The organism is Embleya sp. NPDC056575, assembly GCF_042793325.1.
Taxonomy (GTDB): Bacteria; Actinomycetota; Actinomycetes; order Streptomycetales; family Streptomycetaceae; genus Embleya.
The window spans coordinates 1-56,370 of the sequence record NZ_JBHTVA010000026.1; the positions used below are offsets into that span (position 1 = coordinate 1).

General features: G+C 72.3%; 51 protein-coding genes. 28 read left to right on the top strand and 23 right to left on the bottom strand.

The features are described from left to right. Positions 1–47: 47 nt before the first annotated feature. Positions 48–1,181, bottom strand: coding sequence for an N-acetylglucosamine-6-phosphate deacetylase (gene nagA / locus ACFRCG_RS21345; protein WP_380033649.1), 1,134 nt, complete (start codon positions 1,179–1,181; stop codon positions 48–50). Between the two features lie 179 nt (positions 1,182–1,360). Further along, entirely contained in the window at positions 1,361–2,539 is a 1,179-nt protein-coding gene (locus ACFRCG_RS21350; RefSeq protein WP_380033651.1) for an 8-amino-7-oxononanoate synthase, read from the bottom strand. A gap of 78 nt (positions 2,540–2,617) precedes the next feature. Between ACFRCG_RS21350 and ACFRCG_RS21355 the strand changes: the two genes are divergently transcribed. Beyond that, entirely contained in the window at positions 2,618–4,087 is a 1,470-nt protein-coding gene (locus ACFRCG_RS21355; protein ID WP_380033820.1) for a histidine kinase N-terminal domain-containing protein, read from the top strand. Between the two features lie 172 nt (positions 4,088–4,259). On the opposite strand, the gene ACFRCG_RS21360 is transcribed toward ACFRCG_RS21355, so the two are convergent. Together ACFRCG_RS21360 and ACFRCG_RS21365 are read right to left on the bottom strand one after the other, a co-directional pair. Continuing rightward, entirely contained in the window at positions 4,260–4,514 is a 255-nt protein-coding gene (locus tag ACFRCG_RS21360) for a WhiB family transcriptional regulator (protein WP_020557388.1), read from the bottom strand. A gap of 315 nt (positions 4,515–4,829) precedes the next feature. Further along, entirely contained in the window at positions 4,830–5,759 is a 930-nt protein-coding gene (locus tag ACFRCG_RS21365; protein WP_380033653.1) for a diacylglycerol/lipid kinase family protein, read from the bottom strand. 73 nt (positions 5,760–5,832) lie between these two features. On the opposite strand from ACFRCG_RS21365, the gene ACFRCG_RS21370 reads away from it, so the two are divergent. After that, positions 5,833–6,267, top strand: a complete 435-nt coding sequence (locus ACFRCG_RS21370; RefSeq protein ID WP_380033654.1) for a hypothetical protein — start codon at positions 5,833–5,835, stop codon at positions 6,265–6,267. A 108-nt stretch (positions 6,268–6,375) separates the two neighbouring features. Here ACFRCG_RS21370 and ACFRCG_RS21375 read toward each other — a convergent pair whose 3' ends face one another. The 3 genes from ACFRCG_RS21375 to ACFRCG_RS21385 all read right to left on the bottom strand — a co-directional run bounded on the left by ACFRCG_RS21375 (position 6,376) and on the right by ACFRCG_RS21385 (position 8,621). Next, positions 6,376–7,260 carry an RNA polymerase sigma factor SigF gene (locus ACFRCG_RS21375; protein ID WP_380033822.1) on the bottom strand — a complete coding sequence of 295 codons (885 nt, stop codon included), beginning with the start codon at positions 7,258–7,260 and terminating at the stop codon, positions 6,376–6,378. Positions 7,261–7,352: 92 nt separating this feature from the next. Beyond that, the gene (locus ACFRCG_RS21380; protein WP_379994809.1) at positions 7,353–7,796 is read right to left on the bottom strand and encodes an anti-sigma regulatory factor; all 444 of its coding nucleotides are present in this window, start codon (positions 7,794–7,796) and stop codon (positions 7,353–7,355) included. A gap of 258 nt (positions 7,797–8,054) precedes the next feature. Next, positions 8,055–8,621, bottom strand: coding sequence for a CGNR zinc finger domain-containing protein (locus tag ACFRCG_RS21385; protein ID WP_380033656.1), 567 nt, complete (start codon positions 8,619–8,621; stop codon positions 8,055–8,057). A gap of 379 nt (positions 8,622–9,000) precedes the next feature. Between ACFRCG_RS21385 and ACFRCG_RS21390 the strand changes: the two genes are divergently transcribed. The 3 genes from ACFRCG_RS21390 (at position 9,001) to ACFRCG_RS21400 (ending at position 12,915) form a co-directional block, all read left to right on the top strand. Further along, a complete protein-coding gene (locus ACFRCG_RS21390) occupies positions 9,001–10,164 on the top strand; it encodes an NADP-dependent malic enzyme (RefSeq protein ID WP_380033823.1) in 1,164 nt (387 codons plus the stop codon). Between the two features lie 145 nt (positions 10,165–10,309). Next, entirely contained in the window at positions 10,310–11,272 is a 963-nt protein-coding gene (locus tag ACFRCG_RS21395) for a zinc-binding dehydrogenase (protein WP_380033658.1), read from the top strand. 44 nt (positions 11,273–11,316) lie between these two features. Further along, entirely contained in the window at positions 11,317–12,915 is a 1,599-nt protein-coding gene (locus tag ACFRCG_RS21400; protein ID WP_380033660.1) for an ABC transporter substrate-binding protein, read from the top strand. Positions 12,916–13,276: 361 nt separating this feature from the next. Here ACFRCG_RS21400 and ACFRCG_RS21405 read toward each other — a convergent pair whose 3' ends face one another. Further along, positions 13,277–14,119, bottom strand: a complete 843-nt coding sequence (locus tag ACFRCG_RS21405; RefSeq protein ID WP_380033662.1) for a PadR family transcriptional regulator — start codon at positions 14,117–14,119, stop codon at positions 13,277–13,279. Then, the gene (locus tag ACFRCG_RS21410) at positions 14,116–14,982 is read right to left on the bottom strand and encodes a DUF4097 domain-containing protein (RefSeq protein WP_380033664.1); all 867 of its coding nucleotides are present in this window, start codon (positions 14,980–14,982) and stop codon (positions 14,116–14,118) included. The genes ACFRCG_RS21405 and ACFRCG_RS21410 overlap by 4 nt, the downstream gene beginning before the upstream one ends. Positions 14,983–15,201: 219 nt before the next feature. Between ACFRCG_RS21410 and ACFRCG_RS21415 the strand changes: the two genes are divergently transcribed. Next, positions 15,202–16,089: a DUF4184 family protein gene (locus tag ACFRCG_RS21415; protein ID WP_380033665.1), complete on the top strand. Its 888-nt coding sequence runs from the start codon at positions 15,202–15,204 to the stop codon at positions 16,087–16,089. Between the two features lie 9 nt (positions 16,090–16,098). Here ACFRCG_RS21415 and ACFRCG_RS21420 read toward each other — a convergent pair whose 3' ends face one another. The 4 genes from ACFRCG_RS21420 to ACFRCG_RS21435 all read right to left on the bottom strand — a co-directional run bounded on the left by ACFRCG_RS21420 (position 16,099) and on the right by ACFRCG_RS21435 (position 22,219). Next, entirely contained in the window at positions 16,099–16,281 is a 183-nt protein-coding gene (locus tag ACFRCG_RS21420; protein WP_078979233.1) for a DUF6104 family protein, read from the bottom strand. A gap of 111 nt (positions 16,282–16,392) precedes the next feature. Continuing rightward, the gene (locus ACFRCG_RS21425; RefSeq protein ID WP_380033667.1) at positions 16,393–20,211 is read right to left on the bottom strand and encodes a multifunctional oxoglutarate decarboxylase/oxoglutarate dehydrogenase thiamine pyrophosphate-binding subunit/dihydrolipoyllysine-residue succinyltransferase subunit; all 3,819 of its coding nucleotides are present in this window, start codon (positions 20,209–20,211) and stop codon (positions 16,393–16,395) included. Between the two features lie 239 nt (positions 20,212–20,450). Beyond that, a complete protein-coding gene (locus ACFRCG_RS21430; protein ID WP_379994825.1) occupies positions 20,451–21,488 on the bottom strand; it encodes an ATP-binding protein in 1,038 nt (345 codons plus the stop codon). A gap of 20 nt (positions 21,489–21,508) precedes the next feature. Beyond that, positions 21,509–22,219, bottom strand: a complete 711-nt coding sequence (locus ACFRCG_RS21435) for a response regulator transcription factor (protein ID WP_078975482.1) — start codon at positions 22,217–22,219, stop codon at positions 21,509–21,511. A 306-nt stretch (positions 22,220–22,525) separates the two neighbouring features. On the opposite strand from ACFRCG_RS21435, the gene ACFRCG_RS21440 reads away from it, so the two are divergent. From ACFRCG_RS21440 to ACFRCG_RS21480, 9 genes are all read left to right on the top strand, one after another. Beyond that, positions 22,526–23,425, top strand: coding sequence for a phosphatase PAP2 family protein (locus ACFRCG_RS21440; protein ID WP_380033669.1), 900 nt, complete (start codon positions 22,526–22,528; stop codon positions 23,423–23,425). Between the two features lie 111 nt (positions 23,426–23,536). Further along, positions 23,537–25,075 (top strand): MFS transporter, encoded by a 1,539-nt coding sequence (locus ACFRCG_RS21445; RefSeq protein ID WP_380033670.1) that lies wholly within the window; start codon positions 23,537–23,539, stop codon positions 25,073–25,075. Between the two features lie 63 nt (positions 25,076–25,138). Next, on the top strand, positions 25,139–25,957 hold the full coding sequence (locus ACFRCG_RS21450; RefSeq protein WP_380033825.1) for an enoyl-CoA hydratase/isomerase family protein: 819 nt from the start codon (positions 25,139–25,141) through the stop codon (positions 25,955–25,957). Between the two features lie 130 nt (positions 25,958–26,087). Continuing rightward, positions 26,088–27,287, top strand: coding sequence for a PucR family transcriptional regulator (locus tag ACFRCG_RS21455; RefSeq protein ID WP_380033672.1), 1,200 nt, complete (start codon positions 26,088–26,090; stop codon positions 27,285–27,287). A 161-nt stretch (positions 27,288–27,448) separates the two neighbouring features. After that, positions 27,449–28,258, top strand: a complete 810-nt coding sequence (locus tag ACFRCG_RS21460; protein WP_380033674.1) for an ABC transporter ATP-binding protein — start codon at positions 27,449–27,451, stop codon at positions 28,256–28,258. Further along, complete coding sequence (locus ACFRCG_RS21465; protein ID WP_380033676.1) at positions 28,255–29,121, top strand: ABC transporter ATP-binding protein; 867 nt, start codon at positions 28,255–28,257, stop codon at positions 29,119–29,121. The genes ACFRCG_RS21460 and ACFRCG_RS21465 overlap by 4 nt, the downstream gene beginning before the upstream one ends. Further along, a complete protein-coding gene (locus ACFRCG_RS21470; protein ID WP_380033678.1) occupies positions 29,118–30,008 on the top strand; it encodes a branched-chain amino acid ABC transporter permease in 891 nt (296 codons plus the stop codon). The genes ACFRCG_RS21465 and ACFRCG_RS21470 overlap by 4 nt, the downstream gene beginning before the upstream one ends. 37 nt (positions 30,009–30,045) lie before the next feature. Continuing rightward, positions 30,046–31,218 carry a branched-chain amino acid ABC transporter permease gene (locus tag ACFRCG_RS21475; protein WP_380033827.1) on the top strand — a complete coding sequence of 391 codons (1,173 nt, stop codon included), beginning with the start codon at positions 30,046–30,048 and terminating at the stop codon, positions 31,216–31,218. Between the two features lie 4 nt (positions 31,219–31,222). Beyond that, a complete protein-coding gene (locus ACFRCG_RS21480; protein ID WP_380033680.1) occupies positions 31,223–32,485 on the top strand; it encodes an ABC transporter substrate-binding protein in 1,263 nt (420 codons plus the stop codon). A 28-nt stretch (positions 32,486–32,513) separates the two neighbouring features. Here ACFRCG_RS21480 and ACFRCG_RS21485 read toward each other — a convergent pair whose 3' ends face one another. Beyond that, positions 32,514–33,086, bottom strand: coding sequence for a hypothetical protein (locus ACFRCG_RS21485; RefSeq protein ID WP_380033682.1), 573 nt, complete (start codon positions 33,084–33,086; stop codon positions 32,514–32,516). A 116-nt stretch (positions 33,087–33,202) separates the two neighbouring features. Between ACFRCG_RS21485 and ACFRCG_RS21490 the strand changes: the two genes are divergently transcribed. The 3 genes from ACFRCG_RS21490 (at position 33,203) to ACFRCG_RS21500 (ending at position 36,099) form a co-directional block, all read left to right on the top strand. Then, the gene (locus ACFRCG_RS21490; protein WP_380033684.1) at positions 33,203–33,661 is read left to right on the top strand and encodes a MarR family winged helix-turn-helix transcriptional regulator; all 459 of its coding nucleotides are present in this window, start codon (positions 33,203–33,205) and stop codon (positions 33,659–33,661) included. A gap of 78 nt (positions 33,662–33,739) precedes the next feature. Further along, positions 33,740–35,032 carry an acyl-CoA dehydrogenase family protein gene (locus ACFRCG_RS21495; protein ID WP_380033686.1) on the top strand — a complete coding sequence of 431 codons (1,293 nt, stop codon included), beginning with the start codon at positions 33,740–33,742 and terminating at the stop codon, positions 35,030–35,032. Then, positions 35,029–36,099: a phosphotransferase family protein gene (locus ACFRCG_RS21500; RefSeq protein ID WP_380033688.1), complete on the top strand. Its 1,071-nt coding sequence runs from the start codon at positions 35,029–35,031 to the stop codon at positions 36,097–36,099. Before ACFRCG_RS21495 ends, ACFRCG_RS21500 begins: the two co-directional genes overlap by 4 nt. A 226-nt stretch (positions 36,100–36,325) precedes the next feature. On the opposite strand, the gene ACFRCG_RS21505 is transcribed toward ACFRCG_RS21500, so the two are convergent. The 4 genes from ACFRCG_RS21505 to ACFRCG_RS21520 all read right to left on the bottom strand — a co-directional run bounded on the left by ACFRCG_RS21505 (position 36,326) and on the right by ACFRCG_RS21520 (position 40,616). Next, a complete protein-coding gene (locus ACFRCG_RS21505; RefSeq protein WP_380033690.1) occupies positions 36,326–37,585 on the bottom strand; it encodes an ABC transporter substrate-binding protein in 1,260 nt (419 codons plus the stop codon). Further along, the gene (locus ACFRCG_RS21510; RefSeq protein ID WP_380033692.1) at positions 37,582–38,964 is read right to left on the bottom strand and encodes a hypothetical protein; all 1,383 of its coding nucleotides are present in this window, start codon (positions 38,962–38,964) and stop codon (positions 37,582–37,584) included. Before ACFRCG_RS21510 ends, ACFRCG_RS21505 begins: the two co-directional genes overlap by 4 nt. Before the next feature lie 156 nt (positions 38,965–39,120). After that, on the bottom strand, positions 39,121–39,876 hold the full coding sequence (locus ACFRCG_RS21515; RefSeq protein WP_380033694.1) for an SDR family NAD(P)-dependent oxidoreductase: 756 nt from the start codon (positions 39,874–39,876) through the stop codon (positions 39,121–39,123). Further along, complete coding sequence (locus ACFRCG_RS21520) at positions 39,873–40,616, bottom strand: SDR family NAD(P)-dependent oxidoreductase (protein ID WP_380033695.1); 744 nt, start codon at positions 40,614–40,616, stop codon at positions 39,873–39,875. Before ACFRCG_RS21520 ends, ACFRCG_RS21515 begins: the two co-directional genes overlap by 4 nt. A 164-nt stretch (positions 40,617–40,780) precedes the next feature. On the opposite strand from ACFRCG_RS21520, the gene ACFRCG_RS21525 reads away from it, so the two are divergent. The 6 genes from ACFRCG_RS21525 (at position 40,781) to ACFRCG_RS21550 (ending at position 47,641) form a co-directional block, all read left to right on the top strand. After that, the gene (locus tag ACFRCG_RS21525) at positions 40,781–41,056 is read left to right on the top strand and encodes an FmdB family zinc ribbon protein (protein ID WP_380033697.1); all 276 of its coding nucleotides are present in this window, start codon (positions 40,781–40,783) and stop codon (positions 41,054–41,056) included. A gap of 45 nt (positions 41,057–41,101) precedes the next feature. Continuing rightward, positions 41,102–42,364, top strand: coding sequence for a formamidase (gene fmdA, locus ACFRCG_RS21530; protein ID WP_380033698.1), 1,263 nt, complete (start codon positions 41,102–41,104; stop codon positions 42,362–42,364). Between the two features lie 124 nt (positions 42,365–42,488). Beyond that, positions 42,489–44,255, top strand: coding sequence for a hypothetical protein (locus ACFRCG_RS21535; RefSeq protein WP_380033700.1), 1,767 nt, complete (start codon positions 42,489–42,491; stop codon positions 44,253–44,255). Between the two features lie 55 nt (positions 44,256–44,310). Next, complete coding sequence (locus ACFRCG_RS21540) at positions 44,311–46,065, top strand: hypothetical protein (protein WP_380033702.1); 1,755 nt, start codon at positions 44,311–44,313, stop codon at positions 46,063–46,065. Between the two features lie 87 nt (positions 46,066–46,152). Then, positions 46,153–46,734 (top strand): putative glycolipid-binding domain-containing protein, encoded by a 582-nt coding sequence (locus ACFRCG_RS21545; RefSeq protein WP_380033703.1) that lies wholly within the window; start codon positions 46,153–46,155, stop codon positions 46,732–46,734. Between the two features lie 76 nt (positions 46,735–46,810). Next, entirely contained in the window at positions 46,811–47,641 is an 831-nt protein-coding gene (locus tag ACFRCG_RS21550; protein ID WP_380033705.1) for a sirohydrochlorin chelatase, read from the top strand. A 111-nt stretch (positions 47,642–47,752) separates the two neighbouring features. Here the strand turns inward: ACFRCG_RS21550 and ACFRCG_RS21555 are convergent, their stop codons facing one another. Further along, complete coding sequence (locus ACFRCG_RS21555) at positions 47,753–48,616, bottom strand: amidohydrolase family protein (protein WP_380033707.1); 864 nt, start codon at positions 48,614–48,616, stop codon at positions 47,753–47,755. Next, a complete protein-coding gene (locus ACFRCG_RS21560; protein WP_380033709.1) occupies positions 48,613–49,473 on the bottom strand; it encodes a fumarylacetoacetate hydrolase family protein in 861 nt (286 codons plus the stop codon). Before ACFRCG_RS21560 ends, ACFRCG_RS21555 begins: the two co-directional genes overlap by 4 nt. Before the next feature lie 225 nt (positions 49,474–49,698). Between ACFRCG_RS21560 and ACFRCG_RS21565 the strand changes: the two genes are divergently transcribed. Next, the gene (locus ACFRCG_RS21565; RefSeq protein WP_380033711.1) at positions 49,699–50,010 is read left to right on the top strand and encodes an L-rhamnose mutarotase; all 312 of its coding nucleotides are present in this window, start codon (positions 49,699–49,701) and stop codon (positions 50,008–50,010) included. 70 nt (positions 50,011–50,080) lie between these two features. After that, positions 50,081–51,328, top strand: a complete 1,248-nt coding sequence (locus ACFRCG_RS21570) for a CapA family protein (RefSeq protein WP_380033713.1) — start codon at positions 50,081–50,083, stop codon at positions 51,326–51,328. A gap of 17 nt (positions 51,329–51,345) precedes the next feature. Here the strand turns inward: ACFRCG_RS21570 and ACFRCG_RS21575 are convergent, their stop codons facing one another. Then, positions 51,346–51,984 (bottom strand): transcriptional regulator, encoded by a 639-nt coding sequence (locus ACFRCG_RS21575; protein WP_380033715.1) that lies wholly within the window; start codon positions 51,982–51,984, stop codon positions 51,346–51,348. A 301-nt stretch (positions 51,985–52,285) separates the two neighbouring features. On the opposite strand from ACFRCG_RS21575, the gene ACFRCG_RS21580 reads away from it, so the two are divergent. Together ACFRCG_RS21580 and ACFRCG_RS21585 are read left to right on the top strand one after the other, a co-directional pair. Further along, positions 52,286–52,930, top strand: a complete 645-nt coding sequence (locus ACFRCG_RS21580) for a Crp/Fnr family transcriptional regulator (protein WP_380033716.1) — start codon at positions 52,286–52,288, stop codon at positions 52,928–52,930. A gap of 116 nt (positions 52,931–53,046) precedes the next feature. After that, positions 53,047–53,745: a hypothetical protein gene (locus ACFRCG_RS21585; protein ID WP_380033718.1), complete on the top strand. Its 699-nt coding sequence runs from the start codon at positions 53,047–53,049 to the stop codon at positions 53,743–53,745. 253 nt (positions 53,746–53,998) lie between these two features. Here ACFRCG_RS21585 and ACFRCG_RS21590 read toward each other — a convergent pair whose 3' ends face one another. Beyond that, entirely contained in the window at positions 53,999–54,661 is a 663-nt protein-coding gene (locus ACFRCG_RS21590) for a fasciclin domain-containing protein (RefSeq protein ID WP_380033720.1), read from the bottom strand. Positions 54,662–54,774: 113 nt separating this feature from the next. After that, positions 54,775–56,367, bottom strand: coding sequence for a molybdopterin-dependent oxidoreductase (locus tag ACFRCG_RS21595; RefSeq protein WP_380033722.1), 1,593 nt, complete (start codon positions 56,365–56,367; stop codon positions 54,775–54,777). Positions 56,368–56,370 lie beyond the last annotated feature (3 nt).

Below are 56,370 nucleotides of genomic sequence, written 5' to 3' on the forward strand. Positions count from 1 at the left end.
CCCGCGACCCGGGTCGGGGGCTTTCGCACGTCGTGGGGTGGGGGTGGTCAGGCGGTGGTGGCCTCGTAGGCGACCACTCCGCCGATCCAGGTCTTGAGGATCGTCCACTCGTCGCTCCACCAGACCAGGTCGGCCGTGGCGCCGGGGGCGATGCGGCCGAGGTCGGTGCGGCCCAGGGCGTCGGCCGGGACCCTGGTCGCGGAGGTGAGCACCCGCGCCGGCGGGTTGCCCAGGCCGATCAGGTTGCGCACGGCCAGGTCCAGGGTCAGCGCCGAGCCGGCGATGGTGCCGTCGGGGTTGCGCGGCACGTCGCCCTCGACCAGGGTCACGTCCACGTCGCCGAGCCGGTAGCGGCCGGGCGGCATGCCCGCGGCCGCCATCGCGTCGGTGACCAGCGCGGTGCGCTCGCCCGCCACACGCAGCACCAGCGAGCAGACCGGGCCCACCACGTGGTGCAGGTCGGCGATCAGGCCGGGGGTCAGGCGCGGGTCGCTCAGCGCCGCGCCGACCACGCCCGGCTCGCGGTGGCCCAGGCCGCGCTGGGCGTTGAACAGGTGGGTGACCATGGTCGCGCCCGCGTCCGCGGCGGCGGACATCTCGGCGGCGGTCGCGTCCGTGTGTCCGGCCGAGACTCGGATCCCCGCGGCGACGATGCGTCGAATGGCCTCGAGCGCACCGGGAAGTTCGGGGGCCAGGGTGACCAGCGTCAGCGCCTCGCGGACGGCGTCGTCCAGGAGCAGCCGGTCGATCAGTTCGGGAGTGGGCTCGCGCAGGTACTCCGGCGGGTGGGTGCCGACCCGGGCGGGGGACAGGAACGGCCCCTCCAGGTGCACGCCCAGGTCGCGCGCGATGGGCTCCGTGGCGAGCTTGGCGCGCAACTCCGCGGCCCGCACGAGGGCCGCGGTGAGGATGTCCAGGTCGCCGGTGATGAAGGTCGGGCAAAAGGCGGTGACGCCGGTCGAGGGGAGCCGGGCGGCGACCTCACGCCAGGCGGTCGCGTCCGCGGCCACGAAGTCGTGCCCGAACGCGCCGTTGAGCTGCACGTCGATCAGGCCGGGCGTGAGTACGCCGTGCGGCAGTCGGAGTGTGTCGGGGCGGCCGGGTCCCCGGGTGACGCCGGTGATCCGGCCCTGCTCGACCCCCACCTCGGCCGGGCCCACGAGCTTCCCGTCCACAAGCACGCGAGGTGCCCCTATGCCGGCCACGCGTGCCCTTCCTTCCCTGCGGGACCGCTACGCGGCCGAACGTTCGGCGGCCTCCCGGTGCGGGCCGGGAGGCCGCCGCCCATTTTGGTTCAGACCAATCCCAGTTGTCTAGACCAATGTCGAGGGACATGACACGTATACCGGTGGTTATCGGGTCACGAAGTGGCGTATCGCAGTGCCGTCAGGGCCCGCTCCAGATCGGCCGGGGTCAGGTCCGCGCGGGCCGCGAGGCGCAGTCGGGAGATGCCGTCGGGCACCGACGGCGGACGGAAGCAGCCGACCCGGACCCCGGCATCCGCGCAGCGCGCGGCGGTGTCGAACGCGAGCCGCGCCTCGCCGACGAGCACCGACGTCACCGCGCCCTCGGGCTCGGTCGCGCGCAGCCCCGCCTCCCGGGCGCCGGCCGCGAGCGCGCGCGCGTTCGCCCGTACCCGCTCGGCCAGATCCGGCTCCGCGCGCAGGATCCGCAGCGCCTCCAGGGCCGCCGCGACGCTCGCCGGGGCCAGCCCGGTGTCGAAGATGAACGACCTGGCCGCGTCGACCAGGTGCTCGACCACCCGGCGCGGACCCAGCACCGCGCCGCCCTGCGCGCCGAGCGCCTTGGACAACGTCGCGGTCAGCACCACGTCGTCGGCCCCCGCGAGCCCGGCCGCGTGCACCGCGCCCCGACCGCCCGCGCCGACCACACCGAGCCCGTGCGCCTCGTCCACGAGCAGGACGGCGCCATATCGCCGTGTGACGGCCGCCAGCGCCGCGAGGGGGGCGATGTTCCCGTCGACCGAGAAAACCGCGTCCACGACCACCAGGGCCCGTTCCTCGGCCCGTTCCGCCAGCACCCGGGCCACCGCCTCGACGTCGCAGTGCGGGGTGATCGCCACCCGGGCCCGGGACAGCCGGCACGCGTCCACGATCGAGGCGTGGTTGATCGTGTCCGAGACGACCAGTCCGCCCTTGCCGATCAGGCCGCAGATCACCCCGAGGTTGGCCAGGTAGCCGGAGGAGAACACCAGCGCCGCCTCGGCCCCCATGTGCGCGGCCAGCTCCGCCTCCAAGGCGGCGTGCAGCGTCGTGGACCCGGTCACCAGGCGCGACCCGGTCGACCCGCCGCCCCAGGTGCGCAGGGCGCGCACACCCGCCTCGATCACCCGTTCGTCGCGGGTAAGCCCCAGGTAGTCGTTTCCGGCCAGATCCAGCCCGTCGACCGTCGCCTCGCGCGGACGCAGCCGGCGCCGCAGCCCCGCCTCCTCCCGTTCCTTCTCCCGCAGGTCCAGCCAGTCGAGCGGATGACCGCCGCCGGGGAGGGGCCGGCCGGGCGTGGGCGATTCGGTGGACATCCATACCTCACGGGTGCGGCGGAGTGGGGCGGCCAGGATCGCAGGCCGGGTGGAAAGTACGCTGCGCGTGTGCCCTCCATGAACGATCTCGTCCGCCGCCACGGCGCGCTGTCCGCCGCCGACCTGGAGTGGCTGCACCTGCTGGTGTCCGAGTGGCAACTGCTCGCGGACCTGTCGTTCGCCGACCTGGTGCTGTGGGTGCCCACCGACGACGGGCAGTACGTGGCGGTGGCGCAGATGCGGCCCAACACCGGCGCCACCTCGCACCAGGACGACCTGGTCGGCGACTTCGTCCCGCGCGGCCGGCGGCCGATGCTGGACGCCGCCCTCGACGAGGGGCGGATCGTGCGCGAGGGCGACCCGGAGTGGCGCGACGACGTGCCCGTGCGGGTCGAGGCCATCCCCGTCTCCCGCGAGGGCCGGGTGATCGGGGTGATCGCGCGCAACACGAACCTGCTCACCGCGCGCACCCCAAGCCGGCTGGAACTGACCTATCTGCAAAGCGCCGCGGACCTGGCCCAGATGATCGCCGCAGGGACGTTTCCGCACGCGGGCGAACTGCTCGACATGGACGCCTCGCCGCGCGTGGGCGACGGCCTGATCCGGCTCGACGCCGACGGCATCGTGCAGTACGCCAGTCCCAACGCGCTCTCCGCCTACCACCGACTCGGCCTGTCCACCGACCTGGTGGGCTGCCACCTCGGCCGGATCACCGCCGAACTGGCCCCGCACGAGGGACCGGTCGACGAGGCGATCTCCGCGGTCGCCAGCGGCTGGGCGCCGCGCGAGACCGAGGTCGAGACGCCGGCCGCGGTGGTGCAGCTGCGGGCGATCCCGCTCAAGCCGCGCGGTCAGCGGATCGGCGCGATCATGCTGCTGCGCGACGTGACCGAATTGCGCCGTCGCGAACGCGAGCTGATCACCAAGGACGCGACCATCCGGGAGATCCACCACCGGGTGAAGAACAACCTCCAGACGGTGGCCGCGCTGCTGCGCCTCCAGGCCCGCCGGATGGACGCGCCGCAGGCCCGCGCCGCGCTCGAGGAGGCGGTGCGCCGGGTCGGCTCGATCGCGATCGTGCACGAGACGTTGTCCCAGACGCTGGACGAGCGGGTGGACTTCGACGAGATCGCCGACCGGGTGTTGTCGATGGTCACCGAGGTCGCCGCGTCCTCGCTGCGGGTGCGCACCGCCCGGCACGGCAACTTCGGCGAGCTGATCGCGGAGACCGCCACGCCGCTGGCGATGGTGTTGACCGAGCTGCTGCAAAACGCCCTGGAGCACGCGTTCGAGGACCCGGCGTACGCGGATCGGGCCAACACCCTGGAGGTGCACGCGGAACGGTGGGCGGAGCGACTGCTGATCACCGTCACCGACGACGGGATCGGCCTGCCCGAAGGCTTCGACCCGCAGACGTCCGGCAATCTCGGCCTGCAGATCGTGCGCACCCTCGTGGGCAGCGAACTCGCGGGCCGTTTCGACATGGTGCCGAATCCGGCCGGCGGCACGATCGTCAGGCTGGACGTACACCTGCGGCAGCGCCGCTGAGCCCCGCCGCCGAATTCCGGATCGGTTCGGATCCCGCGTCCGCGACGAACACCCACACGGGAAAAAGCAGTTGCCCCGCCTCGGTCCGATCGGACCCCGGCGGGGCAACTGCGGTAAAGCTTTTTTGTTTTCCGGTGATCCAAGTCTCCGGAGAGTTCAGCCCGTCGTGTGATCAGGCGGAGGCGCGGGCGCGGTTGCGGGCGGCGCGGCGCTTGAGAGCGCGACGCTCGTCCTCGCTCAGACCGCCCCACACACCCGCGTCCTGACCGGACTCGAGAGCCCAGCCCAGGCACTGCTCCATCACGGGGCAACGGCGGCAGACCGCCTTCGCCTCCTCGATCTGAAGCAGAGCGGGACCGGTGTTGCCGATCGGGAAGAACAGCTCCGGGTCTTCGTCACGGCAGGCAGCAACGTGGCGCCAGTCCATGCGGTCCAACTCCTCGTGGGTCAGCAAGGGCTTCCGGCCCCGCTGTGGCTTGTGAATGTGAACGCTTTCACGAACCCCCCGACAAGCATGGGGCCGACGGAGTCGGTCCCCAGGTTTGGCAGTGGATTCGGGCGGTGAAGATGACCTTTCGGCCACGTCCCTGCCGCCTCGTAGAGCCTTACAAACCTCGGCCGCCGATACAACCCCCTTGGGCCAGGATTTTTTAAATCATCGGTGTCGACTAGGTCACACCACTACATCGAAGGGATGAACGGGGTATTCGCGTTCGAGTGAAAGGCCAAAAGGCCCTTCCACTCACACAATCACACGCAGTGCACGGGGAACCCCCCTGAAGGTCACACTCCGATGTTCTCCCAGATGGTCCCCGTCGACCTGAAGGGAAACAGGTTCTTCAGCCCGAAGAGTGAACGCATCGCAGTCGTGCAGGGACACGACGTGACGCCCGTGTGGAGCATTACCCGTGGAGGCCAGCATCTGGGCCAGATGGCGCAATGTGGGCAGTGTTGTCATCCGGGTGAGCGCGAAGAGGTCCAATCCGGTGTCATATGACGCTTGCGGACAGGGATTCAACGGCCGATCGCGCAAAAACGTCCACGGGACCGTGTTCTGGACTATGCCGAGGCAGATTCCCCCGATCGGGTCCATGCCCGGGACCTCCAGCGTGAGCGGGCCGTTCCTGCGGGCGTTTCGACCGCCGAGGAAGTGGTGCATCGCGGAGCGTACGTACAACCCGGGAGTGGCTCGCCGGCCGCCGGCCCGGCGGTGCTCCACCCGTCCGACCACCTCGGCGTCGAAGCCGAGTCCGGCGCAGAACAGGAACCAGCGCTCGTCGGCCAGGCCCAGGCCGATCTCCCGACTGCGACCCGCGCGCAGCGCGTCGAGCAGCAGACCCGTCGCCTCGACCGGGTCGTTGGGCAGTCCGAGCGAGCGGGCGAAGACGTTGGTACTGCCGCCCGGGACCACCGCCACCGCCGGCAGCGAGGGGGCCGGGCCCGCCGCCAGGAGACCGTTGGCCACCTCGTTGACCGTGCCGTCGCCGCCGAGCGCGATCACCAGATCGATGCCGTCGTCGGCCGCCTGCCGGGCCAGCTCCGCGGCGTGGCCCCGGTGCTCGGTGCTCACCACGTCGAGCTTGAGGTCGCCGGCGAGCGCGTGTGCCAGCACGTCGCGGGTCCGCTCACTGGTGGTCGTGGCCTTGGGGTTCACGACGAGAAGGGCACGCATGACGACAGGGTATCTACCGGCGGGTAGGACGCCCCCGGCCCGGAGCACACCGGCCCGAGGTTACAGTCTTGGGGTGACCGAGAGCCCTTCCGCCCAGGACCAGCCGGACCCCGCCGGGGCCCTCCCGCTCACCTGGCGCATCTGTACCGCGGTGGTCGGTGTCGAGGCGTTCGCGCTCCTCGGCTACGCCCTCTACCTGACCTTCCGCAGCGAGTTCGGCCATCCGACCAACTCCTCGGAGGGTGTGGCGATCGGCATCTACCTGCTGATCCTCGCCGCCGGGATAGTCGCCGCCTTCGCCGGCATGGTGCGCGGCCGGCGCTGGAGCCGATCGCCGGCGATCACCGCCAATCTGATCGTGGTCGGCATGGGTTGGTATCTGATCAAGGCGGATCAGATGGCGATCGGGATCCTGACGATGATCGTGGGCGCGGCCACCATCGGCACGCTCGCCACCCCCGGGATGTACAAGGCGCTCGAAACGCGGCACCAGGCCCGGCGGGCCTGAGCGCGCGGACACCGGCTCGGCGAAGCGGCGGCCCCGGACCGACATCGGTCCGGGGCCGCCGCACTTCCACACCCGCGCGCACCCGGTGCACCCGGTGCCGCCCCGGTGCTACTCCTCGATCAGCAGGCGCTCGCGCAACTGCGCGAGCGTGCGCGCCAACAGCCGCGAGACGTGCATCTGGGAGATGCCGACCTCCTGCGCGATCTGGGACTGGGTCATGTTGCCGAAGAAGCGAAGCAGCAGGATCTTCTTCTCCCGCGGCGGCAACTGCTCCAGGAGCGGCTTGAGCGACTCGCGATACTCGACCCCCTCCAGCGCGTCGTCCTCGGCGCCCAACGTGTCGGCGACGGCCGGCGAGTCGTCGTCGGTGTCCGGCACGTCGAGCGACAGCGTGCTGTAGGCGTTGGCCGATTCGAGGCCTTCGAGCACCTCCTCCTCGGAGATCCCCAACTGCACGGCGAGTTCGGCGACCGTGGGGGACCTGCCGTTGCGCTGGGACAGCTCGGCGGTGGCCGAGGTCAGCGCGAGCCGCAGCTCCTGGAGTCGGCGCGGCACCCGCACCGCCCAGCCCTTGTCCCGGAAGTGCCGCTTGATCTCGCCGACGATGGTCGGCGTCGCGTAGGTCGAGAACTCGACCCCGCGATCCGAGTCGAACCGGTCCACCGACTTGATCAGGCCGATGGTGGCCACCTGGATCAGGTCGTCGAGCGGCTCGCCGCGATTGCGGAACCGGCGGGCCAGGTGCTCGACCAGCGGCAGATGCATCTCCACCAGTCGATCGCGCACCGCGGCCCGGGCCGGCGGATCCGATTCCAGCTCCGCCAACCGCGCGAACAGCCCCCGCGCGACCTCGCGGTCGTGGGCGTGGCGTTCGGAACCGGCCCGCCGCCGATTCGGCACCGCGGGACCCGTGGGCCCGGCGGCTCCGGCAGGCCGCGCCGACCCCGTCGCCTCGACGCCACCGTCCATCGTCATACTCGCGTCGCTCACCATGCCCTCACCCTCCCCTCGGCCGCGCCCGGCGGCCTCGTCGGGTGAGGCCGCGCTCGGCTGCGGTTCGTTGGCCGCGCCTTCAACACCACTGCTCACGTCTGCTCCGGCCCGCCACCGCGCTTCTTGTGCAGGCTGATGGCGACCACCTTGTCGTCGCTCACCGTGGCGTCCACCTCGCCGGCCAGTGCCGACAGGACGGTCCAGGCAAACGTGTCGCGCGCGGGTGTTCGACCGTCGGTGGTCGGCGCGGACACGGTCACGTGCAACGCGTCGCCCACCAGGTTGAACACGCAGGAGAGGATCCCGCCGGCCACCGCCTGATCGAGCAACATCGCGCACGCCTCGTCCACCGCGATGCGCAGATCCTCGATCTCGTCCAGGGTGAAGTCGAGGCGGGCCGCGAGGCCCGCCGTGGCGGTGCGCAGGACGGAGAGATAGGCACCTTCGGCAGGCAGTCGGACCTCGACGAAGTCACGCTGCCCGGTGCCGGCTTCGTCCGCGGTGTGTGCGGATCGCTGGGACACCCTCACCTCCAAGGTGCTGCTGTGGGTGGCCGCCGGAGGCGGTCACCACCGATGTCGGGGAACCCCAGCGACGCTACCGCGCCGGCCGACAACTGTCGTCATCGATGCGCGAACGCGGGCGGGAACGACCGGGGAGCCGTCCACCCGACGGTACGTCACGATATGTGATTTGACGAGTACGTAGTGTACCCGACTTCGGTAATTTCGCACCGGGAGATCAAGCCGTCCATGTAGATGTGCCACAGTCGACCGCCCGCCAACCCGCAAATGTCAGGTATGTCGGTCGGGTCGCGGCTCCCGGGCCCGGCGTCTGGCCCGGTACAGGGCCACGTTGGCGCGCGAGGCGCACCGGTGCGAACAGTGCCGGCGGGAGCGATTTGCGGACAGGTCCAGGAACACGTTCCGGCACGGGAGCGCCTGGCAGACGCCGAGTCGGTCGATACCGTGCGTAGTCAAGTGCACGGCCAGGCCCATGCCGGCGATGGCGGCGAAGCCCTCGGCCGCGCCGACCGCGTCGCCCGCCAGGTGTAGATGCCACGGACTGGCGTCGTGGCCGGTCAGGCGCGGATGTACGGGGAATTCGGCGAGCAGCCCGTTCAGCGTCGCAACCGCGTCCGCCTCGCGTCCGGCCGCGGCGGCGGTGAAGACCGCGCGCAGGCGGGTGCGGACCGAGCGCAGCCGGGCCACGTCACCGTCGGTCACCCGGGACGGGATCCGCCGAACGGGTGCGATCAGCGCGGGCACGTCGTCGGGGGAGCGCAGCAGGTCCTCGCCGCGGGCCGGCTGTTCGGTGTTGACCAGGCGGACCGCGTGCTCGGCATACGCGGAGAGGTCCAACGGCTGCCCTTCTTCGCGCGGTGGACGATCGGCGCGCGATTCGCCCGGAACGACCTGACGGATGTGGCGGCGGTTACTGTCAGCGTACCGCCCGTGGCACTAGCGTCTGGGCCGGGTGCACCAGGGATTGACGGTCCATCACAAAAAGGTGGTAATCGGTTCATCGCCCCGGCGTACCCCCGTTCGGGGGGTGTGCCAAAATCGGCGTCACGGGTGACCCCCGTACCCTCAGCCGGATCATGTGCGCTGCACGAAGCGCCGATGCCGCTGAGGTAGGCAGCCGGCGCTCGCGCTCCGAGAGCTGCACTTCCACTGAGCAATGTCGATGAAGTCGATAAGAGGGGTCACTGTGGCAGCGGAGATCATCCCGACGGACAGCATGGCGACGGACGAACTCGATCCGGTCTTCGCCCTGCACCGGGGCGGGAAAATGGAAGTTCGCTCGACCGTCCCGGTGCGCGACCGCGACGACCTGTCCCTGGCCTATACGCCAGGTGTGGCACGTGTCTGCACGGCCATCGCGCAGAACCCGGAGCTGGTCCACGACTACACGTGGGTGTCCAACACGGTCGCGGTCGTCACCGACGGCACCGCCGTGCTCGGTCTGGGCGACATCGGTCCGGCCGCCTCCCTGCCGGTGATGGAGGGCAAGGCGATCCTGTTCAAGCAGTTCGGCGGCGTCGACGCGGTGCCGATCGCGCTCGACTGCACCGACGTGGACGAGTTGGTGGACACCATCGCCCGGCTCGCGCCCTCGTTCGGCGGGATCAACCTGGAGGACATCAGCGCCCCGCGCTGCTTCGAGGTCGAGCGCCGGCTCCAGGAGCGGGTGTCCATCCCGGTCTTCCACGACGACCAGCACGGCACCGCGATCGTCGCGCTGGCCGCGCTGCGCAACGCGGCCACGGTGACCGGGCGCGGGCTCGGCGACCTGCGCGCGGTCATCTCGGGCGCGGGTGCGGCGGGCATCGCGATCGCCAAGATCCTGATCGAGGCGGGCATCGGCGACCTGTGCGTGGTGGACAGCCGGGGCATCGTGCACGAGGGACGCGACGACCTGACGCCGATCAAGCGGATGATCGCCGAGCTGACCAACAAGGCCGGGCTGCGCGGCGGCATCGAGGTCGCGATGAAGGGCGCCGACGTCTTCCTCGGGGTCTCCGCGGGCAAGGTGCCCGAGGAGGTCGTGGCGACGATGGCGCCCGAGGCGATCATCTTCGCGATGGCCAACCCGAACCCGGAGATCGACCCGGACCTCGCGCACAAGTACGCGGCCGTGGTCGCCACCGGGCGCAGCGACTACCCGAACCAGATCAACAACGTGCTGGCCTTCCCGGGTGTGTTCGCCGGCGCCCTGTCGGTGCGCGCCAAGCGGATCACCGAGGGGATGAAGGTGGCCGCCGCCGAGGCGCTGGCCGCGGTCGTCGCCGACGAGCTGGCGCCCGACCGGGTGATTCCGTCGCCGTTCGACGATCGGGTCGCGCCGGCGGTGACCAAGGCGGTGGCCGAGGCCGCGCGCCGCGACGGTGTGGCGCGCATCTGAGCCGCGGTCCGTGGATCGGTGATCGTCCGACGGCTCCTCGCCGACCGTTCGACGATCGACGCGCGGCCACGGCTGCCGAGAGCCGAGGGGCCCACCCGGGCGGGTGGGCCCCTCGGCTCGTCGCCGGCGTCAGTAGGGTGCCTGCATGTTTGCCGTGAGTGCCGTGCGCATCGATGCCCAGGACCCGCTGTCCGGTCTCCGGCTCGGGGAACGACCCGAGCCCGGCGCGGACGGGACACTGCCGCCGGGGTGGACGACCGTCACGGTCAAGGCCGCCTCGCTGAACCACCACGACCTGTGGTCCCTCAAGGGTGTGGGCATCACCGAGAAGCAGTTGCCGATGATCCTGGGCTGTGACGCGGCCGGGATCGACGAGGACGGCAACGAGGTCGTCGTGCACTCGGTGATCGGCGGGCTCGGGACCGACGAGCCCCGGTCGATCCTGACCGAGCGCTACGACGGCACCTTCGCCGAGAAGGTCGCCGTACCGCGCTGGAACCTGCTGCCCAAGCCGGCCGAACTGAGCTTCGAGCAGGCGTGCTGCCTGCCTACGGCGTGGTTGACGGCGTATCGGATGTTGTTCACCAACTCGGGGGTGCGGCCGGGCGGCACGATCCTGGTCCAGGGCGCCGGCGGCGGGGTGGCCACCGCGCTGGTGGTGCTCGGGAAGGCGGCCGGGTATCGCGTGTGGGTGACCAGCCGGGACGAGGCCAAGGGCGCGCGGGCGGTGGAGCTGGGCGCGGACGCGGCGTTCGGCTCGGGCGCGCGGTTGCCCGAGCGGGTGGACGCGGTGATGGAGACGGTCGGCGCGGCCACCTGGTCGCACTCGATCAAGAGCCTGAAGCCGGGCGGCACGATCGTGATCTCCGGTGCCACCTCGGGCGATCGGCCGCCGGCCGCCGAGTTGACCCGGATCTTCTTCAACGAACTGCGCGTGGTCGGTTCGACGATGGGCGACAAGGACGAGCTCGCGGGGCTGCTTCGGCTGTGCGCGCATGCCGGAGTGCGGCCGGTGATCGACTCGGTGCTGCCGTTGCGCGAGGCGGTGGAGGGGTTTCGGCGGTTGGCGGAGGGCGAGTTGTTCGGGAAGATCGTTTTCGCTGTTTGATCCGGCTGTCGGTTGCCGGTTCTCGGTTGTGGAAGGACCCTCGGATGCCGTTGTCCCGTCGCCGTGTGCTTGCCCTGGGGGCCGGTACGGGGGTGGTCGCGGTGTCCGCGGGCCTGCTCGCCGGTTGTGGCGGGCGCGAGTCGCGGTCGGGGGGCACGCTCGTGGTGGGCCTGCCGCGGCTGCCCGACGTGCTCAATCCGGTGCACTCGACGGCCGAGGCGACCCGGTGGATCGCCGACCCGGTGGTCGAGGCGCTGTACACCTACCGGGACGACACCACGATCGGGCCGGTGCTGGCCGCGGCCGATCCGCTGATCGCGCCGGACGGGCTGAGCTGGACCGTGCGGCTGCGGGCGGATGTGCGCTTCCACAACGGGGATCCGTTCACCGCCGAGCATGTGGCGGCGTGTCTGCGCCGGGTGAACGATCCGGCGACGGCGGGGGACTGGGCGCCGTGGCTGGCGGGGCGGTTCGGGGCGATCGAGGCGCCGGACGCGCGGACGGTACGGATCGAGCTGCCGCGTGCGTTCGGGGCGCTCCGGGCGTTCCTGGCCTGTCTGCCGATCCCGCATCAGGCGAGCCTGGGGGATCCTCGGGCGCTGGTGGGCACCGGGCCGTTTCGGCTGGCGAGCGCGGACGGCGGTGCGGTCGTGTTGCGCCGGGACGCGGGGTATCGGGACAAGGCCGCGCCGGCGGACGCGTTGGAGTTCCGCGCGTCGGCCGATCCGGTGGCCGACCTGAAGGCGCACCGGCTCGCGGTGTACCCGCACCCGACGCCCGATCAGGTGCGGCGGTTGCGCAAGGCGGACGACACGTACGTGCAGACCGCGAGCGGGCCGGCCGATCTGGTGGTGCTGCCGAACCTGCGCCGGCCGCCGTTCGACGACGTCGCGGTGCGGCGGGCGCTGGGGTTCGGGATGGATCGCACCCGGGTGCTGCGGGACGTGTACCGGGGCGACGCGGTGATCGGGCAGGGGCCGCTGGGGCCGGGCAACGAGGGGTGGGACCCGGAGTACACCCCGTACGGGCGGGGGGTCAGCCCGACCGCGTCGCCGAAGCCGAGTCCGAGCGCGACGGCGGGGCCGACGGTGGAGCCGGAGCGGGTCACCGCGATGTTGGGCGAGGCGCCGGTGCCGTTGCCGCGGGACGGCGTGCGGTTCACGCTGCTGGCGGTGGTCGGGGAGGCCGGGGAACTGCCGGACGTGGCGCGGGTGTTGGCCGAAGGGTGGAACCGGGTCGGGTTCACCGTCGTGGTCGAGCGGGTGGACGCGGCGACGTGGGCGGCGCGGCGGCGGGTCGGTGACTTCGACGCGGCGCTGGTGGATCGGCGCGGGTCGGGGTACGCGGTCGGGCGTACGGGCTTCGCGGCGTTGGCGCCGGCGGTGTCGACCGGGGGCGAGAGCACGGGGTATGCGAACCCGGAGCTGGATCGGCTGGTCGAGGAGGCGGCGGCGACGCCGGACAACGCGCGGCGGGCGCGGCTCACGCGGGTGGCGGGGGAGATCGTCGCGCGGGACGCGGTGGTGCTTCCTCCGGTGTATCCGAAGGTCGTGGTGGGGCGGACGGGGCGGGTCGAGTCGGTGAACACGCGCGTGTTGGCGGCGGGGCGGTTGTCGCTGGCGCGACTGCATCGGCGGGGGTAGGCGGGCTCGGGCCGGGTCGGCGCGTGTGGTTGGCCGTGCACTTGGCCGTGCGGCCGGTGGGGTCGGTGTGCCTTTGGCCGTGCGGCCGACGTCACGTGGCGCCCCTGTGGCCTCATGCGCCGGCCGGGCTGTTTCGCCTCAAGCGCCGGCGGGGCTGATTTGGCCTCATGCGCCGGCCGGGCTGTTTCGGCTCAAGCGCCGGCGGGGCTGATTTGGCCTCATGCGCGGGCCGGGCTGGGTGGCCTCGTGTGTGGGTCGGGCTGGTTTGCTTCGAGTGTCGGTGGGGCTGGATTGGCTTGGTTGTTTTGGGTGGCACGGGATGCGGCCTTGCCGTGGTCGTATCCCGTGCCGGGTGGGTGGGTTATTGGGGTGGGGGGTTGGGGTCGAAGATGGCTTTCAGGTCCTTGATCGCCGTTTTGATGATGTCTCGGGCCTGGCTCAGTTGGTCCTGGGTTACGCTGGCTCGGTGGGCCCAGGGGGTTACCTCTGTGCGGATGGAGTCGATGATTGCTTCCAGGTCCAGGGAGTCCTGGTCGCGGGTCGGGCGGTCGGTTTCCTTGGACCAGGCGTCGGTGGCTCGGGCTCGGGCGGAGGTGGGTTCCGGGTCGGTGCCGAAGCGGCGGCGGAGTTCGCGCTCCAGGTCGAACAGGCCGGGTTTGGCGGCCAGGTCGACCAGGTTGTGGGCCAGGCCCTCGGCGAGGTCGGCCATGCGCTGGGAGAACATCGGTTCCCAGGACCGGCGGCCGGCGGCCTTGGGGTCGGACCAGTCGTCGGTGTCCGGGCGTTCCTCCTCCTCGACGGCCGGGCGCGGGGACTTGCGGACCTCCCGGGCCGCGCGGCCCAGTTCCTCCCGCAGGCTTTGCGCCGACGTGCGCACCTCGTCCCGGATCTCCCGGGCCCGCTCGTAGACCGACTCGCGGATCTGCGCCTCCAACTGGGTCAACTCCTCCTGGCGGGCCGCCAGTTCGGCGCGGCCGGCGTCGGTGATCCGGTAGACCTTCCGGCCGCCTTCGACGTCGTGCTCGACCAGGCCCTCCTGCTCCAGCTTGGCCAGGCGCGGGTAGACGGTGCCCGCGGAGGGCGAGTAGAGGCCCAGGAAGCGGTCGTGGAGCAGGCGGATGACCTCGTAGCCGTGACGGGGGCTCTCGTCGAGCAGCTTCAGCAGGTAGAGCCGTAGCCGGCCGTGGCCGAAGACGGGGTTCATGCGCTCACCTTTCCCTCCGGCGCGCGGCGCAGCAGCGTCACGTCGCCCGATACCGAGTTGATCCGCAGCCGGCCCGAGCCCTCGCCGAGCGTGCCCGTCACGTGGCTCGCGCCGAATTTGGCGCTCGTGGTCAGCTCGTCGAAGACCGAGTCGACGGAGCCGGCCGCGGTGCGCACGTCCACGCGCATGTCCCCGCGGTGCGGCAGGCGTACGGTCAACTCACCGGATACCGTGGTCAGTTGCACGTGGCTGCGGCCGACCTCGTCCAGGTCCAGGGTCATCGACCCGGAGACCGAGTTGGCCCGCACCCGGCCGCCGGTGCCCTCGATCACGGTGAGCGAGCCGGCCACCGTCACCACCCCGAGGTCGCCCGCCAGCGACTCGGCGTCGACCGATCCGGAGATCGTGTTCGCGTCGACCGTGCCGGTCAGCCCGACCAGGGTCACGTCGCCGCCGACGCTGCGCACCGTGGTGGTGCCGTGCATCCCGGACACGGTCGCGTGCGCGGACACCACGCCGATCTCGACCGTGCAGTCCCACGGCACCGCCAGCGAGACCTCGGCGTGCCGCCGACCCAGCGCGCGCCCCTCGGTCACGAACGCGCGCAGGTCGGAGCGTTTGCCGGCGTTCTGGAACCGGTCCATCAGGTGCTTGGCCGTCAGATCCGGGTAGGAGACGACGAGTTCGCCGCTCACCTCGTCGTGGGTCACCTGCAGCGGCGGACCCTCGACGGCGTGCACCTCCAGGCGCGGCGGGCCGTCGGTGCCCACGACGTCGACCAGCCCGCCGATGGTGCGCACCCGCAGCACCCGCACGGTGTCGAGTGTGAGGTCTTGCGGTCCCTCGATCATCCATCGGGACATGGACCCTCCCCTTGGGGTCGGTGTGCCGGACACGATGCGTCGGGCACGATGTGTGCCGGACGCGATATATCGCGAAGCTCTACCACTCACGATATATCGCGTGTGGCGGAGGTCAAGGGAACCATCCGGTCTGCTTCCGGCGTTTTTTGATGCCGACGGACCTTGCCCGCCGCGCGGCACGTACGCGCGGGGGCCGCATCGCACCCGGGGGCGCCACGCATGCCATTCACGCTCAGCCACATCGCCGCGGTGCTTCCGCTGCAGGGGGCGACCCGCACCGGCACCACGGTCGGCGCCGGGGCGGGTCGACACGGCCCGCTGATCGCCTCCGCGCTCGCCTTCGGCGCGATGGCCCCGGACGTGATCCTGTTCGTGAACCTGGACTTCCTGCCGATGCGCGCCGACCGCCGGGCCACCCACGAGCTGTGGCCGGGGGTGCTGGGCCTGAACATCGTGCTCACCGCGCTGCTCGTGCTCGCGTTCCACCTACTGGCCAGGCCGCTGCTCGTGCTGCTCCCGGACCGGATCCGGGCGGCCCTGGAGGAGCCGCTGCGCCCGCGCGTGCCGGGCCGGTGGTACGCCGCCGCGCGGGCCCGACGGCCCCTCCTGCGGGAAATGCTCGTGGTGAGCGCGTGGTTCGTGGTCTCCGCCGTGCTGGGCGGGCTCTCACACCTGGCCTGGGACGCCTGGACGCACCACGACGACCCGGGGGTGGCACACGTACTGCCCGAGCTGCGCCGGGAGTTCCTGGGCCTGCGGCCGGGCTACGTGCTGCTCCAGCACATCAGCACGGTGGTCGGGCTCGTCGCCTGCTCGGTGTGGACGTGGCGCTGGATCGGCCGACTGCCGCAACGCCCCGTCACGGGCCCGCGCATGCCCGTGGCGGGGCGCTGGGCGGTGCTGGGCGCCCTGGTGCTGGTCGGCGCGATCGGGGCGGCCAGGGCGCTGCTGCCGTTCCCCGACGGGCGGGTACCGGCCTTCGAGGTGCTCGGCTTCGACGCCGCGACCGGATTCGGCCGCGGCATCGCCGTCGGACTGGTGCTCTACGCCCTCGGCTGGGCCGTGTGGCACACCCGCGCGCCGAGCCGCGCCGACACCGGGACCTGACCGGGCCCGCTACTCGTCGTCGTCCTCGTCGTCCAGCCGCGCCAGCCAGGTCGCCAACCGCTCGACGGGCGTCTCGAACTCGGGGTTGAGGTCCACGAACGTGCGCAGCTGCTCGGCGAGCCAGGCCAGGGACACCTCCTCCTCGCCGCGCCGCTTCTCCAGCTCCTCGATGCCACGGTCCGTGAAGTACATGCTCTCCGACTCCGATATGTGTGTGGGATCCACCGCCGAACGCGGCTCCGCCCCGGCGCGCATCGTACGTGCGCCGGGGCGGAGCCGGTGAATCGACCTACGAGCCGTGGATCAGCTCATCGCTTCCTCGACCAGGCCCTGCTGCTCGGCCTCGTGCCGCTTGGCCGAACCGACCGCCGGCGACGAGGACGACGGACGCGCGATCCGCCGCGGCGCCGGAAGGCCGTACTCGACCAGGTTGAGCGCGATGAACGGCCACGCGCCCTGGTTGGTCGGCTCCTCCTGGGCCCAGACCAGCTCCAGGTCCTTGCCGTAGCGGTCGAGGCCGTAGCGCTCCAACTCCGCCTTCAGCTCGGCCACCGGCAGCGGGTAGAGCCGCTCCACGCGGACCAGCGCGACGTCGTCGCGGCCCGCCTTGGCCCGGCCCGCGGCCAGGTCGTAGTGGAACTTGCCGGAGGACATGACCACCCGCTTGACCTTGGCCGGGTCCACCGTGGTGTCCCCGATCACCGGCCGGAACTGCCCGGTGGTGAACTCCTCGATCTTCGACGCGGCGGCCTTCAGACGCAGCATCGACTTCGGGGTGAACACCACGAGCGGCTTGTGGTGCGGGTTCAGCGCCTGCCAGCGCAACAGGTGGAAGTAGTTGCTCGGCAGGGTCGGCGCGGCCACCGTCATGTTGTTCTGCGCGCACAGCTGGAGGTAGCGCTCGATGCGCGCGGACGAGTGGTCCGGGCCCTGACCCTCGTAGCCGTGCGGAAGCAGCAGGACCACACCGGAGTGCTGGTGCCACTTCTGCTCGGCGGAGGAGATGAACTCGTCCATGATCGACTGCGCGCCGTTGGCGAAGTCGCCGAACTGCGCCTCCCACAACACCAGCGACTGCGGCCGGGCCAGCGAGTAGCCGTACTCGAAGCCCATCGCGGCGTACTCGCTGAGCAGCGAGTCGTAGACGGTGAACTTGGCCTGGTCCTCGGACAGGTGCGCGAGCGGGGTGTACTCGGCGCCCGAGGTGCGGTCCACCAGGACCGAGTGCCGCTGGCCGAAGGTGCCGCGCCGGCTGTCCTGACCGGCGAGGCGCACCGGGCGACCCTCCATCAGGAGCGAGCCGAACGCGAGCGTCTCGCCCATCGCCCAGTCGATCGTGCCGTCCTCGACCATCGCCGCCCGACGCTGCAACTGCGGCTGCAGGCGCGGGTGTACGGCGAAGTCCTCGGGCAGCGAGACCTGCGACTCGACGATCCGCTTGACCGTCTCGTGCGCGATGCCGGTCGGGTCGATCCGCGGGAAGGCGATGTCGGCCGCGGGGGCGGCCGGGGCCACCTGCGGGGCCTGCGGCGCGGTGGCCTGGCGGACCTCGGAGAAGACCTTCTCCAGCTGGTCCTGGTAGTCCTTGAGCGCCTGCTCGGCCTCCTCCACCGTGATGTCGCCACGACCGATCAGGGCCTCGGTGTAGAGCTTGCGCACCGAACGCTTCTTGTCGATCAGGTCGTACATCAGCGGCTGGGTGAACGACGGGTTGTCGGCCTCGTTGTGACCCCGGCGCCGGTAGCAGATGAGGTCGATCACCACGTCCTTGTGGAACGTCTGGCGGTACTCGAACGCGAGCTGCGCGATCCGCACGCACTGCTCGGGATCGTCACCGTTGACGTGGAAGATCGGCGCCTCGATCATCCGCGCGACGTCGGTCGCGTAGATGGACGAGCGGGACGCGGCCGGGGAGGCGGTGAAGCCGACCTGGTTGTTGATCACCACGTGGATCGTGCCGCCGGTGCGGTAGCCGCGCAGCTGCGACATGTTGAGCGTCTCGGCGACCACGCCCTGGCCCGCGAACGCGGCGTCGCCGTGCAGCAGGAGCGGCAGGACCGGGAAGTCGGCGCCCTCCATGTCGATGATGTCCTGCTTGGCGCGCACGACGCCCTCCAGGACCGGGTCGACCGCCTCCAGGTGCGAGGGGTTCGCCACCAGGGAGACCTTGACCTGGGCGCCGTCCTCGGAGGAGAACGTGCCCTCGGCGCCGAGGTGGTACTTCACGTCGCCCGAGCCGTGCATCGACTTGGGGTCGATGTTGCCCTCGAACTCGCGGAAGACCTGCGCGTAGGACTTGCCGACGATGTTGGTCAGCACGTTCAGCCGGCCGCGGTGCGCCATGCCGATCGCGACCTCGTCCAGGCCGTCCTCGGCCGCCGCCGAGATGATCGCGTCGAGCAGCGGGATGGTGGTCTCGCCGCCCTCCAGGGAGAAGCGCTTCTGGCCGACGTACTTGGTGGCCAGGAAGGTCTCGAACGCCTCCGCCGCGTTCAGCCGGCGCAGGATCCGCAGCTGGTCCTCGCGGTCCGGCTTGGCGTGCGGCACCTCCACCCGCTCCTGGATCCAGCGGCGCTGGTCCGGGTCCTGGATGTGCATGTATTCGATGCCGACGGTGCGGCAGTAAGTGTCCCGCAGCACGCCCAGCACGTCGCGCAGCGTCATCAGCGACTGCCCCGCGAAGCCGCCGACCGCGAACTCGCGCTCCAGGTCCCACAACGTCAGCCCGTGCTCGACCACGTCGAGGTCCGGGTGCCGGCGCTGCTTGTATTCCAGCGGGTCGGTGTCGGCCATCAGGTGACCGCGGACCCGGTAGGAGTGGATCAGCTCCTGCACACGTGCCGTCTTGTTGACGTCGTCCTCGTGTGTCGCGGAGATGTCCTGCACCCAGCGCACGGGCTCGTACGGGATGCGCAGCGAACGGAAGATCTCCTCGAAGAAGCAGTCCTCGCCGAGCAGCAGCTGGTTCATCCGGCGCAGGAACTCGCCCGACTGGGCGCCCTGGATGATGCGGTGGTCGTAGGTGCTGGTCAGCGTGAGTGTCTTGCTGACCGCGAGGCGGGAGAGGGTGTCCGCGGACGCCCCCGCGAACTCCGCCGGGTAGTCCATCGCGCCCACGCCGACGATCGTGCCCTGACCGGGCATCAGGCGCGGCACCGAGTGCACGGTGCCGATGCCGCCCGGGTTGGTCAGCGAGATCGTCACCCCGGCGAAGTCGTCCACCGTGAGCTTGTTCGACCGGGCCCGCCGGACGATGTCCTCGTACGCCTGCCAGAAGGCGAAGAAGTCCATCTCGTCGGCCTTCTTGATGGCCGCCACCACGAGCTGGCGGTCACCGTTGGCCTTCGTCAGGTCGATCGCGAGACCGAGGTTGACGTGGGCCGGCTTGACCAGGAACGGCTTGCCGTCACGCTCTTCGTACGCGTGGTTCATCGACGGCATCGACTTCGCCGCCTGGACCAGCGCGTAGCCGATGAGGTGGGTGAACGAGACCTTGCCACCGCGAGCACGCTTGAGGTGGTTGTTGATCACGATCCGGTTGTCGATCAGCAGCTTGGCCGGTACGGCCCGCACGCTGGTCGCGGTCGGAATCGTGAGCGACGAGTCCATGTTGATCGCGACACGTGCCGCCGGGCCCTTGAGCTGGACGGCCTCGGGGGACGCGGCGGGCTGCTTCGGTGCCGCGGGCGCCTTGGCGGCCGGCGGCTTGGCCGGCGCCGCGGGGGCGGCCTTCGCGGGTACGGGCGGGGCCGGAGTGCCGGCCGGGATCGGAGTCGACGAAGGCGCCGCGTCCTGTACGCCGGTCGTCATCATCGGGTGGCTCGGGGCCGGGGCCGGAGTCGTCGTCCCCGTCGCGGTCGACGAAATCGCCGCCGACACCGGGGGTTGCGCCGTGCTCGGCGCGGGGATGTTTCCAGAGTTGTTCGTGGTACCGCTCACTGGTGTGGGGCCGCTCGGGCTTGCCACGGTGGCTTGACCGGCGGACGTCGACGGCGTCGACGGCTCGCTGGGCTTGTAATCGGCGAAGAAGTCCCACCAAGCACGATCCACCGAGTTGGGATCTTGCAAATATTGCTGGTAAATCTCGTCGACGAGCCACTCGTTGGGGCCGAAGCTGGCCATCGGGTTGCTAGGGGACTGTGACGACACGGCGGCAACCGCCCTCTTCCGCTTCCTGGGGTGGTGGACAGCGGGAAACAAGGCTACGCCCTTTGACCGGTGTCGCGCAGGCCCCTCGGCCTCCGCGTCGCGTAGATCACAAACGGTTGACTGTTTAGTCGCGTTTGTTGCTTCCCGCCGTATTGGTGGTCACGGAACGTCATGTCGGGATCGTCCCGTGCAGTTAGTGGCCGATCACCCGATTACGTCGGGTCACCGGGCAGGAGCACTCGGATTCGGCACCCATGGCTCGATTCGGCTACGGAAATATCACCCCCATGCAGATCCACGGCCCAGCGGGCGATCGCCAGCCCGAGTCCGGTTCCCCCGTCGGTGGACGAACTTCCGCCGCCGCGGGTGAAACGTTCGAACACCCGGCCGCGCTCGGCGGACGGAATTCCCGGACCCTCGTCCAGGACTTCCAGGCGCAGGCTGCCGATGCCGTCGTCGCGTCGTGCGTGCAGACTCACCGTGCCACCGAACGGGCTGTGTCGGCAGGCGTTGGCCACCAGATTGGTAACAACCTGATGCAGCCGCTCGGGGTCGGCCCGCGCGGTCAGCTCCGCCGGCTGGACGTCGACCTCGAAGCGAACGTCGCCGCCCAGCGCCCCGGTCTCCTGGGTGAGCGCGACCAGGAAGGGCCGTACGGCGAACTCGCGCGCCTGCAGCGGCACCGCCCCCGAATCCAGTCGGGAAAGGTCGAGAAGTTGTGACACGAGTCGGCCCAATCGCGCGGTCTGGGTGAGCGCGAGGCCCAGCGTGTCGGGATCGGGTTTCTGCACGCCGTCCACGAGGTTCTCCAGCACCGCGTGCAGGGCGGAGATGGGCGTGCGCAACTCGTGCGAGACGTTGGCGACCAGTTCGCGGCGGTGTCGGTCCACCGCCTCCAGGTCGGCCGCCATGTGGTTGAACGCACCGGCGAGGCGGCCCACCTCGTCGCGCGAGGTGGCGCGCACCCGGCGCGAGTAGTCGCCGCGCGCCATCGCCTGCGCGGCGGCGGTCATTTCGCGCAGCGGCGAGGTCATCCCGTGCGCGAGCACGAGGGTGACCGCCAGGCAGGCCAGCGAGGTGAACACGAGCATGTACCGAAACCGCACCTCGGCCCGCAGCCCCAGGATGATCAGCAGCGTCGAGACGAAGACGGACGCGATCACCAGCACGCCCAGCTTGGCCTTGATCGAGCGCAATCGATCCAGCGGTCGCGGGTTGCCGCGGCCGAGCCGCAGGCGGCGCGACCGCACGGGGCGGAGGTCGGCGGTGTTCAGGACGGTGCCTCCAGCGCGTAGCCCACACCGTGGACGGTGCGGATCCACTCGGCGCCGAGTTTACGGCGCAACGCCTTCACATGGCTGTCCACTGTGCGCGTCCCGGACGCGTCCACCCAGTCCCACACCTCGGCCAGCAACTGCTCGCGCGAGAGCACCGCCCGCGGCCGCGAGGCGAGGCAGACCAGCAGGTCGAACTCGGTCGGGGTCAGGTGCACCTCGTCGACGCCGAGCCGGACCCGGCGCTGGGTGCGGTCGATCCGCAACACGCCCAACTGGAGCGCGGCCTCGGGGGAGACCGCCCGGGCCGCCGCCTCGGCCCGCTCCAGCCGGCGCAGCAGCACGTGCACCCGGGCCACCAGCTCGCGCATCGAGAACGGCTTGGTCATGTAGTCGTCGGCGCCCACCGCCAGGCCGACGAGCAGATCCGTCTCGTCGTCACGCGCGGTCAGCATGAGCACCGGCAGCCCCGGGTGCAGCGCCTGGAGCCGGCGACACACCTCCAGGCCGTCGAGGCCGGGCAACATCACGTCGAGCACGACCAGATCGGGACGGGTGCCGGCGGCCGTGGTCAGCGCCGAGGGACCGTCGGGCGCGGTGATCGCGCCGAACCCCTCCGCCCGGAGCCGGGCGGCCACCGCGTCGGCGATCATGGGCTCGTCCTCGACCACGAGTACGAGCCGCTTTTCCCCCGTCGCGTCGGTCATACCGGCAGCCTACGTACCGTCGGCGGGCGGTGTGCGCGAGTTGGCCAGGCTCGCCCGAACCGGGGAGACCCCCTACGACGTCCAGAGGAGAACGGGCCGGGGCAAGGTACCGAGGTACCCCCTGCGAGCCGGCCCCGATTGGTACTTCAGGGGGAGGATCGGTCTAACCTGATCCGTCTACCCTGGCTGAAGCGTTGCCGCCGGACAACGCACCCCTCGATCCGCCGCGCGGATTCGGGGAGTGGTCCACGACCCGGGTGGTGACGGATCCGATCGAATCGACCGACCGACGGCTCAACCGACAGCATGGGGGACGTGGTGAAGGGCAACGTCACGGAGGATCCCTCCCACGAGGTCGAGGGGCGCGAGCAGTCGCCGCCGACCACGCAGGCGGGGTCGGTGACGAAGGCCGGCGGGGCGACGACGGCTTCGGACGAGGCCGCCGCGGCCAAGGCCCGCCGGATGCGCACGATCAAGGACGCGGGCCGCGAGCTGCTTCTGGTCGCGCTGCTGTTCGGGGTGTACAAGCTCGGTCGCGGGCTGGCCTCGGGCGAGACGTCGACCGCCTTCTCGAACGCGAAGCAGCTGCTGACCATGCAGCAGGACCTGCGACTGCCCGACGAGGCGTCGATCCAGCACTGGTTCATGCAGTCGCACGCGGCCATCACGTTCTGCAACAAGTACTACGCCTACGTGCACTTCCCCGCGACCGTCGGGTTCCTGCTGTGGTTGTGGATCCGTCATCGCGAGCACTACAAGTGGGTGCGCAACATCCTGGCGATGATGACCGGCGCCGCGCTGATCATCCACATCCTGGTGCCGCTGGCGCCGCCGCGGAAGATGCCGGGCTTCACCGACACGGGGATGGATGCGGGCGACTCGCCGTACGCCGGCGCCGGCGCCAAGATCGCCAACCAGTTCGCCGCGATGCCGTCGCTGCACGTGGGCTGGGCGGTGGTGGTCGCGCTCGGGGTGGCCTCGGTGTGGCGCGCGGCCGGGACCGGTCGCAAGATCGCGAGCTGGGCGATGTGGCTGCATCCGGCGATCACGCTGCTCGTGGTCGTGGTGACCGCGAACCACTACTGGATGGACGCGGTGGTCGCGGTGCTGCTGATGATCTTCGCGATGGCGGTACTGCCCGGACCGGATCGTGTACCGCGGCGCGAAACGCCGCGCGGGATCCCCGCGCCGCGGATAGCCCGCTAGCTCGTACCGCCCCTCGTACCGCCCGCGGTGCGGGGGCGGGGCGATCGGCCGTTCGGTGCAGGACCCGCGTGCGGCGGCTTTCGGCGGAGCGTCGAGGGGCATGATGCTCGGGTGTCCGTCTCCCTCCCCTCCGGGGGCATCCGCGCCAAGACTCCCGCCGGCCGGTGGGTGCTGCTCGCCACCGTGCTCGGCTCCGGCATGGCGATGCTCGACTCGACCGTCGTCAACGTGGCGCTGCCGAGCATCGGACGTTCCTTCGACGCCTCGCTCGCGGCGCTGCAGTGGACGGTCAACGCGTACACCCTCACCCTGGCCGGGCTGATCCTGCTCGGCGGCGCGCTGGGCGATCGCTACGGGCGGCGTCGGGTGTTCGTGATCGGGGTGGCCTGGTTCGCGCTGGCCTCGCTGCTGTGCGGGATCGCGCCGAACGTCGAGACGCTGATCGCCGCCCGCGCGCTCCAGGGCATCGGCGGCGCGCTGCTGACCCCCGGCTCGCTGGCGATCATCCAGGCCACGTTCCACGCCGACGACCGGGCCCGGGCGGTGGGCACCTGGTCGGGGCTCGGCGGCGTGGCGAGCGCGATCGGGCCGTTTCTGGGCGGCTGGCTGGTGGACGCGGTCAGTTGGCGATGGGTCTTCCTGATCAATCCGCCGTTGGCGGTGGCGACCATCGTGGTGGCGCTGCGCACCGTCCCGGAGACCTTCGACCCGCAACCGCGCGGCCGGTTCGACGTGACCGGCGCGGTGCTCGCCGCGCTGGCCCTGGCGGGGGTGACCTGGGCCCTGGTGGAGGCGCAGACCAACCCGACCTCGGCGGCGTTCGCGGCCGCGGCCGGGGTGGTGGTGGGTGTGGTGTTCGTCGTGGTGGAGAAGCGCTCGCCCGAGCCGATGCTGCCGTTGGACATCTTCCGGATCCGGCTGTTCACCTCGGTCAACGTGGTGACGCTGTTCGTCTACGGCGCGCTGGGCGCGTTCATGCTGCTCCTGGTGCTCGAATTGCAGACGGTGGCGGGCTATTCGGCGCAGGAGGCCGGTCTGGCGCTGTTGCCGGTCACCGTGGTGATGCTGTTCCTGTCCGCCCGCTCGGGCGATCTGGCCCGGCGGATCGGGCCGCGGTGGCAGTTGTCCGCGGGGCCGCTGGTGTGCGCGGGCGGGCTGCTGACGCTGCTGCGGGTCGGCCCGCACGCGTCCTACGCCACCGACGTGCTGCCCGGCGTGGTGGTGTTCGGTCTGGGCCTGGCGATCCTGGTCGCGCCGCTGACCGCGACCGTGCTGGCCTCGGTCGACGTGGCTCGGGCGGGCATCGCGAGCGGGGTCAACAACGCGGCGGCCCGGGCGGCGGGGCTGCTCGCGGTGGCCGGTCTGCCGGCGCTGGTCGGGTTGTCCGGCGACGGCTACCGGGACCCGGGTGTGGTGGACACCGGCTTCGACCGCGCGTTGTGGATCTGCGCGGCGCTCCTTGTGGTCGGCTCGGCGGTGGCCTGGTTCACCGTGCCGAGCGGGGTGCTGGCCGCGACCGAGCCGGCCGTCCCGGGCGGGCGCGCCGCGCCGTGTGTACGGGTCGGCTGCGACATGGCGGGGCCGCCGCTGGATCCGGGGCACGAGCGAGTACAGGGGGGCGTGCCGGGGCGGGATCGGCCGGCACCGTAGCGTGGCCTCGCGACGTGGGTCGGCGGCGCGGGTCGGCGGTGGAGAGGCGGCGGGATGGGCACCATGGACACCGGGGTCGACGGGCTCGTGGTCGAGGCGGAGGGCCCGATCGCCACGGTGCGGATCGATCGCCCGCACGCGCGCGGGGCGCTGACCGCGGCGATGTGGGCGGCGCTGCCGAACACCCTGGCCGCGCTCGACGCCGACCCCGAGGTGAGCGTGCTGGTGCTGACCGGCAGCGGCGGGGTGTTCTCGGCGGGCGCCGACATCCGCGAGCTGCGCGGGCACTACGCCACGGCCGAGTCGGCGGACGCCTACCACGCGCTGAACGCGGCCGCCGAGCGGGCGCTGGCCGGTTTCGGGAAGCCGACGATCGCCTTCGTCCAGGGCCCGTGCGTGGGCGGCGGATGCCAGCTCGCCGCCGCCTGCGACCTGCGCTTCGCGGACACCACGGCCCGGTTCGGGGTGACGCCCGCCAAGCTCGGCATCGTCTACGACGCGGGGTCGACCGCGCGGCTGGCCCGGCTGGTGGGCGTGTCCACGGCCAAGTACCTGTTGTTCTCCGCCGAGTTGATCGACGCGGCGCACGCGCTGCGGGTGGGCCTGGTGGACGGGGTGTTCGGGCCGGAGGAGGCGCACAAGAGCGTGTACGACCTCGCCCGGACGATCGCCTCGCGCTCGCAGCTGACGGTACGCGCCGCCAAGGACCTGCTGGCGATGGACCTCTCCGGTGTCCCGGGCGCGGATCCGGGGGCCGACGGCGACCCGGTCGAGGCCTGGCGCGAGCGGTGGGAGCGGGAGTCGCGCGGCTCGGCCGACGTCCGCGAGGGGTTGGCGGCCTTCACCGAGCGCCGCGCGCCGCGTTTCGCCTGGAACGGCTGAGCCACGCGCCGGCCCTCCGCCGTCGGCACATCACAGCTCGGCGGCGGCCCGTTCGTCCCCCGCCTGTGGGGCGTTTCGATCTGCCACTGTTGCCCCGGACGGCGTCCTTGACCTTGTGGGGTGGGGTTCCATGGTCGATGCGGAGGGGTCCGACGGGCCGAAACACAGCGCGCTGCTGCGGCGGGCGGCACGGGCCCTGCCGGGGCGGTTGCCGGAGCTGACCGATCGGCTCGTGGCGGAGTTGCAGGAGCTGGAACCCGCCTATGTGGCGGGTGGGGTGCCGCCGGACGAGTTGTGGCAGAGCACGCACGAGGCGCTTCGGGTCGCGGTGGGCGCGCTCGCGGTCTGGCCGCGCGAACTGGAGGGCAGCCGCTGGGCGTCGGGGCGGCTGGCCCGGCGGCGGGCCGAGCAGGGGGTGCCGCTGGAGGCGCTGCTGCACGCCTACCGGCTCGGCGGGGTGATGTTGTGGCAGACGCTCGTCGAGGTCGCGGCGGAGCAGGAACCGGACGAGGTACGGCTGTTGGTGCACGTGGCCACCGACGTGTGGAACTTCGTCGACCGGCACGCGAGCGCGATCGCCGACGAGTATCGGCGGGTCCAGACGGAGCTGACCAACCGTCACGACGAGCGGGTGCACGTCCTGTTGGACACGCTCTTGGACGGCCGGGCGCCGGAGGCGGACCTCGCCGCGGCGGCGGGGGTGTTGGACCTGCCCGAGCGGGGCCGCTACGCCGTGGTCGCGGTGCGCCATCCGCTGCCCGGCACCGGTGTGCACGACGCGCCTCGGCGGGCCGCGCCGAACGGGGTGCGGGTGGTCTGGCGGGCGCGCGCCGAGGGGGAGTTCGCGGTGGTCCTGCTCGGCACCTCGGGGTTGGACGAGATTGCCGAAACGTTCGGCCCGGTGGCCGGGTCGCGGACCGGGATCAGCCCGATCGTGGACGGGTTGGCCGCGCTGGGTCGGGCCCGGCGGCTCGCCGAGATCGCGCTGCGCACGTGTACCGCCGACGGTGAATGCGCGCGCCTGGACGAGCGCTTGCCCGCCGCCCTGGTGGCCTCGCAGCCCGACCTGGCGCGGGATCTGGCGGCCCGGGTGCTCGGGCCGATCCTGGCCCTGGACGCGGTGGACCGGGACCTGCTGCTCGGCACGTTCGGCGCCTGGCTCGACTCGGGCGGCTCGGCGGTGCGCGCGGGCCGGCGGTTGTTCTGCCATCGCAACACCGTGCTCAACCGGCTGCGTCGGATGGAACAGCTGACCGGGCGCGAACTGGGCCTGCCGCGCGACCTGGTGGAGTTGGCGTTGGCCCTGGACGCGCATCGACTGAGCGCCTGAGGAGGGCCCGGGACACGGCCTGCCGCGCGGTGCGGGCTGTGCCGCTGCACAAGACGCACGCCCCCGCGTTGGTCGGCTGCCCCGACCTCGGGGGCGGATCTGGACTCCGTGCACCCCCCGTGCTGTGATCGCGGTCACTCCAACAGCGGGGGAGGGGTGCGATGGAACCGGGAGCGCTCCTCGTCGAGGGCCTGGAGGTCGTCTACGGCCGGTCCGTCCGGGCCCTGCGCGGCGTCTCCCTCGACGTGCCCGGCAACGGCGTGGTGGCCGTACTCGGCGCGAACGGGGCGGGCAAGAGCACCCTCCTGCGGGCCGTGTCGGGCACGCTGTCCCTGCATCGGGGCACGATCGCCGGCGGCTCCATCCGCTACGACGGCGTCCGGCTCGGCGGCCGCGACCCGGCCGCGATCGTGCGCGCCGGGGTGGTGCAGGTCCCGGAGGGGCGGCGGGTGTTCGCCCATCTGACGGTGGCCGAGAACCTGCGCGCGGGCACGCTGGGCCGGCGCGGGCGGACGGCACGCACACGCGCCGAACACGACCGGGTGCTCGACCTGTTCCCGGTCCTCGCCGAGCGGCGCGAGCAGCGCGCCGGCCTGCTCTCCGGCGGCGAACAGCAGATGTTGGCGATCGGTCGGGCGCTGATGGCCGCGCCGCGCCTGCTGCTCCTGGACGAGCCCTCGCTCGGCCTCGCGCCGCGCATGGTGGGTCGGATCGCGGGGGTGATCCGGGAGATCGCCGCCCGGGGCACGGCCGTGCTGCTGGTCGAGCAGAACGCGACGATCGCCCTCGACCTGGCCGAGAAGGCGTACGTGCTCGACGTCGGCGAGGTGCGGCTGGCCGGTGCGTCCGCCGACCTCGCCCGTACCGACGAGGTGCGCCGGTTGTACCTGGGGGAGGCGGTCGAATCGAAGGGCACACCCGCGCCGGTCCGCACCACTTCGCGCCGGACGCTCGGACGGTGGACCGGATGAGCGGCGCGGCGACACCGGACGTGCCCGAGCTGACGCTGCGCGCGGTCACCGTACGCTTCGCCGGGCTGCTCGCGCTGGACGCGGTCGGCTTCACCGTCGCGCCGGGCACGATCCACGCGGTCATCGGCCCCAACGGCGCGGGCAAGTCGACCTGCTTCAACGTGCTTTCCGGTGTGTACCGGGCCGAGCGCGGCAGCGTGCGGCTCGGCGCGCACGACCTGACCCGGCTGCCCCCGCACCGGATCGCCGGTCTCGGACTCGCCCGTACGTTCCAGAACATCGTGCTCACCCGGGGCACGGTCGCGGACAACCTGATGCTCGGCCGGCACGTGCTGACCCGCTCCGGCTTCGCGGCCACCGCGCTGCGGTTGCCGAGGGTGGTCCGCGAGCAGCGCAGGCATCGCGAACGGGCCCGCGAGATCGCCGAGTTCATGCAGCTGGGCGCGGTCTTCGACACCTCCGTCGCGCTGTTGCCGTACGGCATGCGCAAGCGGGTGGAGACGGCCCGCGCGTTGTGCATGGAACCCAGGGTGTTGCTGCTCGACGAACCGGTGGCCGGGATGAACGCCGAGGAGCGGGCGCGGACCTCGGACACGATCGCCTCGATCCGGGACTCGCTCGGCATCTCGATCGTGCTGGTCGAGCACGACATGGGGCTGGTGATGCGGATCGCCGACGCGGTGACCGTGCTCGACTTCGGCCGGCGGATCGCGAGCGGTACACCGGCCGAGGTGCGGCGCGACCCCGCGGTGATCCGCGCCTACCTCGGCACCGGGGACGAGGGCGAGGACGGCGGCGGGGGCGGCGAGCACGAACCCGGCGGCGACGGCGGCCGGAGCGAGAGTCACGAGGAGTCCCGATGACCAAACTCGCCGAGATCGTCCTCAACGGTTTCGCGCTCGGATCGGTCTACGCGCTGATCGCGCTCGGCTTCGTGGTGATCTTCAAGGCGTCGGGCGTGATCAACTTCGCGCACGCGTCGCTGCTGCTGCTCGGCGGGTTCACCGTGGCCAAGCTGCACGACGACCTCGGCTTCACCCTCGCGCTGCTGGTCGCGGTGGTGGTGACGGCCGCGGTGGCGGGCCTGGTCGAGATGGTGTTCATCCGCGGCCTGGGCCGCACCGAGGTGCACACCCTGACCATCCTCACCATCGGCGTGGACATCCTGCTGACCACCGAACTCACCCGCCGGATCGGCTCCGACGTGCTGAGCCTGGGCGATCCGTGGCAGGCGGGCGTGCGGGACTGGGGCGGCGTGCACATCGCCGACGCGCGGATCGCCTGCGTCGTGGTGGCCGTGCTGCTGATCGGCGCGTTCTTCGCGGCGTTCCGCTTCACCGCCTGGGGACTGTCGATGCGCGCGGCGGCCGAGGACCGGGAGGCGGCGGCGCTGATGGGGGTGCGGCTCGGGCGTGTGCAGTTGATCGCGTGGTGTGTGGCGGGCGCGCTGGCCGCGGTCGCGGCGGTGTTCCTGGCCGCGTTCCCGTCCGCGGGCCTGGACCGGTCCACCGGGCAGATCGCGCTCGCCGCGTTCCCGGCGGCGATCCTGGGCGGCATGGACTCGGCCGCCGGGGCCCTGCTCGGCAGCCTGCTGGTGGGGCTGACCTCGGCGCTGACGGCCGGCTACCAGAGCGACCTGAGCCCGCTGGGCGCCAACCTCGGCGATGTCGCCCCCTACGTCGTGATGTTGCTCGTGTTGATCTGGCGGCCGACCGGCCTGCTCGGCTCGAAGGAGCGTGCCCGTGTCTGAGCGCCCGTCCGCGCCGGTGAGCCGGGCCGCAGAATCGATTCCGGCCCGGCACGCCGCGGCGGCCCGCCCGGGGCCGCGCCGATGGTTCGGGCCCGGCGCGGTGGTCGTGGTCGTCGGGGTGCTGCTGGTGCTGCCGTTCTACGTGACCGCGTTCTGGTTGCAGACCGGCCTGTTCGCGATGGCCGCCGCGATCGGTGCGATCGGGCTCAACCTGCTGTCCGGAACCACCGGCCAACTCTCCCTCGGGCACGCCTTCTTCCTGGCCTTCGGCGCCTACGGCTACGTCTGGCTCGCGGGCGACTCGGGGCGCGTGGGGGTGCACCACCTGAGCGGCGTGGGCCTGCCGCCGCTGCTCGCGCTGGTCCTGGCGGTGCTGCTGACCGGTGCGGTCGGCGGCCTGTTCAGTCCGATCTCCGGGCGGCTGCGCGGGATGTACCTCGGCGTCGCCACGCTGGCGCTGGTGTTCATCGGACACCACGTCATGCTCAACGCGACGTCGGTGACCGGCGGCTTCAACGGGCGTTCGGTGCCCTCGATGGGGGTCGGCGACTTCACCCTCACCGACGGCCGGCCCGACGGCCTGGAGGTGCTCGGCATTCCCTTCGGTCGGCTCGAACGGCTGTGGTACTTCGCGCTGATCCTGGTCCTGGTCGCCGCGCTGACCGCGCGCAACCTGGTGCGCGGACGGCCGGGACGGGCGCTGGGCGCGGTCCGGGACAGCGAGATCGCGGCCGCGGTGATGGGGGTCGCGCCGGCCCGGTACCGCTCCGCCGCGTTCGTGGTGTCGTCGATGTACGCGGGTCTCGCGGGCGCGCTGATCGCGCTGGTCTTCGACCGGGTGGTGCCGGACTACTTCGGCCTCGCGCTGTCCATCGACTACCTCGCGATGATCGTGATCGGCGGCCTCGGTTCGGTCACCGGCGCCGTGGTCGGCGCGGCGTTCGTGACGATGTTGCCGCAGGTGCTGAGCAAGTACGCGGACACGCTGCCGCTCGTGGTGGCGCCCGGCAGCCCGGAGTCGGGGGTGGGGCCGGGCGAGGCCGCGCGCTACCTGTACGGCGCGGCGATCGTGCTGGTCCTGCTGTTCGCCCCGGGCGGCCTGGTCGGCCTGCTGCGCGGTCGAGCGGGCGGCGGCCCCGGCGGGCGCGGCGAAGGACTCGGACGACTCGGACGTACCCAGGGCTCCATCCGTATCGGCTCCAAGGAGTAGCACCGTGAGGCTTCGGAACGGCGTGCGTGTGGGGGCGGCGCTCGCGGCGCTCGTGCTGGCGGCGACGGCGTGCAGCACCAAGGGCGACGACGACAGGAAGGACAAGCGCTCGGGTGGGGTCGAGTCCGGCCCCGGGGTCACCGATACGACGATCACGCTCGGCGCGCTGACCGATCTGTCCGGTCCCTACGCGCCGTTGGGCAAGAGCATCGTCAACGCCCAGCAGTTGTACGTGGACGAGATCAACGCGCAGGGCGGGATCTGCGGACGCAAGTTGGCGATCACCGTGCGCGACCACGGCTACGACGTGCAGAAGGCGGTGGCCGCCTACACCGAGATCAAGGGCGGCGTCGCGGGCTTTCCGCAGGTGATCGGCTCGGCCGTGGTCACCGCGTTGCAGGACAGCCTGAAACAGGACCGGATCCTGACCTTCCCGCAGGCCTGGCCGGCGACCCTGCTGAACCGGTCGGAGATCCAGATCGTCGGCACCACCTACGACATCGACATGATCAACGGGATGGACTTCCTGGCCCAGGCGGCGCAGTTGAGGTCCGGGGACAAGGTCGGGCACGTCTACTTCGAGGGCGAGTACGGCGAAAACGCGCTGGCGGGCGCGAAGTTCGCGGCCGGGAAGCTCGGCGTGCAGATCGTCGAGCAGAAGATCAAGGCCACCGACACCGACCTCACCGCGCAGATCGCCGCACTGCGCGGCGCGGGCGTGAAGGCGATCCTGATCAGCGCGGGGCCGACGCAGACCGCGACCCTGGTCGGCTTCGGCGCGGTGGCCGGGCTGCGGGTGCCGGTGCTCACCAGCGCGCCGGGCTTCCACCCGCAGGTGATGGCGAGCGCGGCGGCCGGGGCGCTGGAGCAACTGTTGTACGTGGTGAGCGCGGCGCCGGCGATCGGCGCGGACATCCCGGCGGTGAAGAAGCTCGCCGCCGACTACAAGGCGAAGTATCCGGACGGGACCCTGGACCAGGGGGTGATCTCCGGGTACAACGCGATGAAGATCTTCGGCGAGGACCTGAAGGCGGCCTGCGCGGCGAAGGACCTGACGCACGCCGGGATCATCGCCGCGCACCGGCGGCAGAAGCAGATGGACACCGGCCTCGGCACGCCCGAGGACTTCTCCGACGTGACCAAGCCGGCCACCTACAAGTCGTACATCCTCAAGCCGAGCAAGGCCGCGCCGGGCAACCTGGTGGTGGCCAAGGACGCGTACGAGGTGCCGGCGGCGCGGGAGTACAGGCTGCCCGCGGCGGGGTAGCGGGCCGACCGGGGCGCGACGGCCCGCCCTACCGTGTGGCCGGCGCGGGCGGGCCGAAGGTCAGGGTGATCCCGGCCGGCGGTCGGGCGGTGCCGTCGGCGGCCAGGGAGGCGCCGCTGAGGCTGTACAGGCGGGCGGTGCCGACGCCGGCGTAGGCGGCGATGCCCGGGCGGGCCCGGGCGGCGGCCAACGGGCCGTCGGGGCCGGTCATCCGGCTGCTCGGGCCCCGGTCGTGGTGCAGGTGGACCACGCCGGGGCCGAGCACCAGGTATTGCAACTCGTGGTCCAGCACCCGACAGGCGACCACCGTGGCGGCCGGGGTGGCCTCGTGCCCGAGGTCGCAGCGGGCCCCGTGCAGCGCGGCGGTCTCGGCGATCGTGTCGGCCAGACAGTCGGCGATGCCGCGCTCCGGCCGATCGGTCAGCCGGGCTAGCAGGTGCACCCCCAGCCGCCGCAGGAACCACGCCATGCCGTGCCCGCACCCGCCCACCGGCTCGGTCGACGCGGCGGCCACCACGACCCCGGCCTCGGGCGTGGCGAGCGCGAACGCGCGGTCTGCGGAATCGTTTTTCGGGCCTTCGACGGCCACCTCGGCATGCACGAAGATCAGTCTTGGGGACGAACGTCGGTGGGGACAGGGGTACGGGGCCGATTGGCTCGAAGGAGTGGGCGGCGGGCTGCCGCCGCGGCTCCCGTCGGGCCCCGTACGCTGACGCCATGACCGACGAGGCGAGCCGACGCAGGATCAACGAGGCGATCAGCTCGGTCCGCAGGCTGATGAGCAGTCGGCGGCTGGACGCGCTGCACATGGAGCGGTCCGGGGTGCCGTTGAGTCTGGTCGCGATCGGGGTGTTGCACCGCGTCATCGACTTCGGGCCGATTCGGCCGACGGAGTTGGCGGAGCGGGCCGACATCCAACCGGCCGCGTTGAGTCGGCAGATCCGCATCCTGGAGGAGGGCGGCTACACGGTTCGGGTCACCGCTCCCGAGGACGGTCGGGTGGCGCTCCTGGAGGCGACCGCGCGCGGGCGCGAGGCGTACCGGCTGTTCGTGGCCGCCAACGACGCGATGTTGGCGCGGCAGTTGTCCGGGTGGACGGCGGAGGAGCTGAACGACCTGGCCGATCGTATGCAGCGGTTGGTGGCCGACCTGCGCGGGCCGCTGGACGAGGAGTGAGCGGTGCGGCCGGGTGCGGGTGATCGGCGTCACGGCGAGATGATTGACTCTGTTAATTAACAGAGTTAACGTCCCGTCATGGCATGGGATTTCAGTACCGATCCGGAGGTCGCCGCCGAGCTGGCGTGGATCCGGCGGATGGTGGTCGACGAGATCGAGCCGCTCGACCTGGTGAAACACCGGATGAGCGCGGACAACTGGCGCGCCGTCACCGATCCGCTCAAGCAGGCGGTCAAGGACCGGGGGCTCTGGGCCGCACACCTGGATCCGGCCCTGGGCGGCGGCGGGTTCGGCCAGGTCCGGCTCGCGTTGATGCACGAGATCCTGGGGCGTACGCCGTCGGCGCCGGCCGTCTTCGGCAATCAGGCGCCCGACTCGGGCAACGGCGAACTGCTCGCCGTGGGTGCGTCGAAGGCGCAGAAGGAGCGCTGGTTGTGGCCGCTGCTGGACGGCCGGCTGACCAGTTCGTTCTCGTTGACCGAGCCGCACACGGCCGGCTCCGATCCGACCGGGATCCGGACCCGGGCGGTGCGCGACGGCGCCGACTGGGTGATCGACGGGCACAAGTGGTTCGCCTCGAACGCGCGCCGGGCCGACTTCGTGCTCGTCTTCGCGGTCACCGACCCCGATGCCGAACGCCACCGGCGGGCCTCGATGTTCGTGGTCGAGCGGGGGACGCCCGGGATGCGCGTGGTGCGCGACGTGCCCACCATGCACCACCCGTACGACGGCGCCGCGACCCATCATCTCGGCGGCCACGCGGAACTGCTCTTCGAGGGTTGTCGGGTGCCGCACGAGAACCTGATCGGCGCGCCCGGGGACGCGTTCGTACTGGCCCAGAAGCGGCTGAACGGCGGTCGGATCCAGCACACGATGCGCTGGATCGGCCAGTGCCGGCGGGCCTTCGACATGCTCTGCGAGCGCGCCCTGTCCCGGCGTTCGCACGGCCGGCCGCTCGCCGAGCACCAACTGGTGCAGGCGATGGTGACCGAATCCGCGATCGACATCCGGGCGTTGCGGCTGATGACCCTCGAAGCCGCCTGGATCTGGGACCACCAGGGGCCGGCCGCGGCCCGCCAGGCGGTGTCGGAGGTCAAGTATCGGGGCGCGCGGATCCTGCACGACGTGGTCGATCGGGCGATCCAGGTGCACGGCGCGCTGGGCTACTCGGCCGACCTGCCGCTGGAGGAGATGTACCGGCTGGCCCGCAACTTCCGGCTGTCGGACGGCGCGGACGAGGTACACGTGGCGCAGGTGGCCAAACTCGCGCTGCGCGGCCGGCGGGCGGTCGAGGGATGGCCGAGCGAGCACATCCCGACCCGTCGCGCGGCGGCCGAGGCACGCTTCGCCACGCTGCTGGACCTGCCGTGAGCGCGCCGGGGGCGGTGGACGCGCGGGCGCTCGCCGACTGGACGGCCGGGCGGGGCCTGCTCGCGCGGGGGACGGAGTTGCGGGTCCAGGCGTTGGCGGGCGGCTCGTCCAATCCCACCTACCGCGTGCGCGGCGGCGGTGTCGACCTGGTGTTGCGCACGCCGCCTCGGCGCGGCGGGCTGCCCACCGCGCACGACATGGACCGGGAGTACCGGTTCCAGGCGGCACTCGCGGGTGGTGCGGTCCCGGTCGCGCCGATGCTCGCGCTGTGTCCGGATCCGGCGGTGATCGGGGTGCCGTTCTACCTGATGGGCCGGTTGGACGGGGTGGTGTACGGCAGGGCCGAGTCGGTGCGGGGGTTGGCCGCGGAGACGGCGGCGGCGGTCGGCGGCGAACTGGCGCGCACCCTGGCCCGGTTGCACGCGGTGGATCCGGTGGCGGCGGGGCTCGGCGACTACGTCCGGCCCGAGCCCTATCCGGTACGCCAGTTGCGGCGGTGGCGGCGGCAATGGGCGGCCTCCGGCGCGGGGTCGGTGCCGGCGGTCGACGCGGTGTTGGCCGCGCTGGCCGCCCGGGTGCCGGAGGTGGGCCCGGACCGGATCGTGCACGGCGACTACAACCTGGCCAACGTGATGTACGAGCGGGACCGCCCGGAGCGGGTGCTCGCGGTGCTCGACTGGGAACTGGCCGCGCTCGGCCCGGCGGCGGCGGACGTCGGTCAACTGCTCGCCTACTGGGGGCCGGCGGGACGGCTGTTGGCGGCCGGGCGCGGCGGGCACGTGCCGGACGCCCATCCGGGGTTGCCCACGGCGGACGGGTTGCTCGCCGCGTACCTCGCCGAGCGCGCGGCCGCCGAGCGTGGTGCCGACGGCGCCGACCGCGCCGCCGGAGATGAGCTGAATATCCGTCATATTCCGTTCTGGGAAGCCTTCGCGGTGATCAAGCTCGCGATCGTGTGTGCGGGTGCGCTCGGTCGCGCGGCGGATCCGTCGGGTGAGCGTCGGCGGCGGATCGAGTCCCTCGTGACCGGTTTGACAGCCATTGCCCGGGACACGCTGGAGGAGTGAGGTTCCACCTGGAACGAACCCCGAGAATCGGGGCAAATCCCTCGATGGTTGTGCGGAGAAAAGTAAAATTCTCAAGAACTTCGCCTCGGATACGCATGAGTAGCCCATCGAGGGGCCAAGATTGCAGGTGTTCGCCAGGGAGCGTGGCGAACACTTCGAGACGAGGCGGGCCCGGCCGGGGCGGGCCCGCCGCGTCCCTCCCGGAGCCGAACGATCTCCGACCCGATCAGTACGCGGTGGCCCGCACCCGTTCGAGGTCGTCGAGGACGCGGTCCAGGGCCGACGGATCCGATACGTAGGCCGACACCGCCCGTTGGAACGCGCTGCGCATCGTGGTGGGCATCAGGTCCGACCCGTCGAAGCGGATCGACCGCGCCCCGGCCAACTCGGTGCCGAGCCGCCTGGTCACATCGTCCCGATAGGCGTCCGGCGGCACGTTGCGGTCCGGGGACAGCGCGGTGCCCGACTTGACCCACAACGCCTGTGCCCGGGTGCCCGTCAGGTAGTTGAGCAGGTCTCGGGCCGCCGGGGTCGGGTGGAACATCGCCGCGACGTCGCCCGCGACCTCGCGTGCGGGCGGTGTGTCGAACCGGGGGAAGGCGAACGTGTCGTAGCCGGGGGCCGCGCCGGGCGGGGTGCGCGCCGCGTAGGTGCCGGCCACGAACGAGCCCTGGTGGTCGAACACACAACCGCCGCGGGCGTCGAGCACCTGCTCCGACTTGTCGAAGCCGCTCAGCAGGACGTTGATCGGCCCGCCCTGGACGCTGTCCTGGTTGGTCACCAGTTCTCCCCAGCTCTGCCAGGCCGCCCTGATCTCCGGTGCCTCCCAGGACAGTTGCCCGCGCACCCAGGTGTCGTAGATGTCCGGCCCGGAGCGGGCCAGCACCAGATCCTCGACCCAGTCGGTGCCGGGCCAGCCGGACGTGCTGCTGGAGGCCAGCCCCATGCACCACGGAGTCGTGCCCGCGGCCCGCAACTTGGCTGTGGTGGACTTCAGTTGCTCCCATGTGGTGGGCACCGGTTCGTGGATCGAGTCGAGTTTGGCCCGGTTGTACCAGATCGTGCTCTTGAGCGCGGCCTTGAGTACCACCGCCATCTGACGGCCGTTCACCTGCCCCGGCGCCAGCCACTCGGGCGCGTATTGCGGGCGCACCCCGTCCAGTGGCGCGAGTTTGTTCGTCTTGACGTAGTGCAGCAGGTCGCCCGGCGAGCTGAGCACCGCGATCTCCGGCGGATCGCCCTCCTCCACCCGAGCGGCCACCACCGCCGCCACGTCCCGGGTTCCCTTGTAGCGCACGTCGATCCCGGTCTCCCGCTCGAACGGCGCCACCACGTCCTCGAACGCCCGCTGCTCGGCGTCCTCCCACGTGCCCAGCACGTTCACCACCCGCGTCGGCGACGCGGTGGTGCACGCCACCGGAGTCAGCGCCGCCCCGATCAGGAGCGCTACGCCCAGGGCCGCCCGCGGCCCGCCGCCAGTGATCACCGAAGCCTCCCGTATTCGAATCGGCGCACCAGCACCCCCGCCAGGGCGAGGACCAGCACGGCCGCGCACACCACCGGGCCACCCACCGTCAGCCCGCCGTCGTCGGCCGCCTCGGCCAGCGCCGCGTCGGCCTCCCGGCGGCCGGCGATCAGCGCGTCGGTCAACGCCGCCTCGGCGTCGTCCGCCGCGCCCGACATGAGCCCCTGGGACCGGCCGGTCACCGTGGCCGCCCCGGCGCCGCCGTCCCGGGTGCCCCCGCGCGGCGCCTCCGCCCGGGCCCGCTCACCCGCCTGGCGCAGCGCGCCGAGCGCGGTCAGCGCCCGCGCGCCCGCCGTCCGCAGCGGCACCGACCGGTCCTGGGCCAGCGCGGTGGCGATCAGGCCGCCGAACCTGGGGTCGGCGCCGGAGCGCACCGCGTCGATGTCGTCCACCGACGGCAGCGGTTCGGCCAGGTCCCGCAGGGTGAGTCCGGCCTTGACGTCGCTCGTGCGCGGCACCCCGCCCGAGGCGAGGTCCAGGGCGGTGCTGCCGACCACCTCGTGGACCGCGGTACGCGCCTGCCACAGCGCGGACTGGCCGGTGAGCCCGCGCCCGGCCGCCTCGTCCAGCCGGTCGTGGGTGGTCTGCGCGTGCAGCACGGTCCAGGCGATCAGCGCGGCCAGCGCGGCGGCGCCGAGCAGCAGCGGCGGACTGGTGCGGCGGCGGAAGCGGCGGCGCAGGTACCTGTGCGCGAACAGCAGGAGCAGCAGGGCCAGGAACGCGGTCGCCCCGAACGGGACCGCCACGTACGTACCGACCCACCAGGTCGAGCGGGCCGCCCGGATGTCCTCCAGGTCGGCCCGACGCTGGTCGTAGAGCCCGGTGACGATCGACCGCCGCAGATCGGACGCGTAGAACACGTTGGCCAGGGACAGCGGCCCGTCGCCGCCGGTCTGGGCCAGGCCGACCATGATCGTGTACTCGACCATCAGCGCGTTGACCCCGGTCAGCCGCGCGCGGGCGCCCGGATCGTCGTGGTGCAGGTCGGCGGCCACGGTGAGGTACTGGTTCGCCCGCTTGACCGCGTCCTGGTAGTCCTGCCCCGGACCGGTCAACGAGAACGCGCCCGACACCAGGCTCGTCGCCGTCGCCCGGTCGGCCTCGGTCAGCGCGGCGGCGGCCTGGTCGAGGGCCAGCGCCGCCGGGATGCGCCGGTCGCGCAACTCCGCCGTGGTCGCCCGGGAGCGGTCCGCTATCAGCACGGACAGTGTGCAGACCGGGATCAGCGCGAGCACCAACAGCACTGCCAGCGCGACCAATCGGCTCGGCGTGGAGGCGGGCGACCGGGGCCGGACCCGCGACGGACGGTGTGCGATCGAGCCTGCTGTGGTGCTGGACATGGAACGGGCGCCCCCTCGTTCCGCTCGGCAACCCGGTCAGGTTAGACGCGTGATCGGCCGGTTACCACACGGTGTTCGCCCTTGCCGGAAAAGGGCGCCGTGTGCTAAGTACGGGCTTCTTGAGGGGATTTGGCCGGGATCACCGCCCGGTCCGGCTCACAGGAACGTGTCCCGACCCCCGTTGACGATCAGGGTCTGGCCGGTGACGTAGCGGGAGGCGGGCCCGCACAGGAACACCGCGGGCGCCCCGATGTCGGTCTCCGGATCGCCGACCCGGCGCATCGGCACCTTGTCCGCGATCCGCCCCTCCATGGTCGGATCCGCCTCGAACGCGGCCGCAAGCGCGGGTGTCACGGCCAGTGGCGCCAGCCCGTTGACCCGGACACCGGCGGGACCCCACTCGCGGGCCAGCGCCTTGACGAAGCCCCGCTGGGCGCCCTTGACCCCCGCGTAGAAGGACAGGTTCGCGCTGCCGCGCATCCCGGCCGGGGAGGTCAGCAGCAACAACGCGCCCTCGGTGGCCCGCAGATGCGGGTACGCGGCGCGGGCGACGGTGAACGAGCCGGTGAGCGAGACGTCGGCGTGCTCGCGCCACAGCGCCGGGTCCGCGTGCTCCAGGTCCACCGGTTCGCCGGAGCGCCGCGACGTGGCGTTGTGCACCACCGCGTCCAGCCGGCCGAAGCGGGCCGCGGTCGCCTCGATCGCGGCCTCGACCGACTCCGCCGAGGTGACGTCGCACGTGGTCGCCCACGCGGTGCCGCCGCGCGCGGCGATCTCGTCCACCACCTCGGCAGCGGCCGCGAGTCGGCGCGCGGTCACCACGACGGTGGAGCCGGTCGCCGCCAGGGCCAGGGCGATGCCCCTGCCGAGGCCCGCCGCCGCACCCGTCACCAGGGCCACGTGTTCGGTCACGGCGTCATCAGCGCTCCTCCGTCGACGATCAGGGTGGTGCCGGTCAGCCGGGCCGCCGCCGGGTCGAGCAGCAGCGCCACGGCGTCGGCGACGTCGGCCGGCGTGGTCGGGCCGGGCAGTACCGCCTCGCCCCGGTCCACGTCGGTGCCGCGCAGGTGCTCGGCGCCGTAGGCGAACACGTCGGGGGTGACGAGGCCCACGGTGATCCCGTCGGCCGCCCAGCGGCGCGCGGCCGACTTGGCCAACGCGCGCAGCGTCTCGGCGGCGGTGGCGAGCGGGACCAGGTCGGCGGCGCCCTCCAGGGCGACCGCGGGCACCACCAGAACGAGGCGGCCCCCGCGCGGGGCGAGCAGGTCGCGGGCGGCCTGAAGCACCGTCAGGCCGTGCCGGACCGGGTCCTCGGCCAGCCGCCGCCACTGCTCGTCGGTCAGCGCGGCGAGCGGGCGCGGGGTGAACGCGTCGTCGGGCAGCAGGGTGTACACGAGCGCGTCGACCGCGTCGTGGCCGACCTGCCGCAGCAGGTCGGGGAGGGCGTCGCGGAAGGTGTCCGGGGTGTCCAGGCGGACCCCGGCGGTGACCACGCGCGCACCCGTGGCGGCGGCGGTCTCGGCGAGCCGACCCGACGCCCGCGCCGCCTCCCGGTCGCACAGGATCAGGTCGCGGCCGTCCGCGACGAGTCGGTGCGCAATGGCCTCGCCGAGGCCGGTCGCACCCACGACGAGGGCGACTTGTTCCGCCACGGGACCTCCGAAGATGGGGACCGACTGGTGATCGACAGCGCGATGGAACCACGGAGCAGGTGAATTGACCATGCGTCAGGTGCGATCCGCGTGTCGTCCGTTTCCTTTTGCCCGGCGCTGTGTTGTGCTTCCGGCAGGCCCGGTGACCAGGTGAGGAGGCGATCGTGGCGACCTACGTGTACCGATGCGCGGACTGCGGTGACTTCGAGCTGACCCGACCGCTGGGCGAGGCCCGCCCGAGCGAACGATGCCCCGCCTGCGCGGAGCCCGGTCGGCGCGTGTGGACCGCGCCGCGACTGGCCGGCAACGGCGTCCGGATGCGCGCGGCCGCCGCCGAGGAGCGCTCGGCCCACGCCCCCGCCGTGACCTCGGGCCCACCACCGAGACCAGGTGTACGCGCGCCCGGCGACCCCCGGCACGCCCGACTGCCCCGGCCCTGACGCTTCGTCAACGGCCGCCGTCACCAAGAGGCTTCGAGGAGTCACATGCCCGAGATCGTGTTCGGTGTCGACCAGTCCCGCCCCTTCCGGGAGCAGAAGACGCCGGGCCACAACCGATGGCACCCGGACGTGCCGCCGGTGACCGTGGTCAAGCCCGGCGCCGAGTTCCGGATCGAGTGTCGCGAGTGGTTCGACGGCACGATCGGCAACAACGACAGCGCCGACGACGTGCGCGACGCGGACCTGACCATGGTGCACCAGCTCAGCGGCCCGATCGGGGTCGAGGGCGCACGGCCGGGCGACCTGCTGGTCGTGGACATCCTCGACGTCGGCGCCTGCCCGCAGGACGACACCTTCGCGGTGACCGGCCCCGTGGCCGGCCAGGGCTGGGGCTACACCGGCCTGTTCGCGAAGGAGAACGGCGGCGGCTTCCTCACCGACCACTTCCCCGGCGCGTACAAGGCGGTCTGGGACTTCCACGGGCAACGCGCCACCTCCCGGCACGTCCCCGGGGTCGAACTGACCGGCATGATCCACCCCGGCCTGATGGGCACCGCCCCCTCGGCCCGACTGCTCGCCGAGTGGAACGCCCGCGAGGGCGCGCTGCGCGCGACCGACCCCAACCGGGTGCCGCCGCTCGCGCTGCCGCCCGAGCCGATCGCCGCCGTGCTCGGCTCGATGGACGCCGCACGCGCCGCCGAGGCCGCCCGGGAGGCCGCGCGCACCGCGCCCCCGCGCGAGAACGGCGGAAATCAGGACATCAAGAACCTGACCGCGGGATCCCGGATCTTCTACCCCGTCTTCGTCGACGGCGCCAAACTCTCCGTGGGCGACCTGCACTTCTGCCAGGGCGACGGCGAGATCACCTTCTGCGGCGCGATCGAGATGGGCGGCTTCATCGACCTGCGCGTGGACGTGATCAAGGGCGGCATGGAGACCTACGGGGTGAGCACCAACCCGATCTTCATGCCCGGGCGGTCGGCGCCGCAGTACAGCGAATACCTGACCTTCACCGGGTTCTCGGTCACCGAGGACGGCGAACAGCGCTACCTGGACTCGACGTTGGCGTACCGACGGGCCTGCCTGAACGCCATCACCTATCTGACCAAGTTCGGCTACACCCCCGAGCAGGCGTATCTGATCCTTGGCGCGGCGCCGATCGAGGGCCGGTTCTCCGGCGTGGTGGACATCCCGAACGCCTGCGCGACGCTGTATCTGCCGACGGAGATCTTCGACGTCGACATCCGCCCGTCGGCGGCCGGACCGGTGCGCGTGGACCGTGGGCAGTGCGCCACGACGAGCGACTGAACCCGGGGCCGACGAGCCGAGAAGAGGGCACTCCGCGCGCTTCGGCGCCGGGGTGCACCTCGGCCGAGTGGTTGTCGGCCGGACCCCGTAGCTTCCTGGTGAGGACGCCACGGAGGGTGCACGAGTGTCGAAGACCGCCATCATCGCGCTGCTGGCCGAATTGAACGATGTCGACGGCTCGATCTTCGCACGGATGCGGGAGGAGATGCCGGCGGCACTCCGCGAGACCGAGACGCTGCCGCCGGCCCTGGTACGCGACGCGCTGCGCCGGGCGGACGAGGCCGCGCTGTTCGCGATCGCCGGCAACCTGGGGCTGCCGCGCGGCGCGCTCGCCGAGTTGTACACCGGACCGGCCCTGACGGCGCTGCGCGCGCTGCGGGCACTGGCCCCGAAGAATCCCCGCGCCTACACCGAAATCACGCGCGAATTCGGCGAGTTGATCGAGCGACACCTCGGCGACTCGACCGCCGCCTGGGGCCGACTGCTGGCCGCGTTGCCGACCTGTACGACCTCCCTGGGTGCGGCGATCGAGGCGGCGGGGGCCGGCGAGGAGGCGGCCGACCTGCGCGTTCCGGCGGATCTGCGCGCCGAATTCCGCCAGTTGTCGCTGCTCGCGCCCGCGGAGGTGTTGGCCGAACTTTTGCCCGCGCTGCGCCCGCACACCGTGCGCGACCTGCTGCGGTTCGGCGCCGAGGTGCCCCCGACCGTCCTGACCGATCTGATCGCCCGGGCGACGCCGGCCCAGCGGCTCGCGCTGGCCCGGGCCCGGCGGGCCCGCCCCGAGGTGGCCGGCGCGCTGATCGAGCTGGGCGATTCGGCGCTGAACGCGGCGGTCTACCTCAACCCGCGCACCGGCCCGGCGATCCGGGCCCGGATCATGGCCTCGGCGACCCCGCTGCACCCGACCGTGGCGGAACGGGTGTGCCGCGACTGGGCGATCACGATCCGGCTGCCCGCGCTGTGGTCCGGCGACCCGCTCCTGGTCCGCTCGGCGCTGCTGCGGCGCGGCGCGCTGGGACTGCCCCTGTCCGAGTGCCTGGCGATCTGGCAGGAACGCGGCGTGGAGGGGCTGCGCCCGTACACCCACCACGTGGCGCCGATGCCGACCGGGCGGCAGGCGCAGCCGTTCCGGGCTCCGCGCTACCGCCTGGTGCTGCTGATCACCCTGCTGCGGCTGGGCGAACGATCCGGACCACGCGCCGCCCTGGACCTGGTGGCCGACCTGGGTCTGCCGGAACCCCTGGCCGCCCGCTGCCGCGAACTGCTCGCCGAACCGGACGCGCTCGACCGGCTGCGGGCCGAGGTCGCCGCCGCGGGCGGCACCCGCCGACTCGCCCGGCGGCTGCGCGGCCACCTCCCGGCGGTCGGCTGGCCGATGATCGAGACACCCGTCGTGGACTGGGCCGAGATCCGCCGGGCGCACCGGCGCAACCCGTTCGGCGACCGGGCGCTGGCGCTGCTGCTCGACCAGGACGGGTGCCCGACCGAACTGCGCCGCGCCGCCGAGGCCGTGCCGCGTTCCCCGTACCGCCCGCGCCCCGGTCGTTGGCCGACGCCGGTGACCTGGACCGATCCGCGCGGCGTACACCGGCGCACCCCCGAGGAGCAGACCACCGCGACCGCGTTGGCGACCGGGCGGGTGCCGCTCGCCGAGGTGCTGACCCGGCCGCGCGCGGCGACCGCCGCCGAACTCCTCGGCCGCTGCGAGGCGATCGCCCCCGACGCGCCCGCCGCTCGCGAACTCCGGGAGCGTTTTCGGGCCCTGATAGCGGGTCGGGTCGCGCCGGCGGACCGCGTGCCGTTCGCCGTGGTCGCGCTGCGGCTGCTGCCGGACTTCGAGGGCAGCCTGGCCGAACTGGTCACCACCGCGGCCGGCGCCGCCCGTACCTGACCGTGCCCGGCACCGGCCGTCGCCGGACGGGCCACGACCCGAGAGGGCCTTCGAAATGGAATACCCCGCCGCGTTCGCGCTGCTGGCCGCGCTGGACAACGCCGAGGGCGAGGTGTTCGCCCGGGTGCGCGGCACCTACGCCCCGCACCTGAACAAGACGCGCGGCCTTCCGGTCGCGCTGGTCCGCTCGGTGATCCGGCACGGCTCCGGCACGGACCTGATCAAGGCCGCGGCGCGCAACCCGCACGAGCGGATCACCGCCGAGGTGTTCGCCGACGCGCGACCGGCCGTCGCGGTGTTGCGCTTCCTGCGCCACTGCGGCACCCACGACGGACTGTCCTATCTGCGCCCGATGGTCGAGGTCACCGCGCTCTTGGACCGGCACCTGGGCGCCGACCCGCGCGCCTGGTCGCGGCTGCTCGCGCTGCTGCCGAACGGGCGGGGCACGGTCGCCGAAACCATCGAGGAGGCGGGCGCGGGGTCGGGCGGTCACGAGGCGATTCCCGCGCCGCCGGCCGCGATCGCCGTCGAGTGGCGGCAACTGCTGCTGAGCGCCCGCCCCGAGCACCTGGCCGCGCTGGTCCCGCACCTGCGTCCGCGTACCCTGCTCGACCTGGCGCACTTCGGCGCCGCGTTGCCCGTCGAGGTGGTCGCCGAGACGGTGCGCCGCGCGACCGCCCGACAGCGCCGGACGCTGGCCGCCGCCGAACATCCGTGCGCCGAGGTGTTCGACGCGCTGATCGAGCTGGGCGACCCCGGGTTGAACGCGGTCGTCTACGCCAACCCCCGGGTGGGCGACCGCGAGCGCAACCTGATCATGGCCGCCGCGGGCACGGTCCCGCTGGATCCGACCACGGTGGCGCGGGTGACCCAGTCGGACAACGTGCGCTACCGGCGCCCCGCGGTGTGGTCCGGCGACCCGGCCCTGGTGCGCGCCGCGCTGTTGCGGGTGCGGTACTCGAGCGTGGTGGTGGCCAAGGCGGTCGAGGCGTGGGAGCGCGGCGGGATCGAGGCGCTGCGCCCGCTGTTCTACAACCGCTGGGAGAACAAGCAGCACGAGCCGTTCGTGCCGCCGGTGCAGCGCGGTGTGCTGCTCGGCGCGCTGCTGGGCCTGTGGGACCGGCACGGACCGGCGGAGGCGGAGCGGCTGATCGACGACCTGCCGCTGCGGCCGGGTGTGGCCGCGAAGTTGCGGGCGATGTGCGCGGACGGGGACGCGGGCCGGGCGCGGATGCGGGAGGAGTGTCGACAGGCGTTCGACAAGCGCACCCGGCACGTGGTGCTCCGGGAGCCGATGGGCTATCGGGCCGGTGCCCCGGGCTATCCGTCGACGGGGTGGCCCCTGCTCCTGGCGGCGCACGCGGAGGAGCCGTTGGCCGGCGCGACGGCGCGCACGCTGAGCGCGTTCCCCGGCTGCCCGGCGGAGATACTCGCCGCCGCCGAGGACGGCACCGTCCTGCGGGCGATCTGGCCGGTTCGCGACCGGTGGTGTGCCAAGACCGGGCACGACCACGTGTACACGCACGAGGCGCGTCGACTGCGCGCCGAGTTGGCGAAGATTCCGGGACTGGCCGAGCAGGTGTTCTCCGGCCTGGTGCCCGCCGGGAAGGCACTGGACGTCTACGACCGGATCCAGCGGTACGGCGCCGACGCGTCGCTGGTCGACGACCATCGGGAGCGCATGCCCGCGTATCTCCGCGAATACCTGGGCGAGGGCATCGAAGCCCGGGTGGTCGCGGCCCGACTGGCTCCCTCGTTCGCCGGAACGCTGCCCGAGCTGTTGGCGACGGCCGCCGCCGCGGCGGGCTGAACGGGAGGGGGCCGGCGGTGTGCGAATCGTGTGCGGGTCCGGGAAAAGCGTTGGTGCGGGCGACAGATTCGGGGTACCGATGCACACGTGACGGATGAGCGCGTACTGACGTGGCAGGTGACCGAGAGCGGCGGGCGGGAGACCTCGTGGGTCGAGTTGGGCGCGTCCCGGCTGAGCGCGCGGGGCGAGGCCCTGGGCACGTCGCCCCGGTCCTATCGGCTCACCTACCAGTTGGAGACGGCGGAGGAGTTCGTGACCACCCGGTTGCGCGTGGTCGCGCAGGGTGCGGGCGAGACCAGGCGGCTGGACCTGCGGCGCACGGCCGAGGGCTGGACGGTGGACGGCGCCCCGCGCCCGGACCTGGCCGACGCGCTGGACTGCGACCTGGGCCTGTCCCCGCTGACCAACACCATGCCGATCCGGCGCCACGGGTTGCACGAGGGGCCGGGCAGGCACCGGTTCCTGATGGCCTTCGTGGCCGTGCCGGAGTTGGTGGTGCACCCGTCCGCGCAGACGTACACACACCTGGAGACGACCTCCGACGGAGCTCGGGTGCGGTACGAATCGGGCGACTTCGCCAGTGATCTGTCCGTGGACCGCGACGGATTGGTCGTGGACTATCCGCAATTGGGCACCCGAATCCGGGCCGAGCGTACGCAGTACCGGTGATCATGGCCGTAACAGTCCTGTTGCTCTTGGCGTCCGGCTGTGAAGGCTTTGGCCGGATTCCATAAAATCCGGTCCCATGAGCTCCTCCTCGGACGCAGCGTCCCCGCTGCCCGCCCGCACCCCAGGTCTGCCCACCCGGGTGCCGCAACCCCGTCAGGGCGGACGGCACCGTCGGCCCGACTCCCATGAACTCCCGGAGGCCGCCAAACCGTTGATTCTCGCCGTGCCCGGACCCGCGAACGGCGAACTGCTCGCCCTCGTGGGCGAGGTCGTGCTGTTGGCCGGCGCCGATCTGCCCGGTCTCGACCTTCGACCGGTGGTGATAGAGGAGGACGGCACCGATCTGGCCGCCGTCCTCCACGGTGCGCCGGCGGCGGTCGTCGTCCCGCTCCTGCTCGGCCCGAACGCCGCGGCCACGGCCCGTACCGAGGCGGCGCTCGCCGCCTCGGAGGGGGAATTCCAACACTGCGGCGTGCTCGGCCCGCACCCGCTGCTGGCCGAGGTGCTGCACGAGCGGCTGTCCGAGGCCGGCCTGGCCCGGGCCGACCGGGCCCGACTGTTCAGTGTGGCCACCGCCGCCGAGGGCATCGTGCTGGTCACCGACGGGGGGCCCGAGGCGGTGGCCGCCGCCGAGGTGACCGGTGTGCTCCTCGCGGCCCGACTGGCACTGCCGGTGATGACCGCCGACCTGGGCGATCCCAAGACGGTGGTGGCCGCGGCCGAGCGGCTGCGCGAGATGGGCGCGGCGTCGATAGCGCTCGCGCCGCACGTGCTCGGACCGGACGTCGAGGCGGGCCGGATCGACGAGGTCGCCGAACAGGCTGGCTGTACCGCGGCCGGGCCGATCGGCGCGCACACCGCGGTGGCCAGGCTGATCCTGCACAAGTACCTGGAGGCCTGCGGCTAGTCGCGGGCGACCCTCGTGTCGCACCCGACGGCGCATGGCTCCCCCCGTGCCATGCGCCGTCGAAAGCGACGGGCCCGACGTGCCTTCGACGGCAACCGGCCCGACGTGCCGTCAGAGGCCGTACACCCGGCGGGCGGTCGCGCCGAACACCAGGTCCCGCTCGGCGTCGGACAGCTCGGCGCACGCCTGGTCGGCGATCGAGACCACCGTGTCGTAGGACGCGGCCAGGGTGCATACCGGCCAGTCCGAGCCGAACATGGTGCGTTCCGGGCCGAAGCAGGCCAGTGCGTGCCGGGCATAGGGGAGGATCTGCGCCGCCGTCCAATCCCGCCAGTGCGCCTCGGTGACCAGGCCGGACAGCTTGACCGCGACGTTCGGCAGCGCGGCCAGGCGCTCGACGGTGTCCGCCCACGGTTGCCACGCGCCCGCGCCGATCGCGGGTTTGCCCAGGTGGTCCAGCACGAAGGACACCCCCGGATGCCGCTCCGCGACCCGCACCGCGGCGGGCAACTGCGGTTCCCGCACCAGCAGATCGTAGGTCAGCCCGGCGGCGGCCAGCGCTTCGAGGGAGCGGGTCACGTCGGGGCGGGCCAACCACTGCGGATCCGCCTCGTCCTGAACGAAGTGCCGTACGCCGACCAGGAGTTCACCACCGGGCGCGGCCCGCAGCGCGGCCGCCCGCTCGGCCGGGTCGGGGGCGGTCAGGTCGATCCAGCCGACCACGGCGACCACCGGCGTGCTCGGATCGGCGGCGATCGCGAGCAGGTCCAGGGTCTCCTCGGTGTCGGTGCGCGCCTGGACCGCGACCGTGCCGACCGGGCCGACCGGGCCCGCTGCCCGGGCCAGTTCGTCCGGTCCGAACCGGCCGCGCAGCGGGTCGGCCCACGGGCCGTCCATCCACCCGTACGCGTCGGGGTGGGCGTCGGTGTCCCACAGGTGGTGGTGCGCGTCGATCCGCCGCGCGGCCTCGCTCACGCCTGTCCGATCCGCTGCCGCTGCCGGCCGAGCGAGCCGCCCGGTCCGGTGATCTCCAGTTCGACCACGCTGCCGGCGCGCAGGTAGGGCGTGCCCGGCAGGCCGAGGGCGACGCCGGCCGGAGTACCGGTGTTGATCACGTCGCCGGGCTCCAGGACCATGAACCGGCTGAGGTAGCGGACCAGGTGATGCACGCCGAAGATCATCTTCGCCGTCGAACCGTCCTGCCGCGGCACCCCGTCGACCCACAGCCGCAGATCCAGTGCCTGCGGGTCGGCCACCTCGTCGGCGGTGACGAACCAGGGGCCGAGCGGGTTGAACGTCTCGCAGGACTTGCCCTTGTCCCACTGCCCGCCGCGCTCCAGCTGGAACTCGCGCTCGGAGACGTCGTTGCTGATCGTGTAGCCCGCGATGCAGGCCGCGGCCTCGGCGTCGGACTCCAGGTAGCGGGCCCGGGCGCCGATCACCACCGCGAGCTCCACCTCCCAGTCGGTCTTGTGGCTGTCCCGGGGGATCAGGACCTCGTCGTCGGGCCCGATCACCGTGCCGGGGTCCTTCATGAACACGATCGGCTCGGTCGGCACCTCGGCGCCGGTCTCCTCCGCGTGGTCGAGATAGTTCAGCCCGATGCACACCACCTTCCCGGGGCGGGCCAGGGCCGCGCCGATCCGACCCGGTTCGGTGATCGGGGGCAGTTCGCCGGCCGCGAGCGCCGCGCGGGCCCGGGCGATACCGTCACCGGCGAGAAACGTGCCGTCGAGGTCGGCGGTGATCGACGACAGATCGTGCACCGCGCCGTCCGGGCCGAGCACGGCGGGGCGTTCGAGGCCGGGGGCACCGACCCGCAGGAATTTCACGGAAGGTCACTCCAGAGGTACGGAAAGGTCTGCATGCGACTCAGTCATCGGACCAATGGGATTCGATTTTCCGGAACCCTGGCCTTGATACTGCCGATATGCAAGATTGACTCGACCACTGAAACTTAATGATCGGATCAATGTCAAGGTTGGGTCGCGTCGGAGGGAAACCGTCCGCACCACGACCCGCCGAAGGCGTCGATCCGGGACTCGAAGGGCGCCGACATGCGTGTGGCACTGCACACCCGGCTGCGGGCGGGACACGAGGACGAGTACGAGCAGGCCCACCGCGAGGTGCCGGCGGAGTTGACCGCGGCGATCCGGGCGGCGGGAGTGCGCGAGTGGAGCATCTGGCGCAGCGGGTCGGAGCTGTTCCATCTGATCGACTGCGAGGACTACTCCCGGCTGCTCACCGAACTGGCCGAACTCCCGGTCAACATCGCCTGGCAGGCCCGGATGGCGGAGCTGACCGAAGTCGGCCACGACTACTCGGCGGCGGGCGCACGGGCGAGCCTGCCCGAGGTGTGGCGGCTCTGAGCGCCCCCGGCGCGTTCGGCCGAACGGTCGCCCTTCGGCTGCGGTCGCGCCCGGAGGGGAACACGGGGCCATGGACACGTCACGTACGAGGGACACGGCGCGCACGAGACGCCGGGCCGGGGTCGCGCTGGTGGTGATCGGCCTGCTCACCGGGCTGATCACGGTGATCTGGGACGCGGACCGCACCGAGGGCGGCGCGCGGCGGGATTCGATCACGGCGCCGAGCTCGACCGCGGGCGGGTCGTCCGGATCCGGGGCGCCGGGGAGTGGGCCGGGCGGGAAGGCACCGATGAGCTTCACCCTGACCACCACGGGCGACGTACTCGCCTACCCGACGATCATCGCCCAGTCGCAGCAGGACGCGGGCGGTTCGGGGCACGACTTCCATCGCATCTTCGCCGACGTCCGGCCGCTCGTGCAGGGGTCCGACCTCGCGTTGTGCCACATGGAGACCCCGTACGGGCCGCCCGAGGGGCCGTTCACCGGGTATCCGATCTTCGCCGCGCCGCCGCAGATCGCCGCGACGCTGGCGGACACCGGCTACGACGGCTGCTCGACCGCGTCCAACCACACGCTGGACGGCGGCTTCGCCGGGGTTCGGCGCACCCTGGACACCCTGGACGCGGCGGGCGTGCGGCACGCCGGGAGCGCGCGCACCGAGGAGGAGGCCGCGCCGACCATCCTGGAGGTCAAGGGGGTCAAGGTCGCCCACCTGTCCTGGACCTACGACACCAACGGGATCCCGCTGCCCGACGGCAAACCGTGGTCGGTCAACGTGATCGACAAGCAGCGGATCATCGCCCAGGCCCGGGCCGCCCGCGCGGCCGGCGCCGAGGTGGTCCTGCTCAGCCTGCACTGGGGCACCGAGTGGCAGCGCGAGCCGGACGAGCAACAGCGCACGCTGTCGCGGGAGTTGACCGCCTCGACGGACAACGGGGTCAAGGACGTCGACCTGATCGTCGGCACCCACAACCACGTGCCGCAGGCGTTCGAGAAGGTCAACGACACCTGGGTGGTCTACGGCATGGGCGACGAGCTGGCCAACTTCCCGGACAAGCCGCGCGGCAACTACAGCTCGGCCGGGATGTTCACCTTCGCGCGCGACACGGCGGGGCGGTGGAGCGTGACCCGGGCGCGGTTCCGGCCGCTGTACTCCCACCCCGGCCCGCCGTTTCGGATCCTGGACGTGAACCGGGCACTCGCCGACCCGAGTACACCGGACGCCACCCGGGCGCTGTTGCAGACGGCGCGGTCGACGGTGGTCGACGCGGTGCTGTCCGAGGGCGCGGCGGGGGCGGGGCTGGCGGAGGACCGGTAAGGGCAGGTGCGGGTCGGCTACGACGTCGGGAGAGCGTCCCAGAAGGCCAGTTCGTAGCTCTGCATCAGTCGGGCGGCGGTCTTGGCACCCTCCTGGTCGTCACCCCCGTCGAGGCCGGTCTGCAACAGGGTCAGCGCCGCGTCCTCGAAGCCCGGGGGCGGTGCCGAGAAGAAGGTGAAGAAGGCCACCTGGTCCTCGGTCAGATCGTGGTGGGTGCGCAGGGCCCGCGCGAAGCGGCCGCAATAGTCGCCCCAAAAGCCGAAGTTGACCAACAGCGCGAGCGCCACCTCGGACCGCGAGCCGAACTGGGCCAACCAGGCCAGGTGATGCGGATACCCCTGGGCGGCGGCCACCGGCGGGTGGCCGCGCAGTTCGGCGCCGCCCACGCCGACCGCCTCGGCGTACGGCGTCAGCAACTCCAGCGCCTGCGCCTCGCCGCTCGCGAGCGCCAGGAACAGCGGCGCGGCATCCGGGAAGCGGGCCGCCAGGAGGGCGAAGGAGCGCCCGTCACTGGAGAGGATCCGGTACTCCTCGCCCGCGATCCGGCGCAACGCCTCGACGTCGACCGGCCCGGCCTCGGCGCGGTCCACGAACCGGTTCGCGGCGCCCTCGGTCAGGTCCTGGACGACCTGGGTATAGAGCATTCGTGCGTCCATCGTCCACCGTTCCACTCGTCGGTCCCGGCGCTCACGCGATCTCGGCGCGGCCCTCGTGCGGGAGCCGTATCCCTCCCCGGGAACGGGCCGATTCACTCCCCGATCGTGGCGGCGAGGGCGAAAATCCGTGGGGAAACCGGCGGAAATCCATCGAAGGGGTGACCGGTCGGCGGGACGGATCGTGCGCCGCGTGCGGGGCGACGCACGGTCGGTTGGGCCGGTGCGGCGGGATCGCCGAACGCCTGCCCAACCCCGATACGCGTGATTAAGCTCTGGCGGCACGGGCGACGGAGGAGCGGGTGTGGCGGAGGAAGACAGGGCGTTGCCCATGGAACTCCGGGACGTGCTGCGGGAATCGGGCCGCCGATTGGGCTACGACCGGGGTGACGCGCTGTTCATGGAGGGCGATCACCCGCGCCACGTGGTGTTGATCGAACACGGGCAGGTCAAGATCGAACGGGCCACCTCGGACGGGTCGGCGGTGACCATCGCGGTGCGCGGGCCGGGTGAGCTGGTGGGCGAACTCGCGTGTATCGACGGGCGAGGCCGCTCGGCGACGGTGGTCGCGCTCGGCCCGGTGGTGGCGGTGCTGGTGCCGCTGACCCGATTTCGCGAACTGCTCAGCACGAACGCCCCGTTGGTGTACGCGGTGTTGATCCGCACGGTGTTGCGGATCCGCGAGTCGGACCGCTGGCGGGTCGAGTACGGCGCGCTGGCCACCGGGCGGCGGGTGGCCCGGGCGCTGGCTGATCGTACGCTGGGCCGGGCCGAGGGTCCGTGTGTGATCCGGACCACCCAGCAGGAACTCGCGGACGCGATCGGCATCTCCCGGGAATCGGTGGTCCGGGCGCTGCGCGTGCTGCACGAGTCGGACCTGGTGCAGACCCGGCGCGGCAGCATCGTGGTGTCCGATCCACCCGCTTTACGGGAATGGGCCGACGGATAACGCGTTGTGTGTCATCTGACGCGTACAAGCGGCCGGCGCCGGAGTACTCCTTGAGGGGCAGGAGGCGGGGAGTGGCGAGCGGGGCGTGCGAGCGCACGGCCCGATAGGGGGATTCCGTGGGAGCCAAGTCGCGATACATGTCGATCCTGGTGCTCGACGTCGAGCGATTCGGCAGGCGCTCGGACGTGACGCAGGAGTGGGTACGGGGACGTCTGTACGAACTGCTGCACTCGGCCCTCGAATCGGCGGGCATCGCCTGGGACGCGTGTGTGGTCGAGGATCGTGGTGACGGGGCGATTCTGCTGATCCCGGCGAACGTGCCGAAGGAGGATCTGACCGACCTGTTCATCGATCGCCTGCATGCCGGCCTGCGCAACCACGACCGGCACGCGAGCGACGAGGCACGGATCCGGCTGCGGGTGTCGCTGCACGCGGGGGACGTGGTGCAGGACACCCGGGGCTGGTCGGGCAGCGCGATCAACACCGCCTGCCGGTTGGTCAACGCGGACCCGCTGCGCGACGTGTTGGCCGCCGCGGAGCGTGCGTGTCTGGCGCTGATCGTCTCCAAGCCTTGGCACGAGGCGGTGGTCGTCCCGGAGCGGGGCGGCCTGGAGAGCGCGGCCTACGGGGAGGTCCACGTGCGGGCCAAGGAGGTCGACGAGACGGCCTGGGTGTACGTACCCGGGTATCAGCGCCCACCCGCCACGGAGCCCGAGCGGGCGGCGAATCCGCCGCGAGGCAAGAAGACGACTGTCCGGCGCGGGGGGCTGGACAGGGGCTTCACCTTCGACGGGGAGGTTCGCTCGCCCGGCTGACGTGGTGGGTGGTGACGAACCGGGTCGGGTCCGCAAGCCCCCGACGAAGCCGACGGGGGTTTGCGGACACGACTCGGGGCGCGAGGTCGATGTGGCCGACCGATGGGGGCGGTTTCGACCGGCGCGGCGGCCGGTACCCCCGGGCCTGGGAGGGAGAGGCCCGACGGTGCGCGGCACCCGGGTGGACGGTCGCGCCCCCACGCACGGGGGCCGACCGTCCACCGGCTCGCCCCGGGGCGGGCGCGTGGATCGGTCAGGAGGCCGGCGGCATCAACACGGTGTCCACGATGTACACGGTCGCGTTCGCGGTCGGCACGTTGCCGCAGACCACCTTCGAGGTGTCGTTGACGGTGTACGCGTCACCCGAGCCCTTGGTGCTCAGCGGCTGCTTCTCCAGCGTCTCGAACGAGCCGCCGGCCAACCGGGCGGGGGCCAGGCGTTGTCCCACCACGTGGTAGGTCAGGACCTTGGTCAGCGTGTCCTTGTCGGCGAGGAGCTTGTCCAGGGTGTCCTTGGGGATCTTCGCGAACGCTTCATTGGTCGGCGCGAACACCGTGATGTTCTGCGCGGTGTTGAGCGTGTCCACCAGGCCGGCCGCCTTGACCGCGGCCACCAGTGTGGACAACACGGGGTTGTTCGAGGCGGCGGTGGCGACCGGGTCCTGGGCCATGCCGGTGAAGCTGCCCGCGCCGGTGGCCGGGACCGCGGTACACCCGGCGCCGAAGGGCGCGGCGGCCGGCGTGGTGGTGCCGGGGGCGCCGGCCGCCGCCGATGGGGCCGCGGCCGGTGCGGATGCCGCCGTCTTCGAGGCGGAGTCGTCCTTCTTGTCGTCGCTGCCGCAGGCGGCCAGCGGGAGGGCGAGCGCGGCCACGGTCGCGACGGTGGCGATGGTGCGGGGGAGACGGATGACGGTCATGGCGTGACTTCCTTGGTCGAGGTGCTGCGGACCGCGTCCGCGACGGATGCGCCGCGGAATCGAACGGCTGACGGGATCGGGGGGAGCCGACAGGCGGCGAGGGGGATGGGTGATCAGGCGACGGTGACCACCACCGAATGTCGTCCGGTGGCACCGTCGGGCACCGTGCCGACCCGCTTGTCGGTCTGCACCGCGCCGGTGGCGTCGGTCGCGCGGACCTCGATCCGCTGCGAGCCGGTCCGGGTGGGCGTCCACTCCCACACCCATTGCCGCCAGGTGTCGGGGCCGGGCACCTCGGCCGACCGGGCCGGCTGCCACGGCCCGCCGTCCACGCTCACCTCGACCCCGGCCACGCCCCGGTGCTGCGCCCACGCGACGCCGGCGATCGGTACCGGAACGCCGACCCGCAGGCGGGCGAACGGTTTGGGCGTGTCGATTCGCGACTGGGTCTTGATCGGCGCCTCCCGGGCCCAGGTGCGCTCGACCCAGTAGGCGTCGTAGCCGGCGAACGTGGTCAATTCGAGGTCGACGAGCCACTTGCACGCGGACACGTAGCCGTACAGGCCGGGCACCACCATCCGGAGCGGATAGCCGTGTTCGAACGGCAGCGGTTCGCCGTTCATGCCCACCGCGAGCAGCGCGTCGCGCCCGTCCATGGCCACCTCGACCGGGGTGCCGATGGTCATCCCGTCGATGGACCGGGAGACCAGTTGATCGGCGGGCCCGCCCCGGCTCGGGGGACGCACGCCGGCCTCGCGCAAGAGGTCGGCGAGGCGTACCCCGAGCCAGCGGGCGGTGCCCGTGTACGGCCCGCCGACCTCGTTCGACACACATGTCAGGGTGAGGTCGCGCTCGATCAGCGGGCGGCGCAGCAGGTCGTCGTAGGAGTAGCGCAGCGGGGTGCGGACACCCTTGCCGTGGATCCGCAACGACCAGTTCTCGACGTCCACGCGGGGGACCACCAGGGCGGTGTCCACGCGGTAGAAGTCGGAGTTGGGGGTGGTGAAGGCGGACAGTCCGGGCAGGCGCAGGTCAGTGCCCGGCGGGAGCGGTGCGGCCGGCTCCGCCGCGGCGGGCAGCCGGATGCGGTCGCGGAAGGCGGCGATCGAGGCCCGCCTGCCGTTGGTGACGATCCGCCCGGTGGTGCCGGCCACCGCCGAGCCGAGGACCAGCGCGCCGGCGGTGATCAGGAACGCCCGGCGGTCCAACGCGCGATCCTGTGCGCGTACTCGCACCACCGGATCGGTCGACCACCACAGCGCGGCGGCGCCGAGCACGCCGCCCAGCAGGGAGGGCACCGTGTCGACGAGGCCGGCGCCGGCGCGATGTACCGCCGCGTATGCGCCGACCACTCCGAACGCGAACACTCCGGCCATCGCCGTGCGGCGCAGCCGCAGCGACAGGACGCCCAGGCCCATCGCGATCAGGCCGAGGACCACCAGGATCCCCGTCTTCAGGACGAGTTTGTCGTCGGTGCCGAAGTGGCGGACGGCCCAGTCCTTGACCGCCGGCGGAGTGCGGTCGATCACCGCTCCGCCGACGGCCGGGAGGGGGCCCGCCTCGGGGCGAACGAACGCCGCCGCGAACTCGGCGACGGCCAACGCGGCGCCGGCGGACAGCAGTCCGGCGAGCGCGCCTGCTCCGGCCCGGAGCCATCGGCGGGTTTCGGTTGCCTTCACGTGGGGCCATTCGCCGCCGTCGGCCATTCG

Bases quoted from the DNA above. Each gene is read 5' to 3' on its own strand.
- ACFRCG_RS21365 (WP_380033653.1), bottom strand. From the start codon at position 5,759: ATGCGTGCCCTTCTCGTCGTGAACCCCAAGGCCACGACCACCAGTGAG.
- ACFRCG_RS21355 (WP_380033820.1), top strand. From the start codon at position 2,618: ATGAACGATCTCGTCCGCCGCCACGGCGCGCTGTCCGCCGCCGACCTG.
- ACFRCG_RS21495 (WP_380033686.1), top strand. From the start codon at position 33,740: ATGGCATGGGATTTCAGTACCGATCCGGAGGTCGCCGCCGAGCTGGCG.
- ACFRCG_RS21590 (WP_380033720.1), bottom strand. From the start codon at position 54,661: ATGACCGTCATCCGTCTCCCCCGCACCATCGCCACCGTCGCGACCGTG.
- ACFRCG_RS21455 (WP_380033672.1), top strand. From the start codon at position 26,088: ATGGTCGATGCGGAGGGGTCCGACGGGCCGAAACACAGCGCGCTGCTG.
- ACFRCG_RS21400 (WP_380033660.1), top strand. From the start codon at position 11,317: ATGCCGTTGTCCCGTCGCCGTGTGCTTGCCCTGGGGGCCGGTACGGGG.
- ACFRCG_RS21510 (WP_380033692.1), bottom strand. From the start codon at position 38,964: ATGTCCAGCACCACAGCAGGCTCGATCGCACACCGTCCGTCGCGGGTC.
- ACFRCG_RS21395 (WP_380033658.1), top strand. From the start codon at position 10,310: ATGTTTGCCGTGAGTGCCGTGCGCATCGATGCCCAGGACCCGCTGTCC.
- ACFRCG_RS21570 (WP_380033713.1), top strand. From the start codon at position 50,081: ATGGACACGTCACGTACGAGGGACACGGCGCGCACGAGACGCCGGGCC.
- ACFRCG_RS21350 (WP_380033651.1), bottom strand. From the start codon at position 2,539: ATGTCCACCGAATCGCCCACGCCCGGCCGGCCCCTCCCCGGCGGCGGT.
- ACFRCG_RS21460 (WP_380033674.1), top strand. From the start codon at position 27,449: ATGGAACCGGGAGCGCTCCTCGTCGAGGGCCTGGAGGTCGTCTACGGC.
- ACFRCG_RS21415 (WP_380033665.1), top strand. From the start codon at position 15,202: ATGCCATTCACGCTCAGCCACATCGCCGCGGTGCTTCCGCTGCAGGGG.
- ACFRCG_RS21375 (WP_380033822.1), bottom strand. From the start codon at position 7,260: ATGGTGAGCGACGCGAGTATGACGATGGACGGTGGCGTCGAGGCGACG.
- ACFRCG_RS21465 (WP_380033676.1), top strand. From the start codon at position 28,255: ATGAGCGGCGCGGCGACACCGGACGTGCCCGAGCTGACGCTGCGCGCG.
- ACFRCG_RS21470 (WP_380033678.1), top strand. From the start codon at position 29,118: ATGACCAAACTCGCCGAGATCGTCCTCAACGGTTTCGCGCTCGGATCG.
- ACFRCG_RS21360 (WP_020557388.1), bottom strand. From the start codon at position 4,514: ATGGACTGGCGCCACGTTGCTGCCTGCCGTGACGAAGACCCGGAGCTG.
- ACFRCG_RS21490 (WP_380033684.1), top strand. From the start codon at position 33,203: ATGACCGACGAGGCGAGCCGACGCAGGATCAACGAGGCGATCAGCTCG.
- ACFRCG_RS21410 (WP_380033664.1), bottom strand. From the start codon at position 14,982: ATGTCCCGATGGATGATCGAGGGACCGCAAGACCTCACACTCGACACC.
- ACFRCG_RS21435 (WP_078975482.1), bottom strand. From the start codon at position 22,219: ATGACCGACGCGACGGGGGAAAAGCGGCTCGTACTCGTGGTCGAGGAC.
- ACFRCG_RS21425 (WP_380033667.1), bottom strand. From the start codon at position 20,211: ATGGCCAGCTTCGGCCCCAACGAGTGGCTCGTCGACGAGATTTACCAG.
- ACFRCG_RS21550 (WP_380033705.1), top strand. From the start codon at position 46,811: ATGAGCTCCTCCTCGGACGCAGCGTCCCCGCTGCCCGCCCGCACCCCA.
- ACFRCG_RS21540 (WP_380033702.1), top strand. From the start codon at position 44,311: ATGGAATACCCCGCCGCGTTCGCGCTGCTGGCCGCGCTGGACAACGCC.
- ACFRCG_RS21575 (WP_380033715.1), bottom strand. From the start codon at position 51,984: ATGGACGCACGAATGCTCTATACCCAGGTCGTCCAGGACCTGACCGAG.
- ACFRCG_RS21420 (WP_078979233.1), bottom strand. From the start codon at position 16,281: ATGTACTTCACGGACCGTGGCATCGAGGAGCTGGAGAAGCGGCGCGGC.
- fmdA (WP_380033698.1), top strand. From the start codon at position 41,102: ATGCCCGAGATCGTGTTCGGTGTCGACCAGTCCCGCCCCTTCCGGGAG.
- ACFRCG_RS21440 (WP_380033669.1), top strand. From the start codon at position 22,526: ATGGGGGACGTGGTGAAGGGCAACGTCACGGAGGATCCCTCCCACGAG.
- ACFRCG_RS21595 (WP_380033722.1), bottom strand. From the start codon at position 56,367: ATGGCCGACGGCGGCGAATGGCCCCACGTGAAGGCAACCGAAACCCGC.
- ACFRCG_RS21450 (WP_380033825.1), top strand. From the start codon at position 25,139: ATGGACACCGGGGTCGACGGGCTCGTGGTCGAGGCGGAGGGCCCGATC.
- ACFRCG_RS21405 (WP_380033662.1), bottom strand. From the start codon at position 14,119: ATGAACCCCGTCTTCGGCCACGGCCGGCTACGGCTCTACCTGCTGAAG.
- ACFRCG_RS21565 (WP_380033711.1), top strand. From the start codon at position 49,699: ATGCGTGTGGCACTGCACACCCGGCTGCGGGCGGGACACGAGGACGAG.
- ACFRCG_RS21390 (WP_380033823.1), top strand. From the start codon at position 9,001: ATGGCGACGGACGAACTCGATCCGGTCTTCGCCCTGCACCGGGGCGGG.